This is a genomic window from Streptomyces sp. NPDC053431 (assembly GCF_044544925.1).
Lineage (GTDB): Bacteria > Actinomycetota > Actinomycetes > Streptomycetales > Streptomycetaceae > Streptomyces.
In genome coordinates this window covers 19,932-75,164 of the sequence record NZ_JBITXX010000022.1, presented here as the reverse complement: position 1 = coordinate 75,164, position 55,233 = coordinate 19,932, and the positions used below count along the sequence as shown (strand labels likewise).

The following is a 55,233-nucleotide window of genomic DNA, read 5'->3' as shown; positions in this document are numbered from 1 at the left end:
TCGAACCAGCACGGGCGTCAGCGCCGGGGTGTCGAGACGGGGCGGGATGCGTAATCGGGACACCGCCGTGGAGGGGGCGCTAGGCGGACCCTGCCGGGTCCTGCCCGGCCCGACATGGTGACCGGGCGCATGCCCGGGCCCCGAACTATGGTGTCCCACCACATACGCGGCTGACCTGCGCTTTCCTACGGTGTGGCGACACGAACACGTCCCCGTCACCCGCTCGGAAGTGGTGCACATGGCCGCCGCAACACACGCTCCCACGCCCCCCGGCTCCCTCAAGCGCATCGTCGCCGCCAGTCTCATCGGCACCACCATCGAGTGGTACGACTTCTTCCTCTACGGCTCGGCCGCCGCGCTGGTGTTCAACAAGCTGTTCTTCCCCGAGTCGGACCCGCTGGTCGGGACCCTGCTCTCCTTCCTGACGTACGCCGTCGGGTTCGCCGCGCGCCCGCTGGGCGCGCTGGTCTTCGGGCACTACGGTGACCGGCTCGGGCGGAAGAAGCTGCTGGTGCTCAGCCTGTTGCTGATGGGTGGGGCGACCTTCGCCATCGGGCTGCTGCCGACCCACGCCACCGTCGGGTCCGCCGCGCCGCTGCTGCTGACCGCGCTGCGGCTGGTGCAGGGGTTCGCGCTCGGTGGCGAGTGGGGCGGGGCCGTGCTGCTCGTGTCCGAGCACGGGGACGCCGAGCGGCGTGGGTTCTGGGCCTCCTGGCCGCAGACCGGGGCGCCCGCCGGGCAGTTGCTCGCCACCGGTGTGCTGTCGGCGCTGACCGCGCTGCTCTCCGAGTCCGCGTTCGGGTCCTGGGGCTGGCGGATCCCGTTCCTGCTGTCCGGCGTCCTCGTGATGGTCGGGCTCTGGATCCGGCTGTCCGTGGACGAGTCGCCTGTCTTCAAGGCCGCGCTCGCCGCCGCCGAGGAGCGCAAGGCCGCCGCCGCCCAGGCCGAGAGGATGCCGCTGGTCGCCGTGCTCCGGGACCACTGGCGCGACGTGCTCGTCGCGATGGGTGCCCGCATGGCCGAGAACATCTCGTACTACGTCATCACGGCCTTCATCCTCGTCTACGCCACCACCCAGGTCGGCCTCTCCAAGCAGACCGCCCTCAACGCCGTCCTCATCGGCTCCGCCGTCCACTTCGCCGTCATCCCCCTCTGGGGCGCCCTGTCCGACCGGCTCGGCCGGCGGCCCGTCTATCTCGTCGGGGCCGTCGGCGTGGGGCTCTGGATGTTCCCCTTCTTCGCGCTCATCGACCAGGGGTCCTTCGGCAGCCTGCTCCTCGCCGTCACCGTCGGACTCGTGCTGCACGGCGCGATGTACGCCCCCCAGGCCGCTTTCTTCTCCGAGATGTTCGCGACCCGGATGCGCTACTCCGGCGCCTCCATCGGCGCCCAGTTCTCCTCGGTCGCCGCCGGCGCCCCCGCGCCGCTCATCGCCACCGCGCTCCTCGCCGACTACGACAGCTCGACCCCGATCGCCCTCTACGTGATCGCCGCCGCGCTCCTCACCGTCGTCGCCGTGGCCTGCGCCCGCGAGACCCGGCACCGCGACCTCGCCGACGGCGACCGGGCCGCCTCGTCGGCCGCCGATCCGGTGCGGGCCGACGTCTGATCGACCGCCGTCCGCGGCTGCCGTCCACGACGCCGGACGAGGAAGGGCCCCTCTCGAAGGAGAGGGGCCCTTCCTCGTCCGGCCGTCGGCAGTCGCCCGGCTATCGAGCCGCCGGGGCCTCGTCGCCGTTCTTGCTCGCGTCCGGCTGCTGCGGCTGGTCCTGCTTCACGCACGTCACCTTGTCCCGCGGCGTGTAGTGCGTGCTGAACGTCTCGCGCTTCACCTCGACGCCGTTGTTCTTGAAGACCCGGTCGACCTTGATGTCGAAGCCCTCCAGCGGGTCCTGGACCTCGCACTTGTCGCTCGTGTCCTTGCGCTCCTTCGGCGGCACGATGTTCGTGCGCGGGCCCGCGACCGCCTCGACCGAGTCGTACTTCTTCGTGCCGAGGAAGCTCACCGTCACCGACGAGTCCGTCGAGCTCGCCTTGATGTAGATCGGGTGGCCCGAGTCGTTGCGGAAGCGCAGGTCCAGCGTGCCCCAGGCCACGGTCGCCTCCCGGCCGGCCGGGTAGCGCTCGATGTAGAAGGAGTGGGCGCCGTGCTCGATCGGCTTGACGCCCGCGAAGAAGAGCGCGTTGTACACGGTGGTGGCGACCGCCGAGACGCCGCCGCCCGGGGCCTTCTGGTACTGCCCGTCCATGATCATCGTGCCGTCGACGAAGCCGTTGGCCTCGGTGCGCTCGCCGACCGTGCGGTTGAAGCTCCACACCGCGCCCGGCTGGACCACGGAGCCGTTGATCAGCTCGACGGCCCGGCCGATGTTGGTCGTGCGGTAGGGGGCCTTCGGGAAGTGCACCGTGAAGGTCGACATCTGCTCGGTGATCCCCAGCTCCGCCAGGCTCTTCGCCGTCAGCTGCGGCTGGGTCACCTTCGTGGCCACCGGCGCGGTACGGGCCGCCGCGCCTTCCTTGGTGAGCAGCGGCTCCACCGCCCGGCCCAGGGCGGCGGCCGACACCTCGCGGCCCGGACGCCCGTCGCGCTCCACGACGACCTTGCCGTCCCGGACGCCGAGGCTCGCCTCGACGGGGGCGCCGCTGAGCGAGTCGAGCGGACCGGACACCGCAGGGTCGTGAATCAGGGTGCGGGCGTCGAGGGAGGGGGTGAGCCGGCCGGCGGCGGCCGTCACGTTCAGGTGGTCGCCGAGGGTCACCGCGGGGATCGCGAGCCGCTTGTCGCCCGAGGTCAGGGTGACCGGACCGGACATGGCCGGCGTCGCGAACTCCTTCACGAAGCGGTCGACCTCCGCCGCCCGCACCTGCGGGTGCGTCACGGAGACCGGCAGCACCACGGGGGCCGCACCGCCGGCGCCGGGGTACGCCGCGCGCAGCGTGTCGACGGCCTTCGTCTCGTCCAGCGTCTGGCCGTCGACCGGCCGGGTCACGACCGGCTTGCCGTTCTTGAAGGCCACGGAGCCCTCGCGGACCGTACGGTCGTACTGCTTCGCCTGCGCGGCGACCGCCGCGCGTGCCTTGGCGTCGTCGAAGGACACCACCGGAGCGATGTCCCGCTCGTCGGACGAGAACAGCCGGCCGATCACCGTGAGCGGGTCGCGGGACGGGTCGGCCGCCCGGTCCACCGTGGCGGGCACGTCGACCGTGAGCCCCGCCGCCGCGGGGTCGACCGTGGCGGTCGCGTCACCGATCGTGACGCGCACCGGGTCCTTCCAGGAGGCGGGGGCGGCGGAGGTGAGCCGGGCGGCGGCCTCGGCGCGGCTCAGGCCGCCGATGTCGACGCCGTTGACGCGCGTGCCGTCGGAGATGTCGTCGCCGGTGGCGACGAGCCCTGCCACGTAGAGTCCGCCCGCGACGGCCGCGACCGCACCGGTCGCGATCGCCGCCTTGCGTATGTGACCGCGGCGCCCGTTCGGGCCCGCGGCGGCGTGGTCGGTCGTGGAGCGGCGCACACACCCTCCCAGGGCGGTGAGGAGTCAGAGGACACCCGTGAGGGGGCAACGACGGCCCATCCCTCGAACGGGGCATTCCACGACGGTACGCCGAATGGGGGTGATAGATCCAGATGATCCCTTTTATTCCGACGGTGACACTCCTCTCATCCGCGTCGCCCCCGTCCCCCCGTCGGCCGCGTCGCCCCCGTCGAACCCGAGGGGCACACGCGCGCGCCGGCGGCAGGGGAGGGTGCGGCGCGGCTCCCGCTCACCGAGCTCGCGCCTGAACCCGCGCCCAGGGCCCGCCCAGGGTCGCCGAAGGGTGCCTTTCCAGCTCGCCGTGGCGACCGTCACCGCCTCCGCGCTGCTGCACTCCAGTTGCCGCGCCATGACCCCGACCGCCCGGGACTTCCGGGTCGTCGCGATCTTCTTCGCCGCTCATGTTCCCGGGGTATGCCGAGCCCGGCCATCGCCCGCCCCTGCCGTTCGGGCGTCTCCAGCAGGCGCCCGGGCCCGCCACGGGGTCGAATCGAGGCATGGCACCCTTCGACAGGCCCCGTACCGGCAGCTCCCCGCCGAGCATCGCCGCCGGTGACACATGGTGGTACGCCGCCGTCGCCGGTGAGGCCGCCGGATCGTTCAGCGCCCGTGTCCGCATACGCATGCGGCGCGCCTGCCTCGCCGCCGTCCTCCTGCTCACCGTCGCCTACGCCGGGCTCGTGCTCACCGCGACCGGCCGACGCTGGGGGGACGCCGTCACCGCCGGACGGCTCGCCGATCCGGCCGTCGCCCGTTTCCTGCGCGACCACCCCTCGCTCCAGGGGCTGAGCACCCTCGCCCTCGGCGGCATGGTCCTGGTGCTCGCCGTCGTCGGCGTGCTGCGCAGGCGGTACGCGCTCACCGGTGCCGCGCTCGGCACCGTGGCCGTGGCCCTGGTCGCCGCGGAGCTCCTCCAGCGGTACGCCCCGGGCCCGCGCTTCGTGGACGCCTCGGGCGCCGCCGTCCCGAGCGGCTTCCCCAGCGCCGCCGCCGTGCTCGCCGCCGGCAGCGCCTTCGGCCTCCTCCTCGTCGTCCCGCACCGGCTGCGCGGCATCGCCGTCGGGCTCGGCGCCCTCGCGGCCGTCGCCCTCGGCGCGTACGGGATCGCCTCGGGTCGCCAGCGCCCCGGCGACGTGATCGCCGCCGACCTGCTCGTGCTCGCGGCCTTCGCCGCGCTCGTCGCCCTCCTCGCCCGCAAGGGCAAGGTCCGGCCCGCGCCCCGGCGCGGCCTGCCCCACAAACGTCTGCTCGTCCTGTTCCCGCTCGCCGTCCTCGCGGTCGGCGGCCTGGCCGCCGGCGGCTACCTCCTCGCCGACTGTCTGCCCGGCGCCGGTCCCGTCCCCGCCGCCCTGCCCCGGATCGCCCACCGCTGCGGCCAGGCCTTCGCCGCCGGTACCGGAGCCGCCTCGGTGCTCGCCCTGCTCGGGCTGCTCCGCCACGTCGACCTCGACCCGGGGCCCGTCCCGTACCGGATCACGCCACCCGTTCCCGAGGACCCCTTTCCCGAGGAGCCCGATCACGAGATATCTTGATGTCGAGCAATCTTGCAGACGCAGACGCAGACGTGGAGCGGAGCACACCCGGTGACTGACTCGACCATCATCTACACGCACACTGACGAGGCGCCCGCCCTGGCGACGTACTCGTTCCTGCCCGTGATCCAGGCCTACGCCTCGACCGCCGGCATCAACGTCGAGACGCGTGACATCTCCCTGGCCGGGCGCATCATCGCCAGCTTCCCCGAGCGTCTGGAAGAGGGGCAGCGCATCGCCGACGCCCTCGCCGAGCTCGGCGAGCTGGCCAAGACGCCCGAGGCCAACATCATCAAGCTGCCGAACATCTCGGCCTCGATCCCGCAGCTCAAGGCCGCGATCGCCGAGCTTCAGGCCCAGGGCTACGCGCTTCCGGACTACCCGGACGACCCGCGCACCGACGAGGAGCGCGACATCCGCGCCCGCTACGACAAGGTCAAGGGCTCGGCCGTCAACCCGGTCCTGCGCGAGGGCAACTCCGACCGCCGCGCCCCCGGCGCCGTCAAGAACTACGCCAAGACCCACCCGCACCGCATGGGCGCCTGGACCGCCGAGTCCAAGACCAACGTGGCCACCATGGGCGAGAACGACTTCCGCTCCACCGAGAAGTCCGCCGTCGTCTCCGAGGCCGGCTCCCTGCGCATCGAGCACGTCGCCGCCGACGGCACCACCACCGTGCTCCGGGAGTCCGTCCCGGTCCTCGCCGGCGAGGTCGTCGACGCCTCCGTCATGCGCGTCGCGGCCCTGCGCACCTTCCTCTCGGAGCAGGTCGCCCGCGCCAAGGCCGAGGGCGTGCTGTTCTCCGTGCACCTCAAGGCCACCATGATGAAGGTCTCCGACCCGATCGTCTTCGGCCACGTCGTGCGCGCCTTCTTCCCGCAGACCTTCGCCAAGTACGGCGAGGTCCTGGCCGGCGCCGGCCTGTCCGCCAACGACGGCCTCGGCACCGTCCTCAAGGGCCTGGAGTCCCTTCCGCACGGCCTGGGCGAGGAGATCAAGGCCTCCTTCGACGCCGAGCTCGCCGAGGGCCCGGCCCTCGCCATGGTCGACTCCGACAAGGGCATCACCAACCTGCACGTGCCGTCCGACGTCATCGTCGACGCCTCGATGCCGGCCATGATCCGCACCTCCGGCCACATGTGGGGCCCGGACGGCCAGGAGGCCGACACCCTCGCCGTCCTCCCGGACAGCTCCTACTCCGGCGTCTACCAGGCCGTGATCGACGACTGCCGTGCGCACGGCGCCTTCGACCCGGCGACCATGGGCTCCGTCCCGAACGTCGGCCTCATGGCGCAGAAGGCCGAGGAGTACGGCTCCCACGACAAGACCTTCGAGATCGCCGCGGCCGGCACCGTCCGCCTCGTCGACACCGCCGGCAACGTGGTCCTGGAGCAGGAGGTCGCCGAGGGCGACATCTTCCGCGCCTGCCAGACCAAGGACCTGCCGATCCAGGACTGGGTCAAGCTGGCCGTCACCCGCGCCCGTGCCACCGGCGCCCCGGCCGTCTTCTGGCTGGACGAGGACCGCGCCCACGACGCGCAGCTGATCGCCAAGGTCAAGACGTACCTGCCGGAGCACGACACCGAGGGCCTGGAGATCAAGATCCTGTCCCCGGTCGAGGCCACCAAGTTCTCCCTGGAGCGCATCCGCCGCGGCGAGGACACCATCTCGGTCACCGGCAACGTGCTGCGTGACTACCTGACCGACCTCTTCCCGATCCTGGAGCTGGGCACCAGCGCCAAGATGCTCTCGGTCGTCCCGCTGATGGCGGGCGGCGGCCTCTTCGAGACCGGCGCCGGCGGCTCCGCCCCGAAGCACGTCCAGCAGCTCGTCAAGGAGAACTACCTGCGCTGGGACTCGCTCGGCGAGTTCTTCGCGCTGGCCGCCTCCTTCGAGCACCTGGCCACCACCACGGGCAACGCCCGCGCCCAGGTCCTCGCCGACACCCTCGACCGCGCCACCGGCACCTTCCTCAACGAGGACAAGTCGCCGACCCGTCGCGTCGGTGGTATCGACAACCGCGGCAGCCACTTCTACCTGGCCCTCTACTGGGCCCAGGAGCTGGCCCGGCAGACCGAGGACGCGGAGCTGGCCAAGGCCTTCGCCCCGCTCGCCGAGACGCTCTCCGCCAACGAGCAGAAGATCGTCGACGAGCTGATCGCCGTCCAGGGCTCCCCGGCAGAGATCGGCGGCTACTACCAGCCCGACCCGGCCAAGGCCGCGGCCGTGATGCGCCCCTCCGCCACCTTCAACGAGGCCCTCACCACCCTCGCCTGATCGCGGAACGACGCCGCACCGCCCCGGCCGGACACCCGTCCGGCCGGGGCGGTCGCGTCGGTGGCGCATCCGCCGTCCCGGTGTGAATCTGGATGGATGAGCTGGGCATCATGGACGACCGCCGGTGTCTACACCGGGCGGGGCGGGGTGCTCACCGACGAGGTGGGTGTGCTCACGGGCGATCTGACCGTGCACACCACGTACATCGACGGTGAGGCGCGAGTGGCCGTGCAGTACAGCGGCGCATCCGACTGGTTCACCATGTCGGGCAGTCCGGTTCCCTGCGGATCGGAGGAGGACAGCCGCGATCTGCACGACGCGGTCGTCGCGGCCGTACGTGGAGGAGGCGGGGCGACCGTGCCCGTCCTGCCGCACCTCTCCGGGTAGCCGCGCCGAGAAAAGTGTTGTCCCCCCTGCTCCCGAGGGTCTCCCGGTCGAACCCAGGACAGCACCCGAGGGAAGCAGAGAACATGCAGAACGAGGAGCTCCGTACCGCCGCGCTGGTCGAGGCGGCACGGGCCGGTGACGCACGCGCCGGGGACGAACTCGTACGGGCCTTTCTCCCGCTCGTCTACAACATCGTCGGCCGCGCCCTCGACGGTCACGCCGACGTGGACGACCTCGTCCAGGAGACGATGGTCCGCGCCCTGCACGGTCTGCCCGCGCTGCGCGACCCCGCGCGGTTCCGGTCCTGGCTGGTCGCCATCGCCATGAACCGGATCCGGCACCGCTGGCGGGAACGCCGGCAGGCGCCGCAGCCCGGCCTCGACCGGGCCGCCGAGCTCGCCGACCCCGCGGGCGACTTCACCGAGCTCGCCATCCTGCGGCTCGGCCTCACCGGCCAGCGCCGCGAGGTCGCCGAGGCCACCCGCTGGCTCGACGAGGACGACCGCGAGGTCCTCTCCCTGTGGTGGCTGGAGGCCGCGGGCGAACTGAGCCGCGCGGAACTCGCCGCCGCCCTCGACATCCCGCCCCGGCACGCCGCCGTGCGCGTCCAGCGCATGAAGGGCCGCCTGGAGACCGGCCGCGCCGTCGTCCGCGCCCTCGCCGCCGTCCCGCCCTGCCCGGACCTGGCCGTGACCACCGCCACCTGGGACGGCAGCCCGTCGCCGCTCTGGCGCAAGCGCCTCGCCCGCCACCTCGACACCTGCCGCCACTGCGCTCCCACCCGCGTCGGCCTCGCCCCCGCCGAGGGCCTCCTCGTCGGGCTGGGTCTGGTGCCCCCGCTGCTCGCCTGGGCGGGACACGGCGGGGACATCGCGCCGGCCACGGTCGCGTGGACGGGGCAGGACGCGGCACTCGCCCCGGTGGACCCGTCGCCCGCCGCGGCCGGCGGCTCCGGCCCGGTCGTGGGCGGTGGACCTGGCCCGGTCGTGGGCGGTGACCCCGGCCCCGCCGCGGCCGGCGGCCCCGGCCCGGTCGTGGGCGGGGGGCACGTGTCCGGATGGCGGGTCTGGGGTGCCGGGGCCGCCGCCGTCGCCGTGCTCGGCGGGGTGATCCTGCTGCTGCCCGGAGACCGCGACGCCCAGGCCGAGGTACGCACGCCGGTGGCCGTCACGCCGACCGGAGGGACGCCCACCGCCGGCAGCCCCACCACACCCCCTCCGACGCCGTCACCCACTGCGACCCCGACGCCGACCCGGACCCGGGCCCCCGAGCCGAGCCCCGAGGAACGGGTGACCCGCCTGGTGAACCGGCACCGGGCCGAGGCCGGCTGCGGCCCGCTGCGCGCCGACCCGGACCTCGCCGCCGTGGCCCGCGCGTACGGCCACGACATGGTGGACCGGCGCTCGTACGGCCACACCGGCGCCGACGGAACCGATCCCGGCACCCGGATGACGGCGGGCGGCTACTCCTGGAGCGCCTGGGCCGAGAACCTCGCCCGCGGGCAGTCCGACCCGGCCTCCGTCGTGGCCGACTGGATGGCCGACGCGCCGCACCGGGCCAACATGCTCGACTGCCGGTACCGGGACACCGGCGTCGCCGCCGTGTCCGGCCCCGACGGCACGGTCTGGGTGCAGGAGCTGGCCACCCCGAGCCCGTCCTAGGGCGTGTCCTGGCCCGCCAGGCTCGCGACGCCCCGGCACGCCCTGGGCGTGTCCGTAAAGTCCCGCCTGGCTCAGCGGCTGGTGGCGAAGTCCTGGACCCACCACGGGCCGTTGGGCGTGAGGTTCACGCCGACGCCGATGTCCTCGAACGCGCAGTTGAGGATGTTCTTGCGGTGGCCCGAGCTGTTCATCCAGTCCTCCACCGCCTGGGCGGGCGAGTCCGGCCCGCGGTGGATGTTCTCGCCCCAGGACGACCAGCGGTAGCCGGCGGCGCTGATCCGGTCGCCCGCGTCCCGCCCGTCCCTGCCGACATGGGCGTAGGAGACCCGGGCCGCCATGTCGTCGGCGTGCCCCTGCGCCGCCGCCCTGAGCCGGGCGTCGGACCGCAGGGGAGCGCAACCGGCCTTCCTCCGCTCGGCGTTGGCGAGCGACACCACCTGCTGCACGTACTGCGCGGCGGCCCCGGCGGCCTGCTCGGGGAGCGACGCGGGCCGGGCGGCGGCGACCGGGTCGACCCGTCCCAGGGGCGGCGGGGCCGATCGCGCGCCCGCGTCGGAAGGGGCGCCCGGTGCCGCCGCGTACAGCCCGGTCGCCACCGCCAGGGCCGCCGCGGCGGTGCCCGCGGCGATCACCGCCGTACGGAGGGACGGCCCCCGCCGGGCCGTCCCCCGCCGGTGCCGGCCGCCGCGGGCCCCGGGCCGGGGCCGCTCACGGCGTTCCTGGGGGAGGGCTGCCTCGTACGCGTCGTGCTGCATGGAGCTCCGCTCTCGCTACCGGGCCACCGGCCCGCCCGGCACGGGGAGCGTCACCGGGACGGCGGTGGGAAGAGACGGCCGTATGACTTTCCGGTCGGGGAGAACGCGACACTCCCCGTCAACGTCGAGCGTCAACCTCCTGCGGCACCACCGCCACCGGGCACGGCGCGAGGTGCAGCGCCGCGTGCGCCACCGAACCGATGCGCGGCCCGAACGCCCCACGACGGGCGCGCCGCCCCACCACGAGCAGCTGCGCCGCCCCGGACCGCGAGAGCAGCACCTGCCCGGCGCTGCCCAGCTCGACGTGCTCGGTCACCGGCACGTCCGGGTGGCGTTCCCGCCACGGCGCCAGGGCCTCGCGCAGCGCCTTCTCCTCGTACGGGACGAGCCCGCCGGCCTCGTCGGCGAGCCGCAGCGAGGCCGGGCTGTACGCGAGGAGCGGCGGCAGGCTCCAGGCCCGTACCGCGCGGACCGCCGTCCCGCGGGCGGCGGCCGTCTCGAAGGCGAAGCGCAGCGCGGCCGCGCTGTCCTCGGGAGTGCCGTGCTGTCCCACCAGGACGTCCCCGGCCGGCGGTTCGGCCGCCTCGCCGTCCCGCGAGCGGACCGCGACCACCGGCACCTCGGCGCCCGCGACGATCTGCTGCCCGTACGAGCCGAGCAGGAAGCCCGCCACGGCTCCGTGGCCGCGCGAGCCGATGACGAGCAGCTCGGCCCGCTCCGTCGTGCCCAGGAGTCCGGCCACCGGCGTGTCGGCGACGACCTCGGCGCTCAGGGCGAGCCGCGGGTACCGTTGCGCGACCGCCGCCTCCGCCTCGCGCAGCACCTCCCGGGCGGCCTGCTGCTGCGCCGTCGGGTCCTGGAGCAGCGGCAGGTCGAGGGGTTCCCAGCGCCAGGCGTGCACCAGTCGCAGCGGGAGCCGGCGGTGCAGCGCCTCGCGGGCCGCCCAGTCCGCCGCGGCCAGGCCCTCCGGCGAACCGTCCACTCCCGCGACGATTTCACGATGCATCAGACTGCCTCCCAGGGCCGGGCCTCGGCCCCGCCGGACGGCGGAACCGCTCCTCCAGCGTGGCCCCGTGGACCGTCCCGGGTGAGGGCCGGACGTCCCGACCCGGCGTGCCGTCCGACCCGAATCGGACGTGTCCGGGCTCCCGTTCGCGGCGGCGGGGCCGCGGGGCCCGGTTACGCCAGGAGGGTGAGCCGGGCGTGGGTGCCGTGCAGGTAGTGGTCGCCGATGTCCCGCAGCCGGTGGTCCGGGGACACCGGGGCGGTCAGGGCCCGGACGTTGCGCCAGAAGCGGTCGAAGCCCGAACCCGCGCCGTGCGGGTCGGCGGCCGTCGCCGGGTCCACGAGCTGGAGGATGCGGGTGGTGATGTCGACCGCCGCCCGGTTGGCCACGGTCTCGGCCGCCGCGACCAGGACGGCGATGTCCGCCCGCTCCTCGTGGTCGAGGGCCCGCTCGGCGAGCAGCCCGAGCGCCAGGGCGTCCGTCGCCCGTTCCACCACGGCCGCGGCGGTGTGCGCGGAGGTCGCCAACTCCCCGTAGGCGAGCAGCAGATAGGGGTCGTCCCCGACCGGGGCGCTGTCGACGGCGGGCGGCGGCGACGCCTGGGCGGCTCGGCTGAAGTCCCGTGCCTCGGCGAGCGCGCCCTCGGCGATCCCCAGGCCGACGTGGACCAGGAGCAGCCGCAGGGCGAGCGGTGCCAGCGTCGAGTACGGGGCGACGGCGTGCTCGTCGTGGGGGAGCGCGCCGAGGACCTGGCCGGCCTCGACCGTCACCCGGTCGAACGTGACCGTGCCCGCGCCCGCCAGGCGCTGGCCCACGCGTTCGGCGCCCGGGGCGGCGAGGACCGCCGGATGCGCCGGGTCCACGAGGACCAGCAGCAGGTCGCCCGTCTCCGTACAGCGGGCCCCGACGACCAGCCGGTCGGCGACCGTGACGCCGGACGCGAAGGCCCGGCGCCCGTCGAGGACGTAGGCGCCGCCGCCGGCCGGGGTGAGCGTGAGCCCCGCGGGCCCGGGCTCCGCGCGGGGCGGCTCGACCGCTCCGGCCAGCAGCCACCGCTCCTCGGCGGCCCGCCCGGCGAGGTCGAGCGGTCCGGCCGCCGGGCCGAGGAAGCGCGAGGTCCAGGACAGCACGCAGTGATGGGCGAGGAGTTCGCCGATCGAGCCGTCGGCGGCGGCGATCTCCCGGATCACTCCGCACGCGGCGCGCCAGTCGGCGCCGTGCCCGCCGGGCCCGGGCGCGGTCAGCAGGGCGGGCAGCCCGGCCTCCTGGAGCCGGGCGACCTCGTCGTACGGCGCCTTCCCGGCCCGGTCCCTGAGCAGCGCGTCGACGGCGAGATCGTCGGCGACCTCCCGGGTGACGCGGGGCCAGATCTCGTCGTCGGCCGGGCGGTGGGCCGCTGCGGAGGCGGTGCGTATCGCTGACTTCTTCGGCGTCTTCACGGCACCTCACATGCTCCCTAGTATTCCCAGTGGAATAGTAGGGATAGTGGCAGAGGGGTCGCGCGGAGCCCAACAGGCGTCCACATCCCGGACCGTGGGATCTCGTGAGATGAGATCGAGGCGCCGGGTCCGGACCGGCGCCCGGCCGTCGTCGGACCGTCAGGGGTTGGTCCAGGCCTCCGGGTCCTCCGCCAGTGCGACGATCTCCGGCGGCAGCTTCGCCGTGGCCAGCTGGGCCAGCGACACCCCGTCGAGGACCTGGCGCACGTTCGCCCGCAGCGCGACCCACAGGGTGAGCAGCGACTCGGCCGGCCCGGTGTACGACAGCTCGGGCGGCCGCACCCCGCGGACCGAGACGAGCGGCCCCTCGACGCAGCGGATCACGTCCGCGACGGAGATGTCCTCGGCCGGCTTCGCCAGCCAGTAGCCGCCGTTGCCGCCGCGCTGGCTCTGCACCAGACCACCCTTGCGCATGTCGCCCAGGATGCCTTCGAGGAACTTGTGCGAGATCCCCTGGTGCTCGGCGATGACCTCGGCCTTCACCGGCCCGGCCTCCCGGGCCGCGGCGAGCTGGAGGGCGGCCCGCACCGCGTAGTCCGCCCTGGCTGAAATGCGCATACGCGCATTATGCCTATCCGCCACGTCCGCACCCTTGACGAGGGGCGGCGGCACTTCCACACTCGTGGACGGGAAAACCGAGCGAACAGGTAGGGAATCATGAGAGCCGCCGCCGCACCGGACAGGGCCCACGCCGCCCGGCTGCCGCGCACCCTGCCGCTCACCTCCCGCCGCCACATCGACCTGCTCCGGGTCTGCAGCGCGGCCTAGGCCCTGTCGGCAGGCCGCCACGCGCCGCCCGGCTCGCCGCCGCGTCCGCGTCCGTCACCCGTACCGCGCGGTGTGGCTCGCAGCCCGTCTCCCGTACGCCCGCTGCGGCGTACACCTCCTCGCTCCGCGTACGCCCGCCGTCCCCGCACGTCCTCCTACCCGTATCTCTGCTGCCTCCGGGCGCGCGCCGACGCCGGCGCGCCGCCCCCGCGACCCAGCACCGAGCACCCAGGGAGAACCATGTCCGTCGTACCCTCCGTCGTCCCCGCCGCCGCCGCCCCCGCCTTCCGGGGCCGCATCGGCAGCGACGTGCACAGCGGCCACTACGCCGTGCCCCACCGCTACCGGCTCCACCTGGCCCCGGCCGACCCCGGCTGTCTGGGCGTCGCCGTGACCCATGGCCTCCTGGGACTCGCCGACACGCTGCCGCTGACCGTCCTGCCCGCGCTCGCCGACACCTCCGACGGCGGATACGCCGTGCTGCGGCCCCTGTACGAGGCCAGCGCCCACCTGTACCGGGGACCGGCCGCCGCGCCCGTGCTCAGCGACGGCTGGACCGGCCGCATCGTGTCCACGCACGTGCCCGACATCCTGCGCGACCTGGCGCTCCGTTTCCGTGGCGACGGGCCCGAACTCCTCCCCGAGGACCGGCAGGACGAGATCCGCGCCGTCGCCGACCTGTGCGAGCGCAGCGTCAACGCCGCCGCCCAGCGCGCCGGGGAGCTCGGCCTCGACGACACCGCCGCCCACCACGACCCGCTCACCGTGCTGTTCGCCGCGCTCGGCTCCCTGGAGCGGCGCCTGGCCCGCCACCCGTACGTCCTCGGCGAGGCGCTCACCGCGGCCGACGTGACCGTCTGGGTCACCCTCGTCCAGCTGGACACCGTCCACCGCTGGCACCTCGACGCCGCCGCCATGGAACGCGTCGCCCCCCACCCGGCCCTGTGGGCCTACGCCGCCCGGCTCGCCGCGCACCCCGCCTTCGGCCGCCACCTCGACATCGACGCCCTGCTCGACCGGCACCGCGCCCACTGCCGGGGCCGCGAGGCGGCCGGCGCCGCCATGCGGATCGTCGACTGGGCCGCTGCGCGCGGCTGAACGGCGCCCGGCCGCCCAAGGACTGCCCGGACAGCCCGGGCCCCCGCCCGCCCAAGGCCTGCCGGACCGGCCAGGGGCCCCCGTCGGACCAGGGCGGCCGACAGGACCTAGCCGAAGCGGCGTCCGGCCATCGGCTCCGTGGCGTCGCCGCTGCCCGCCCTGACCCCGCGCAGGAACGCCTCCAGGGCCTCCACCGAGGTCCTGGACGGCGCCCAGTCCAGCTCGCGCCGCGCCCGCTCCGTCGACATCACCGGCAGCCGGAGGACCGCGTCGAACAGGTCGGGCGAGGCGGGCACCAGCCGCATCCGCCAGGCCGCCGAGAGCGCGCCGCGGACCGCCGAGGTCGGCACCTTCACCGGCCGCGCGTCCAACAGCGAGGCCAGCGTGGCCGCGTCGACGACGGGATCGGCCGCCACGTTGAACGCGCCCCGGACGTCGTGCAGCAGTGTCAGCCGGTAGGCGTCGGCCGCGTCGTCGGTGTGCAGGGCCTGGAAGCGCAGGCCGGACAGGTCCGGCAGCAGCGGAAGCAGTTCGGGCCGGAACAGCTGCCCCGGGAACCAGCGACCCGCGAAGATCCGCCGCTGCTCGCTCGCCGACTCCTCCTTGAACAGGAACGAGGGCCGCAGCCGCACCACCCGCGTCTGCGGATGGTCGCGCTCGAAGGTGTCCAGGACCCGTTCCAGATAGGCCTTCTCCCGCGTGTACGCGGCGCCGGGCCAGCCGTGCGTCGGCCAGGACTCCGACACCGGCGCCCCGTTGCCCGGCCCGGGGGAGTAGGCGCCGACGGACGAGGCGTGCACCAGCACCGGGACGCGGGCCGCGGCCACCGCGTCGAAGACCCGCAGCGAACCCAGCACATTGGTCTGCCAGGTCGTCGCCGGGTCGTGCGTCGGCTGGAAGCGCCAGGCCAGGTGCACCACCGCGTCGGCGTCCGCCACGTACTGCGCGAGCCGCGGCTCGTCCCCCTCCAGCGAGAGGTCCACCTCCGCCCACTCGGTCTTCGACAGGGTCAGCCCCGGTCTGCGCCGGGACAGGCCGAGCACCGAGGCCACCCGGGGCTCCCGCTCCAGGGCACGCATCAGGCTCGTGCCCACGTTTCCCGTGGCGCCGGTGATGACCACGCGCAGCCGCTCGCTGGGGTTCATACCTCGACCTTCGGTCATCGGGGAGCCCGCCGCACGCCGGGGAAGGCCGGGGCGGTCACGGAGCGTGGCGCTGCGGGTCGCGCAGGTGGGCCTGTGCCCCGACGATGGTGGTGCCGGGGGGCCCACGGCCGTACCAGGAGGACCTGATGCTGCTCCCCGACCGCAACACGATCGACCGCCTGCTGCGGTGCTACCGCAGCCAGGAACGGCTGGTCCTGGCCAGGCCGTACGACCTGTCGGCCCGCAGGCGGTTCGAGGACACCGCGTACACCCTGTGCGTGCTCATGGGGAAGCGCACCGCTCGCGAGGCGGTCGGGGCCGCCGAGCGGTACGTCGCCGAGACGGAGCCGCTGCGGGAGTCCACACTGAAGGTGTGCGGTTCGACGCGCGGCGGCGGGGTACCCGCCGAGTAGCGCGACGGGCCGGGCCGCTGGGGCCCACGGGCACGGGCGGGAGGTTCCGGAAATGGACGGGGCACAGCTCTCGCCGCGCGAGCGGCGCATCCTCGCGGAGATCGAGCACGAACTGGGCGAGGACCCCGTCTTCGCGCGTACCTTGACCAGCGGCCGCCGTCCCCGGTTCCCGAGCCGGTGGCGGGCCTCCCGGAACGTCGCCCGGCCGCCTCGGACCGGGCGGCTCCTCCGGGCCACGACCTTCCTCCTCGGCCCCGTGGCGATCGCCCTCTTCGTGATCGCCGTCGTCACCGAGTCCCCGGTCCTCATCTGGGCCTTCGCCCTGGCGTGGGTGCTGACTCTGGTCTGCCTGCTGCGCCTGGTGCTGCGCTGGTCCCGCCGTCATCTCGTCGGCGACGAACGGCCACGCCCCGACCACGGCGGGCTCAGCTGAGCGCGCCCCCGCGGCCGTCGCCGACCGGGGTCCTGTTCGGCGCGGCCGGCGACGGCTCCGCCGGGCGGGGGAATCGGGCCCGTACGGCGTCGACCCAGGTGTCCCGTGAGGTCGGACCGCCGAAGCGCAGCCGGTCGTAGGGCGCGAACTCCGGTTCCAGCGCGTCCAACTCGTCGACCAGCGTGTGCAGCGCGGCCGCCCACAGCGGTGATCCGGGCCGCGGCGAGCGCACGGCGTCGCTGATCGCCGCCGTCAGCTCTTCCTTCCGCCGGATCGTGTCGGGAGCGACCCGGTGCAGACAGACGTACCGGCCGCTCACATACGCCTCCCACTCCGCCGCGCCCTCGGCCGGATCCGCCCAGTGCGCCACGAACCAGGCGCGGAGCCGCTCGGGCCCGCCCGCCCGAGCCGCCAGGTCGAAGAGATCGCGTGGCACCATCTCCGCCCCGTCCGAGCGCAGATACCCCGGCAGCGGCAGCAGCCCGTCCAGCATCTGCCGCCGTGCCTCCGCCACGTCCCGCCCCGACTCGGCGCACAGCCGCTCCAGCGGGGTGAACTGGGCGCTGACATAGGCGTCGTCGGCCACCGTCATCGGATGGTCGCCGTTGACCTCCCGGAACCGCCGGGCGACCTCCGCCGCGTAGGTGCTCGTCCGCATGTCACTCCTCCCGAGGCCCGCGGGGCGTCTCCCGCGCGGTGCCCGGGCAGACTAGGCGCGCGACGGTACGGCACCCGCCGAACGATGCCGGGCGGGGCGGACCCACGCCCGGCGGGGCGGACCCACGCCCGGCGTTCAGTTCCCTCCGGCGCCGAAGCGGCGCCAGAGCCACAGGGAGAGTGCCGCGCCGAGCGCCGCGCCGACGAGGGCGAGCGGCAGCCCGGCCGTCGTGCCCGAAGGCGCGGCCTTCTCGCGCGGTTTCGCCGCCGTGACCGCCCCCGCGACGGGACGGGGCTCAGGACCGGCCTGCGCCCGCACCGGGCCCTCCGTCCGTCCCTGGCTGTCCGCCCGCGCGGGGCTGTCCGTCCGTGCCGTGCCCCGCGCCTCCTCCGCGCCCTGAATCTTCCCCACGGCCCTCGCCCGCTCCGTCTCGGGCGCCTTCCCCAGAGCCTTACGGGGCAGCAGCGATCCGACCGCCTGGACCCGCCCCGAGGCCTCGAAGCCCCAGTCGAGCAGCTCCCGCGCCTCCTCGTACACCGCGAGACCACCGCCCCCCTGCGGTTTCATCACCGAGACCACCAGCGTCCTGCCGCCCCGCCGGGCCGCCGCGATCAGGGTGTTCCCCGCGTTGCTCGTGTAGCCGTTCTTCACCCCGATGAGCCCGGGATAGCGCTCGACCCCGTCCGCGCCGGTGAGCAGCCGGTTGGTGTTGGCGATGCCGTACGACCACGAGCCGGCCGGGAAGTCGGCGTACGGGGTGGAGCAGTAGCGGACGAAGTCCGGGTCCTGCAGCCCGGCCCGCCCGAAGACCGCCAGGTCGTACGCGGAGGAGACCTGGCCCGGCGCGTCGTAGCCGTCCGGCGAGACCACGTGGGTGTCGAGGGCCCCGAGCGAGCGGGCCTTCTCCTGCATCTGCCGGGTCGTCGACTCCCAGCCGCCGTTCATCGCCGCGAGCACGTGCACCGCGTCGTTCCCGGAACTGAGGAAGACCCCCTTCCACAGGTCCGAAACCTGGTACGTGTAGCCCTCCTTCACCCCGACGAGGCTGCTGCCCTCGCCGATGCCCTCCAGTTCGGCGTCGGCCACCGTATGGCGTTCGCCCGCTTCGTGGTGGGGCAGCGCCGTCAGCGCGAACAGCGTCTTCAGCGTGCTGGCGGGCGGCAGCGGCTTGTGCGCGTTGCGCGCCGCGAGCACCTCGCCCGTGGCCGCGTCGGCCACGACCCAGGACAGCGCCGAGACGGAGGGCACGGCGGGAGCGCCTCCCAGCCGCTGCACCTGCGTGCCGGAGCGGGCGAGCCGGGCCGGATCGACGAAGTGCCGCGCGGGCGGGGTCGGCTCCGCGAGGGAGGCGGCCGAGGCCGCCGGGACCGGGAGCGCGAGCAGCAGCGCCGCGGCACCGGCGGCGGCGAGACGGACAGCTGGCGTGACGATCATTCAGCCACCGTAGGAACACGGTCCCGGAGCCGCAGGGCGAAGTGCGCCGACCGGCGTAGCGGCCGTGGCGAACGGCGGCGTGTCGGGACGCCCCGCCCCGCCCGGGCGCCATCCGCCCGCACCGCCGCCGCGTCCCCGGACCCGGGGCTGTCGGAGCGGCAGGGCATGCTGGTGACGTGTCATCATTCCCGAACCAGAGCAGGCCCGTTGTTCCCGCCGAGGCCCCCGACGCCCCGGCCGAGCACATGATCGTCTGCGGTGACGACGTCCTCGCCCACCGTCTCGCGGCCGAACTGAACGAGATGTACGGGGAGCGCGTCACCCTGCTCGTCCCCTCGCCCGGCGACGCGCCCGACCGGCCCGCCGCCCGGCCCGGGCGGGCCATGGCGCTCTTCGGCCGGGTGACCGCGGCCGTCACGCGCACCACGGGCACGGGCGGAATCGGCGCGTCCGGCGCGGGCGACCCGCGCGGCGCCGCCCAGGGCCGGACGGTCCGGATGGTCGAGACGGCCGACATCGACGACACCGTGCTGCTGGACGCGGGAGTCGAGCGGGCCGCCGCGCTCGCCCTCGTCCACGAGGACGACGAGCGCAACATCCGGGCCGCGCTGACCGCCCGCCGGCTGAACCCGCGGCTGCGCCTGGTCATCCGGCTGTACAACCGCAAGCTGGGACAGCACCTGGCCACCCTCCTCGACGAGGCCTCGGCCGTCGTCGAACCGGGGCTCGACCCGGACAAACTGGAGGCCACGACGACCGTGCTCTCCGACGCCGACACCGCCGCGCCCGCCCTCGCGGCCACCGCCGTCGCCGGCGGCCGGAAGGTGATCCAGGCCGGCGGGCTGCTGCTGCACGCCGTCGACCGCACGCCGCCCGCGCCGGGCGAGGTCGCCGACCCGGGTCTCTGTCCGCTCGCCCTGCTCTCGTCGACCAGCGGTGATCCGGGCGGCTGCGAGGGTTCCGAGGGGAGCGGGGACCAGAGCCCGCGCCTGCTGCCGGGCGACGCCGAGGTCGCGGCGGCGACCGGGCGGGGCGTCGTCGCGCTCGAAACGGTCTCGTACGAGGGCCCGGCCCAGGCCTCCGGCTGGCTGGGCGCCTCCGGGCTGCCGGTCGGCTCGCTGTTCTCGCGGCGCCTCCGCTGGTCGCTCGCCGGGGTCGTCGCCGCGGTCGTGGCGCTCGCCCTGGCCTCCACGTTCACGACGGGCGATCACCCGCTGCACGCCGCCTACCTCGTCCTGCTCGACGTCTTCGCCATCGGCGATCCGGCCGTCGGCGAGCCGACCAGCCGTCAACTGCTCCAGATCCTCGCCGGATTCGTGGGCCTGCTCCTGCTGCCCGTGGTGATCGCCGCGCTCCTGGAGGCCTTCGGCACCTTCCGCAGCGCCACGGCGCTCCGCCGGCCGCCGCGCGGTCTCTCCGGCCACGTGGTGCTCCTCGGCCTGGGCAAGGTCGGCACCCGGGTGCTCGCCCGGCTGCGGAAGATGAACATCCCGGTGGTCTGCGTGGAGGCCGACCCGGAGGCCCGCGGCCTCGCGCTCGCCCGGCGGCTGCGGGTGCCGACCGTCATCGGCGACGTCACGGAGGAGGGCGTCCTGGAGGCCGCGCGCATCCATCGCGCCCGCGCGCTGCTCGCGCTGACCAGTGTCGACATCACCAATCTGGAGGCCGCGCTGCACGCCCGCTCGATCAGCCCCGGGCTGCGGGTCGCGCTGCGGCTCTACGACGACGACTTCGCCACGGCCGTCTACCGCACCCTGCGCACCGTCCACCCGGGTGCCCTCACCCGCAGCCGCAGCGTCTCGCACCTGGCGGCCCCCGCGTTCGCGGGGGCCATGATGGGCCGCCAGATCCTGGGCGCCCTCCCGGTCGAACGGCGCGTGCTGCTCTTCGCGGCCCTCGACGTCGCGGACCATCCGCTCCTGGAGGGCCGCACGGTGGCCGAGGCCTTCCGGCCCGGGGCGTGGCGGGTGATCGCGCGCGGCGAGGCGGGCGTCCCGCTCGACCGCTCCGGCTACGTCCCGGTCTGGGAACTCCCGACCGACCGCGCCCTGGGCCCCGCCGACCGTGTCGTCGTCGCCGCGACCCGCCGCGGCCTGGCCGTGCTCCACGGGCGCCGACCCCGCCAGTTGACCCCGGCCGGGCCGGGCGATCCGGTCCCGGAGACCCGCGCGTGAGGTCAGCGGGGGAGACCCGCGGGGGGCCTGCGTGAGGCCCGCGCCCGACACCCGCGCCTGAGACCGGAGACCGGCGCCGAGTCCCACCTGCGAGGCCCCGCGCGCGGGCGAGGCCGCCCGTCGTCACACGGGCCCGCCCCGCTGCGCCGTGGGGGAGGCCCGCAACGCCGCCACCAGGCCCAACAGGCGGGCCTCGTTGCCCGAGAGGCCCGCGGCGCGCAGGGCCTCGTCCGCCTCCGCCATCGGATGGGTCAGCATCGCCGCCGCGTAGGGCTCGAGGCGAGGATCCGAGAGCACCGCCTGGGTGGACTCCAGAAGACGCAGGTAGGCCTGGGCGGCGGCGCGCTCGCGGCTGGTGACGGTCCTCATGTCGGGCTCCCTCTGGGTGGTTTGAGGTTGTCTCACCCCACCCTCTCGTACGGGTCTGACAACGAGGGGGAAACGGCTCTCCGACAACGCCCGTCAGGCCCCGGGCTCCTCGGGTCCGCCGCCGTCGAGCCGCTCGGCCAGCCGGTCCAGGAACACCCGTTGCCCCGCCACCAGCAGCGGCCGGGCCGCCTCGACGTCGTACCAGCCCACCCGGTCGATCTCCGGGAACTCCTGGAGCACGCCCGAACCCCGGGGCCACTCCATGCTGAAGGAGCCCGGCACCACCCGCTCGGGATCCAGGTCCGCCTCCACCGCCCAGATGGTGACGAGTTTTCCGTTCGCCTGCCGGGCGTCGCCGAGGGCGACCCATTCGCCCTCCGGGGCGGGCAGCCCGAGTTCCTCCTCGAACTCGCGCCGCGCCGCGTCCTCGGGCGACTCCTCGGGCTCGTACTCGCCCTTCGGGATCGACCACGCGGCCTCCGTGCGCGCGGACCAGAACGGACCGCCCATGTGGCCGATGAGCACTTCGACGAGGTCCTCCGCCGTCCTGCGGAAGAGCAGGAGGCCGGCGCTGCGCTTGACGGGCATGGCGCCCAGTGTGACGGACCGGGGCCGGGCACACACCCCTGCTGCGTGAGCTCGCCACTACGCGTCGGGAATCTTTGACGCGTCGGAGATTCCCGACGTATCGTGGGGTCATGCCCACCGACGTGTTCGGCGTGCTGGCCAATCCGGTACGCCGCAGACTGCTCGAGAGCCTGCGGGACGGCCCGCGCTCCACCGGGGAGCTGGCCGGACTGTTCGAGCTCGGGAGACCGGCGGTCTCCGAGCACCTGGCCGTGCTCAAGGCCGCCGGCCTGGTCCGCGAGGAGCCTCGCGGACGGCACCGCTTCTACCACCTGCGGCCGGCCCCGCTGGCCGAGGTGAGCGAGTGGCTGCATCCCTTCGAGCACTACTGGAAGCAGCGCCTGGACGCCCTGGCCGACCTGCTGGACGAGGAGAACGAGACATGACCGACACCCCTGGAACCGGCGCCCCCGGAACCGGCGCCCCCGAGACCGACGCCATCCACTGCGCGAAGTTCCTGCCGCACCCCCCGGCCGCCGTCTGGGCCGCCCTCACCGACCCCGAGCTGCACGCCCGCTGGTGGGCCGCGGGCGACGTCAAGCCGGTCGTCGGGCACCGCTTCACCCTCGACATGGGAAACTTCGGCAGCCAGCCCTGCGAGGTGACCGAGGTTGACCCCGAGCGCCTGTTCGTCTACCGCTTCGCCGAGGGCTCGCTCGACACCACCATCACCTGGCGGCTGGAGCCGGAGGGCAAGGGCACCCGTCTCTTCCTCACCCACGCCGGCTTCGACCTCGACTCGCCCATGGGCCGCCAGGCCTTCGACGGCATGGGACACGGCTGGCCGCGGGTCCTGGACCGCCTCGCCAGGCTGCTGGAGCAGTAGCCGGGACCGTCGCCGAGGGCCGCCGCGCCGGCGCCTATCGCCGGGCGCGGCGCCGGGCGACGAACAGACCGAGCACGACGCCGACGAGCAGCGTGACGGTCAGGACGCTCCACAACGGCAGCGTGACGGTGGGAACCCAGAGCCGGATGGTCACCGAACCGGTGTTGACCGCGATGAACCACACGGCCAGGGCGACCAGCAGGACGAAGCCCAGGGTGCGCAGCCGCATGTCCCGCCCCTTGACCGTCAAGGTCGGCGGCGCGTGATCTTTCGCGGTTTTCCGGGCCATACAGCCCATTATGGGAGGGGCGCCACCGTCGGGCGACCCGTGACGGCGGGGCCGGCCGGCCCCACCGCGCCGGCGGCGTCCAGCCGCACCACCACCGGCCCGCCCGCCGGATCCGCCTCCGCCGCCCAGCCGGCCGCGTGGCGAAGGGAGCGGTGCGGCTCCAGGACGGCCGGGAGGCGCCGCTCGTGGAGCGGCCGGCCGTCCTGGGTCACCGTCAGGCGGGGCCGCACCAGGCGGGCCGTGGGGCGGAGCAGCAGCGTGGGGCCGGGCGTCGTGAGGCGGCCCGGGCACAGCCAGTGCAGCGCTCCCGCCGCCAGCAGCGGCACGCCCGGTTCCGGCCACGGGGCGCCGGCCAGATGCGCGAGGACGCCGGTGGCCGCCCGCCGGCCCTCCGACGCGGCCGCCAGGGCCGGTTCGACGCCGTGCAGCACGTTGCCCGCCGCGAAGACGCCCGGCACCGAGGTGCGCAGCCCGGGATCGACGGACGGGCCGCGGGTGGCCGGATCGAGCACGACGCCGCCGGCGCGGGCCAGTTCGTGGTCCGGCAGCCAGTCGCCGGTGAAGACCACCGTGTCGCAGCGCAGCAGCCCCGTACGCCCGTCCGCGCCGCGCACCACGACGCCCGAGAGCCGTCCCCGGCCCAGGAGTTCGACCACCGTCGCGCCCCGCAGGACGGGGCCCGGCAGGCGCGGCCCGTCCGGCCGGTCCGCGACGATCGCCGCCACCTCGACCCCGGCCCGGCGCAGGGTGCGGGCCGCGTGCCGGGCGATCGGGTCGGAGCCGACGACCACCGCGCGGCGCCCGATCCGCTCCCGGCGCAGCCCGAACAGCTCGACGGACTGCTGGAGTTCGCCGGTGCTCAGCACCCCGGCGGGCCGGCTGCCCGGCACCAGGCGGGCGCTGCGCGGGCGTTCGCGCGCCCCGGTGGCCAGCACGACCGCGCGCGCCGTGACCAGCTCGGGACCGGTCGGGGCGGTGACCTCCAGCGTCAGCGGCCCGGCCCAGCCGGTCGCGCTCACCCCGGTACGGACGCGCGCCCCGGACCGTACGGCCGTGTCCACCGCCCGCCGGGCGTAGAGGGGACCGGTGGAGGCCCCGAAGCCCGCGCGTGCGCAGTGCCGCGGCACACCGCCCGCCGCCCGTTCCCGCTCCAGGACCTCGACCCGGCCCGCACCCGCCGCCGCGAGCCGCGCGGCCGCGGCCAGGCCGGCGGGGCCGCCGCCGACCACCAGGACGTCGACCGACCGGTTCACCGCACGCCCTCCTCGAACAGCGCCCGCACCGCCGCGCCGCAGGAGAAGCCCTGGCAGCGCCCCGCCCGGGCCCGGGTCCTGCGGCGCAGCCCGTCCACGGAGGCGGGCGGCACGGTGGAGGCGAGCGCGTCCCGGATCTCGCCGAGGGTGACCCGCTCGCAGTGGCAGACGATGGTGCCGTACGCGGGGTCGCGGGCGATGCGCTCGGCGTCCCGGTACGGACGGGGGAAGGCCTCGCCGAGGTTCGGCATCCGCACGGGTGCCAGGGGCCGCTCGGGCCCCAGCTCCAGGCCCGCGTCGGCGAGGAGCGTCACGGTGTGCCGGCCGAGGGCGAGCGAGGCGGTGAGGCCGGTGGAGCGGATGCCGCCGACCGTGACGTAGCGGAGTGAGGGGTGGGCGGCGACGCGGTAGTCCTCGGCGCCGGTGGCGGCGCGCAGGCCCGCGTAGACGGCGGTGACCTCCTCGTCGAGGAGGGCCGGGAGGATCCGGCCGCCCTGCGCGCGCAGCCCCGCGAGCCCCTCGGCCGTCGAACCGGTCGCGGTCTTGTCGTCGAGGTCCTCGGCGGTCGGCCCGAGCATCACGTTCCCGTACACCGTCGGCGCGATCAGCACCCCTTTGCCGAGCGCCCCCGGCACCGGGAGCAGGATGTGCCGCACCAGCCCGCGCGCGAACTTGTCGAAGACCACGAGCTGACCGCGCCGCGGCGTGACCGTGAAGTCGTGGCGTCCGACGAGCGCGTCGAAGGCGTCCGCGTACAGCCCGCACGCGTTGACCAGGAAGCGGGTGCGCAGCACCCCGCGCCGGGTGATCAGCCGGTGCGGCGTGCTGGGGCCGCCGGGCCGGACCTTCTCCACCCGGCAGTCCAGATGCAGGTCGACGCCCGAGCGCACGGCCTGGGTGGCGTAGGCGAGCGGGGTCGACCAGGGGCAGACGATCGACTCGCCCGGGACGTCGAGCGCCCCGAGCGCGCCGGGGCCCAGGTGCGGCTCCCGCGCGTACAGTTCGGCGGCCGACAGCGGGCGGGTGCCATGGTGCCCGTTGCGTACGGCCTTGTCGGCGAGGCGGGGGAGGGCGGCGAGCTGCTCCTCGTCCCAGGCGACGAGCAGGGCACCGACGGGCTCGACGGGGATGCCGGTCTCGGCCGCGTAGGCGGTGAGCAGTCGGCTGCCCTCGCGGACGAGCCGGGCCTCCAGGGAGCCGGGCACGGCGTCGAAACCGGTGTGCAGGATGGCCGTGTTGGCCTTCGAGCTGCCCTCGCCGATGTCGCCGCTCGCCTCCACCAGTGCGACGCGCAGCGAGTGGCGCGCCAGCTCGCGGGCGACGGCGCAGCCGACCACGCCCGCTCCGACGACGGTCACGTCGTACGCGCCGTCCGGCGCCGAGGTGTCCGGCAGTGGCCCGCGGCGGGTCACGCTCACGCGGCGGTACCCCCGGTGCCGGCAGCCGCGCCCCCGCCGTCGGCCAGCAGCGCCGCCACCGCGGTACGGAACCGCTCCCTGCGCTCCGCCGCCTCGTCCGCCGTGATCAGGGGCTCGTACACCGCCGAGGGCTTCCACTCCGGTACGGCCTCGTGGACGGCGAGCCCCGGCCGGTGACCGAGCCGGGCGACGGCCGCCACGCCGAGGGCGGTGGCGTCGGGCAGGGCGGACACCTCGACCGGGCGCTGCAGGAGATCGGCCTGCGTCTGCATGAGCAGGGCCGAGCGGGTCAGGCCGCCGTCCACCCGCAGCGTGGTGAGCGGGGCGCCCAGGTCGGCCGCCGCGGCCCCGGCGAGCTCGACGACCTGCGCGGCGATGCCCTCGCACAGCGCCCGGACCAGCTGTCCCGGACCGGTGTCGAGGCCCAGTCCGGTGACCGCGCCGCGTACGTCGCCGCGCCACCAGGGGGCGGCGAGTCCGGCGAGGGCGGGGACGAAGGTGACGCCGCCGGCGTCGGGCACCGCCCCGCCGACGGTGTCGAGCTCGGCCGCGTCCGCGATCACGCCGAGCCCGGTGAGCCAGCGCACGGCGGACGCGGCCGTGTAGACCTGCCCGTCCAGGCAGTAGCTGGTGCGGCCGGCGAGCCGCCAGGCGGGGCAGGCGACCAGGCCGGAGTCGCTCCGGCGCGGCGCGGGTCCGGTCTGGGCGAGCAGGAAGGCCCCGGTGCCGTAGGTGCACTTGGCCGCGCCGGGTTCGGTGACGTCCTGGGCGAGCAGGGCGGCCTGCTGGTCGACGAGGAGACCCGTGAGGGGGAGCGGCGGGCCGAAGGCGGTGGTCGTGCCGACCGGGGTGTCGCAGTCCACGACGCGGGGCAGCCGCTCGCGGCCGAGGCCGTAGAGGTCGAGCGCCGGCGCGGACCAGGTGACGGTGTCCAGATCGAGCAGTCCGGTGCGGCCGGCGGTGGCGACGTCGGTGACGAACGCGCCGGTGAGCCGGTGCACCAGCCACGCGTCGCTCGTGGTGACGACGCCCGCGCCGGTCAGGCTGCGGCGGATCCAGGCCATCTTGGGAGCGGCGAAGTAGGGATCGAGTGGCAGACCGGTGATGCGTGTCAACTCGTCTGCGTGTTCTTGGAGTTCGGAGCAGACGGAGGCCGCTCGGCGGTCCTGCCAGACGAGCGCGTCGGTGAGCGGCTCGCCCGTCGCGGGGTCCCAGGCGAGCACGGTCTCGCCCTGGTTGCCGAGGCCGACGGCGACGACCGGTTCCCCGGCCTCGGCGAGGGCCGCGCGGCCCGCGGCCACGACGGAGTCGTACAGCTCACGGGGGTCGACCTCGACCAGGCCGCCGGGCAGGGCGCGCGGGTTCACCGGGGCGAAACCGCTGCCGATCACCCCGCGTTCGGGGCAGACGACGAGGGCCTTGGTGCCCGACGTGCCCTGGTCGACGGCGAGTACCGGGCCCGTCATTCTGCGACTCCCTGCGGTTCGTGTGGTCCTGGAGGTCCTTGATCGCGATCTCGACCATGGAACCGGTCAGCCTGATGCAGCCGGGGCCGCCCGTCAAGGCTTCGGAGGTGATCCCGTCAGGTCCAGACCTCTTGGTGACGTCAAATCAAATTCGGTCGCTGGCTGGATAGTTACGGTCACGGAGAAAAGTGGATCGGTCACGTCCGGCAACCTCTATAGTGATCGCCGATCAACGGCCGGGTCGGCACCACACCGTCCCAGGGGACCGACCACCCCCGCCACCGACTCACCGAGGAACCATGTCGTCCACCCCCCGTCGCGCCGCCTGATGGCCGGGCACGGCTTCCGGCCCGTCTACCACCCGGCAGGCCACGACCATGCCCTGCGCGGGGCCGTCCAGGACCTCCGCACGGGCCGCTGGGTGGCCATGGCCCGATTACTCGACGAGACCGCGGCCTGGCCCGAGTGGACCCGGCGCACCCAGGTCCTCGCGACCGTCGCCGCCGGCACCGACGTCGTCGAGACCTGGCGAGCCGAGCAGCCCGGCTCCGTCGCCGCCGCCGTGATGCACGCGCGCGTCGCCGTGGAGCGGGCCGTACGCGCCCACCGCACCGGCCACGCGCGCACGCGCGAGCTCTGGCAGGAGGCCTGGACCGCCTGTCTGCACGCCGCCGAACGCGACCCCGCCGACCCCGTGCCCTGGGTCTGCCGGCTCGCCCTCTCCGTCCTCGACGTCCAGCAGCGCATGGAGGAGCACCGGGCCGTGCCGCCCGCGCCCATGCTGCCGCCCGCTCCCTGGGGGCTGCTCGCCGAGGCGGAGAAGCGCGACCCGTACAACCGCGAGGCGCACCACCGGATGCTCCAGTTCGTCTACGCCCGCCGGTCCGGACCGCTCTCCGAAGCCGTCAACTACGCCCAGTGGGCGGCCTCTTCGGCCCCCGTGGGCTCCGCGCTGCATGCCCTGCCGCTCTATGTGCGCGTCGAGCGCTACCGGCGCGAGCGCGGTCACGAACGCGCCCTCGACCTGCACTGGGTGGCCGAGGACGCGGTCCGCGACGCCCGCAACGCGATGGACTCCTGGTTCCTGTTCTGCGCCACGGACGAGGCCAGCCTGCTCGACCTCAACCATCTGGCCCACGCCCTCTACGGCGCCCTCAAGTTCGCCGACGCGGCCCGGGTCTTCGACGCGCTCGGCTCTTACTGGACCCCCCAGCCCTGGTCGTACCGCACCGCGCACCCCGACGAGCGCGGACCCGCCGAAGAGGTCTTCCTGCGGGCCCGCGCCCGGTGCATCGGCGCCGGCGAGGACCGCACCGGACCCTGACGGGCGGGCCGTTCCCCCGACGCCCGCACGTCACCCCGGAAGCCTGACCTCGCACGTCACCTCACCCCCGTACGTCCCCCCGGTCCGTGTCCCCCGCACGGACCACCCGTCCCCCGTCCCCCTTCCCCCGGAGGAACCGATGTCCCGCACCGCTCCCACCGACGCGATACGCAAGCCGCCACCGGCGCCCAAGGACGAGGAGGCCCGGCTCAGAGAGCTCGGCTACCAGCCCGTCCTGGCCCGCCGGATGGGCGGCTTCGGCAACTTCGCCATCAGCTTCTCGGTCATCTCCATCCTCTCCGGCTGCATGACCCTCTACGGCTTCGGCCTCGGCACCGGCGGCCCCGCCGTCATGCTCTGGGGCTGGGCGGGCGTCGGCCTCTTCGTGCTGTGCGTCGGCCTCGCCCTCGCCGAGGTCACCAGCGCCTACCCGACCTCCGGTGCGCTCTACTACATGGCCGACCGGCTCGGCGGGCGCCGCTGGGGCTGGTACACGGGCTGGCTCAACCTGCTCGGTCTGCTGGGCGCCATCGCCGGCATCGACTACGGTGCCGCCCTCTTCACCGGCGCCTTCCTCAAGCTCCAGTGGGACGTCACCCCCACCCCGGGCTCGACCTTCCTGATCTTCCTGGCGATCCTGCTGCTGCACGCCGTGCTCAACCTCTACGGCGTCCGCCTGGTGAGCGTCCTCAACTCCGTCAGCGTCTGGTGGCACCTGGGCGGCGTCGCCGTCATCGTCGGCGCGCTCGCGATCGTCCCCGACCACCACCAGTCGGCGACGTTCGTGTTCACCGAGTTCGTCAACGACACCGGCTGGGCCAACCCCCTCTACGTGGCCGCGATCGGCCTGCTGCTCGCGCAGTACACCTTCTCCGGGTACGACGCCTCCGCCCACCTCTCGGAGGAGACCGCCAACGCCTCCGTGGCCGCCGCCAAGGGCATCGTCCGATCCATCTGGGCCTCCTGGATCGCCGGCTTCGCGCTGCTCGCCGGACTGACCTTCGCCATCCAGGACTACGCGGGCACGCAGAACAGCGCGACCGGCGTGCCGCCCGCCCAGATCCTCCTGGACGCGCTCGGCGAGGGCGGCGCCAAGGCCCTGCTGCTCGTGGTGATCGTGGCCCAGCTCTTCTGCGGCAACGCCGAGGTGGCCGCCGCCAGCCGGATGGTCTTCGCGTTCAGCCGCGACAACGCCCTGCCCGGCTCCGCGCTCTGGCGCCGGGTCAGCAGCCGAACCCACACCCCGGTCCCGGCCGTCTGGCTCTCCGTCGTGGTCGCCGCGCTGCTCGCCGTGCCGTCGCTGTACTCCGCCACCGCCTACGGGGCCGTGACCGCGATCAACGTCATCGGCATCACCCCCGCCTACGCCATCCCGATCCTGCTGCGGCTGCGCGCGGGCCGCTCCTTCGTCCCCGGCCCGTGGAACCTCGGCCGCTGGAGCCGGCCCGTCGGCTGGATCGCGGTGATCTGGGTGGCCGTCGTGACGGTGCTGTTCTGCCTGCCGCAGCGTTCCCCCGTCACGGTCGACACCATGAACTACGCGGTGATCGCCCTGGCCGTCGTGCTGATCCTCGCCAGCGTCTGGTGGTACGTGGCCCGGCGCTCGTACGGAACCCCGCAGGCGTACGGCAGCGCCCGCGAGGAGGCGGAGATCGCGGAGGGCATCGTCTAGGAGCGGTGAGGCCCTGGCGGAGGGCCGTATCGGTACCGGGCCGGGGGCGTTGGCGGAGGCCCCTGCCGGGCCCGGACCTCGGCGGAGGCCGGTACCGGGCCGGGGCCGGGGCCTCGGCGGAGCCCGTACCGGGCCGGGGCCGGGGCCCGTCTCCGGGGTCGGACCCCGGCCCCCTGGTGCGGCCGCGCCGTCGGGACACCCGTCAGCCGCTGAACTCGTAGCTCCAGGCTCCGGTCCGGGCGGCGACGTCGATGTCGGTGACCTCCAGGGCGTGCCCGTGCTGGTCGCTCACCACGCGGTGGACGCTGAGCCGGGTCGGGTCTCCGGCCGGGGCGCGCCCGGCCCTTCCGCCCCCGGCCCGCTCCGGCGCCGGGGCCGGCACCCCGATCGACTCCCGGTGGACGGTGCGCAGGCCCGCCTGGTGCATCCAGTGGTAGAGCAGCCGCAGGTCCGGCTGCCGGTACCGCTCGCCGCTGGGCCGGTAGCGGCCCAGTTGCGGGATCTCCAGGAGCGCCGGCCGGGAGAACCAGCTGACCGAGCGCTGCAGGGAGGCTCCGGCCGGGGTCAGCACCGCGTGACGGTGCACCAGGGTCGGCTCCCCGGGCGCCAGCGAGAGCCGGCCGGCCAGCGCCGCCGGCGGGGTCTCCCAGGACAGCGCGGCCCGGACCAGGGCGTCGGCGGCCCGCGGGCCGCCCGGGAAGGTGCGTACGCGCGGGGTGGGCGCGGGGACCTCCGGCTGCTGCCCGGCCCCCGCGGCGAAGGTGCCACGCCGGTCGGTCACCACGAGGCGTTCCTCGCGCAGGAGTTGGAGCGCGCTCCGGACGGTCTGCCGGTTCACGTGGTAGCGGTGTGCCAGATGGCGCTCCGACGCGAGCCGGGTGCCGGGGGAGATGCGGTGCTGGGCGAGGTCGTCCCGCAGCGCGCGGGCGACCCGGAGGTAGAGCGGAAGCTCCGCCCCAGGTCCGTGCTCGGATACGGGCTCGGCCATGTCTCGGACCCTCTCTGTCGTGCGTGGTCGTACGCGATGGTGCGGGGCCGAACGGGCGCGGACGAGTGTGCGCGTTTCCACCATTGCGGGGTGTGACCGCTCGACCCGTATGGGTGATCAATTCCTATCATTGGTCTAAACCATTCGGGAAGTCCCGTCGGCGAGAGTGGCCGAAACGGGCAGTGCGATTTGTAATGGATCGCACCGGAACAGTGGTGGCAGCAGCGGTGGAAGAGGCGGGTGAGGTCGCATGACGACACCGTCGGAACGGGCCGAGAGGGGCCGGGCCGCACGCAAGCGCGTGCCCCGCTCCTCGCACGGCCGCTGGATACCCTCCTCCCAGCGTCCCGACCCGCTCGCCGTGCTGGAGCGCGAGTCCGCCGACCGGATCACGGAACTCGTGCCCATCCGCTACGGCCGGATGGCCGTCTCGCCCTTCGCCTTCCTGCGCGGCGCGGCCGCCGTGATGGCCGCCGACCTCGCCGCCACCCGGAGCACCGGACTCACCGTCCAGCTCTGCGGCGACGCCCACCTGCTCAACTTCGGTGTGTACGCCTCACCCGAACGGACCCTTCTCTTCGACGTCAACGACTTCGACGAAACCCTCCCCGGCCCCTTCGAGTGGGACGTCAAACGGCTCGCCGCCTCCGTCGCCGTCGCCGCCCTCCAGAACGGCACCACCAAGTCCAAGGCCCACCGCGCCGCCCTCGTGGCCACCGAGGCGTACCGCACCGCCATACGGCGCCTCGCCGGGCTCGGCGAACTCGACGTCTGGTACGCGCGGATCGCCGCCGACGAGCTGGCCTCCCTGGTGCGCGGGGCCGACCGCACCCGCCTCGAGGGCCGGCTGGCCCAGGCCCGCCGCCGCACCAGCCTCCAGGCCTTCGGCAAGCTCACCGTGAAGGACGGGACCGGCCGGCACATCGTCGACGACCCACCGCTCCTGGAGCGGGTCACCGAACTGGACCGCGTCGGCGTCGGCAAGATATTCAGCGACTACCGCAGCTCGCTCGCCGAGGAGCGGCGGATCCTCCTCGACCGCTTCCGCTTCGTCGACGCCGCCCGCAAGGTGGTGGGCGTCGGCAGCGTCGGCACCCGGTGCTTCATCCTGCTCCTGGAGGGCCGGGACGACGGCGACCCGCTCTTCCTGCAGATCAAGGAGGCGGGCCACTCGGTCCTGGAGCAGTACCTGACCCCCAGCGCCTTCACCCACCAGGGCAGGCGGGTGGTGAGCGGTCAGCGGCTCACCCAGGCCGCCAGTGACATCTTCCTCGGCTGGATGACCGGACCCGAGCAACGGCACTTCTACTGGCGCCAGCTGCGCGACATGAAGGGCTCCGCCGAGGTGGAGAGCATGTCGCCGGCCCTGCTGCGCGACTACGCGCGGCTGTGCGGCCGCGCCCTCGCCCGGGCCCACGCCCGCTCCGGGGACAGGATCGCGATCGCGGCCTACCTCGGCTCCTCCGACGTCTTCGACCGCGCCGTCGCCGACTTCGCCCTGCGCTACGCGGCGCAGAACGCCGACGACTACGCGGCCCTCAGCGCGGGCATCGCCGCCGGAGTGGTGACAGCCGCCCCGGGCGTCTGAACTGCTCCGAGTGGAGCTCACGAGTGGTGGGCGCCTTGCCACGACCGCAGGCTGACGAGCACAGTGCCCCCGCGCACCATGCCGCGACGGGCTCAGCCACGCGGTGTCGTCCCGGGCGGGACGGCCGTGGTCCACAGAGAGACCCGATCACATGACGGAACAAGGCACCGTACGGGCGCGCGCCCGGCGCCCGTACGGTCGACGCCGCTCGCCAGGCGCGCGCACCGCTCTCGCGCTCGTCGCGGCCGGACTCACCCTTCTGGGCGCGGCCGGCCCGACCGCGGCGAGTGCCCCGCCGGCGGGCGGCCCTTCGACGCCGGCCGACACGGCGTCACCACCCGGTCGACGGCCCCATCCAGGAGGTCCGGCGCGGTTCGTGCCCGGTCCCTGCCCACGGACCCCCGAACCGGTCCCCGGCCGGTGCGGATTCCTGGAGGTGCCCGAGAGCCGCTCCCACCGCGGCGGCGGCCGGACCATCCGGCTGGCCGTCGCGATCATCCCGGCCACCTCGACCAAGCCGGCCGACGAGCCGGTGGTGTTCATGGAAGGGGGGCCCGGCGGCGACGCCTTCGACAGCATCCCCTTCCTCGTCTCCTCCGGAGTGAACCGGGACCACGACCTGATCGTGATGGCCCAGCGCGGCGTGCGGTACTCGCAGCCGAACCTCGCCTGCCCGGAGATCGACCGCTTCAACGTGCGGGCGGTGGGGCTGCGTTACGACGCCCCCTCGACCGGGCGGCTCCTCGTGGGCGCGGCGCGGGAGTGCCGTGACCGCCTCACGGGCGAGGGAATCCGGCTGAGCGCCTACAACACCACCGAGAACGCGGCGGACTTCGCCGATCTGCGTACGGCCCTCGGCATCGACCGGTGGAACGTCTACGGCTACTCGTACGGCACCAACCTCGCCCTCACCTACCTGCGCCTCCACCCCGAGGGCATCCGCTCGGTGGCGATCGACTCGGTCGCACCGCCCAAGGTCGTGAACCTGCCCTGGACCTGGGACAGCTTCGCCGAGGGGATCGGCGAGATCTTCGCGGCGTGCGAGGCCCAGCCCCGCTGCGCGAGCCGCTACCCGCACCTCCGGCGCACGCTGGACGAGCAGGTCCGCCGCCTCGAGGCGCACCCGCTGACCCTCATGGCGCGGCCGCCGTCGGGCGGGAGCCCGGTCAAGGTCGACCTCGACGGGGGCGCGCTGGTCAACATCCTCGTCGCCAACACCGTCAAGGCCGTCGACGTCCCCGCGGCACTCGACGAACTCGCCCACGGGAACCCGGAGCGCTTCGCGCGGGCCCGGGCCGTCGACGTGGACACCGTCATCGGTGGATTCGCCCACGGCATGACGCAGTCGGTGGCCTGCGCCGAGTGGGCGCCCGGCTTCTCGAAGCACGACGTGCTGAAGGCGGGGCGCCGGAACTTCCCGGGCTGGCCGGACTCGGTCCTCGCCCAGCCCCCGCAGCTGCCCTTCGAGCACGACCTGTGCCGGGTGTGGAACGTCCCGGACCGTACCTCGATCCAACGGGTGCCCACCTTCAGCAGGGTGCCGACGCTCCTCCTCTCCGGAAGCTTCGACGCGAAGACGGGCGCGAGCTGGGCCCGGGTCGCGGCCCGCACGCTGCCCCGCTCGACCTCCGTGGTGATCCCCGGAATCGGTCACTGGGTGGTCCCCCAGTCGCCCTGCGCGGCGAGCGTCCTCGCCTCCTTCCTCGCGCGTCCGACCGCGCCCGACACCGGCTGCGTGGCAGGACTCGAGCCCGCACCCTTCACCATCACCCCTGACGCGGAGACCGAATGATGTCCCTTCGACCACCCCGACACCCGCGCACCGTGCGACGACTCCCGGCCGCGTTGGCCGGGGCGACCGCCGGTGTCCTCGCCGCCGGCCTCGTCGCGGCACCCGTCCACGCCGAGTCGGGCCCCGCGGCGCCGCTCGGCACGGTCGCCCGGACGGCGGGTGACGCCCGCTTCGTGCCGGGACCCTGTCCGAGGACGGCGGACCCGATCCCCGCCCTGAAGGACGCCCAGTGCGGGACGCTCACCGTCCCCGAGAAGCGCGGGTGGCACCACGGGAACCACGGCGACGACGGGGACCATGGAGGCGACGCGGACCACGGCGACCACGGCGACCACGGCGGCCGTGGTGATCACGGCGACCACGGAGGCAACGGGCACCAGGGGCGTACGATCACCCTCGGGGTGGCGATCATCCCGGCGGCCACGAGCAGGAAGGCGGGCGACCCGATCGTGTGGCTCGCCGGCGGACCCGGCGACGACGCGGTCTCCGAGATCCCGATGGCGCTCGCCGGCGGCCTGAACCGTGACCGCGACGTGATCTTCATGGGCCAGCGCGGGACCTACTCGGCCGACCCGCAGCTCACCTGCCCGAACGTCGACGAGTTCGCCGCCGATTCGCTCGATCTCGTCTTCGGTGCGCCGTCCACCGGGCGCCTGCACGTCGAGGAGACGCGGAAATGCCGCGACCAGGTGGTGAGCCGCGGGGCCGATCCCAGCGCCTACTACGGCCCGGAGAGCGCCGCCGACTACGACGACCTGCGCAAGGCGCTGGGCATCGAGAAGTGGAACGTGTTCGGCATCTCCTACGGGACCAACCTGGCGCTCCACTACATGCGCCTGCACCCGGAGGGCATCCGGTCGGTCGGCATCGACGGCGTCCTGCCGCCGGCCCTGGCCGGCGGGGCGGTGACCTGGAAGGCCGCACGAGAAGGCTACGACGGCCTGTTCAAGGCCTGTGCGGACCAGCCCGCCTGCAACACCCGCTATCCGAACCTCAAGGCCACGTTCGAGCGTCTCGTCAGTGAGGTCGAGGCCCGACCGGTCACCACCACCGTCACGGTCCCCGGCCAGTCGCAGCCGGTGAGGGTCACGCTGGACGGCGGAGTCCTGGTGAACTGGCTGGCCTCCGCCACCCACGTGGCGGCCGGAGTGCCCCGCTCCATCGACGAGCTGGCCCACGGCAACCCGCAGCGGGTGGCCGAGCAGTGGGCGGGCGGGAAGCTCAGCCCGCAGGCGGTCGGGAGGACGTCGCACGGTCTCGCCTACGGCGTCTTCTGCAGGGAGTGGACACCGTTCGAGAGCGAGGCCGACGTGGTGCGGGCAGGGCAGCGTCTGTTCCCGACGTTCCCCAGCTCGGTCCTGGTCAACGCCCCCTTCCTCACCTGGCTCCACGAGGACTGCCGCGCCTGGGACGTCCCCCCGGCGGATCCCTCGATCCGGGACAGGACGTACAGCGACATCCCGACCCTCGTCCTGTCCGGCGGGTTCGACGCCCAGACCGCGCCGAGCAGCGGGCTGTACGCCGCCCGCACGCTGAGCCGGTCCATCGCCGTCACGGTCCCCTACGTCGCCCACGTGGTCTTCGCCGACTCGAAGTGCGCCCAGACGATGACCGTCTCGTTCTTCGACCGCCCGGACGCGCCGGACACCAGCTGTCTCGCGGGCCTGAAGCCGCCGACGTTCGAGATCGGCCCGTGAGGGCCGACGGCGGGCCGACGCCCGCCTGAGGCGAGGGGCGGCGGTGGCGGGCCCACCGCCGCCCCTCGCGCCGTCAGGGCCGGTCCGGCCTCAGCCGTCCTCGCGGAGCAGCGGCGGCTCGGCCGGCGTGAGCGGCACCGGGCCGAACAGCACCTCGCGCACCACCGCCGGGGCGAACAGCACCGTCAGCGGGGCGGACAGGGTCAGGGCCGAACGGAACGGCGCGCCGACCGCCGGGTTGCCCGCGGCCCGCTGCTGCACCCGGCGCAGGTACCAGCCCTTGAACCGGTCGCCGGCCCCCGGGCGGGCCGCGTCGCCGACCGCGCCGGGCATCTTCTTGTCGGCGCCGGCCGAGATGTCCCAGGCCTGCTTCGAGGCGTCGAGCAGCGCCCGCTGCACCCGGCGGGTGGTCGGGGTGCGCTTCGGGTCGGCGAGCGCCCTGCGCAGGGCGAGGGCGCTCAGCGCGGCGACCGCCATGCCCTGCCCGTAGATGGGGTTGAAGGCGCACAGCGCGTCACCCGTGGCGAGGAAGCCGGCCGGGCGGCGGCCCGGACGGTCGTACCGGCGCCGGATGTTGGCCGTCTTGCGGAAGCCGTACACCGGCGACATCGGCTCGGCCTTGGCCATCCACTCGCCGATCACCGGGTGCGGCAGCTTGCGCGCGTACTCCTCGAACAGGGTCGCGTCCGTGGGCGGTTCATCGCCGCGCAGACCGGAGAGGGTGACCAGGTGGCGGCCGTCGCCGAGCGGCAGCACCACGCCGCCGTACACGTGGGCCGGGTTGGGCACCATGTAGTAGCCGAGGGCGTCGACCGACGGGTCCTCGGCGGGGGAGCGGTACATCCGGGTGCTGTACGCCAGGCCGGTGTCGAGGGTCTCCTCGTGCGGGGCCTCGGCGCCGATGCCGGCCAGCCAGTCCGCCGCGCGGGTCGAGCGCCCGGAGGCGTCCACGACGAGATCGGCCTCCAGCGGGTAGGTCTCCTTCGACGCGCCCGCTCCGCGCTCGCGCAGCACCACGCCCCGCACCCGGGAGGAGTCGCCGAGCAGCCCGACCGCCTCGGTGCCCTCGACGCGCTCGATCCGCGGGTCGGCGAACACCCGCTGGCGCACCAGCCATTCGAGCTGGTCGCGCGGTCCGGTGTAGAAGTGCGCCGTGGCCGGGGTGCGGGCGAACCACTGCCCGTTCTGCCACTGGACCATGTCCTCGGGGACGCCGACCTTCGGCGCGCCCAGGGCGTGCAGTTCGGCCATGAACCCGGGCAGCAGTTCGTCCAGGGCACGCTGCCCGCCCTGGATCAGTACGTGGAGGTGCCGGCCCTGCGGGACACCGGGGCGGGCGTCCGCCTCCTCGGGATAGCGGTCGCGCTCGACGACCGTGACGCGTTCGGCGTACTCGCTCAGCACCCGCGCGGCCAGCAGGCCCGCGAGGCTCCCCCCGACGACCACCGCATGACGTGTCCTGCGGGGCCCCAACTCTTCGCCCATCCTGGCCCTTTCGCGTGGTGGACCCACCCCCGTGGGTCCCCTCGGTCTACGACTGACCAGTATCCACGCTCGCGCGGGGCACGTCGCGGGTGCCGAGCCGCAGATGCTCGATGTGGTAGACGGCCTCGTCGAGGAGTTGGGCGACGTGGTTGTCGTACAGGCTGTACTCGATCCGGCGGCCCTGGCGGACCCCGGTCACCAGGCCGAGCGCGCGCAGCAGGCGCAGCTGGTGCGAGACGGCGGACTGCTCCATCTCCACGGCGGCGGCGAGTTCGGTGACACCGCAGGGACCCTGGCGCAGCTTGGTGAGGATCATCAGCCGGGACGGGGTGGCGAGGGCCTGGAGGGTCTCGGCGATGGTGGCCGCGGACTCCGCGTCGAGCTGGGTCGCCGCGGTCGTCTGGCCTGTCACTCCGTGTCCCATGGGCTCATCGTAGCGGCGGTTTCGAGTCGATAGATGAAGAGCTCTTCATGTGTTCCGGTATGGTGGAGGAGCCGGCGCGTTCCCCCGGGCCCGGGCGTTCCCCCTGCCCGGACCTTCCTCTCCTGTCCCGAAAGGCTGTGCACGATGGCGTTCCCCGCCCTCGACACCCCCGCCGCCCCGCCCCGACCGGCCCCGCCGCCCACCGGCCGCAAGGCCCGTGTCACCGAACTCCCCGAGGTCCGCCGGGCCGCGCTCGCCGCCCTCGCCTTCCTCTGCGCCCTGCCCCTCGACCTGGCCGGGGCACCCGCCTGGGCCTGGGGCCCGCTCTACGCCGTCTGCTACGCCGCCGGCGGCTGGGAACCCTGCCTCGCCGGACTCCGGGCGCTGCGCGAACGCACCCTCGACGTCGACCTCCTGATGGTCGTCGCGGCGATCGGCGCCGCCGCCGTCGGACAGTTCCTCGACGGCGGGCTGCTCATCGTCATCTTCGCCGTCTCCGGCGCCCTCGAAGCCGTCGCCACCCGCCGGACCGCCGACTCCGTCCGCGGCCTGCTCGACCTCGCCCCCGCCACCGCGGTACGGCTCACCCCGGCCGGCGAGGAGACGATCCCGGCCGCCGCGCTCGCGGTCGGCGACACCGTCCTCGTACGGCCCGGGGAACGCCTGCCCGCCGACGGCACCGTCCTCACCGGCACCAGCGACGTCGACCAGGCCACCATCACCGGAGAACCCCTCCCCGCCGCCAAGGCCCCCGGCGACGAGGTCTACGCCGGCACGCTCAACGGGGCCGGAGCGCTGCGGATCCGCGTCGGCAAGGAGGCCGGCGCCACCGTCCTCGCCCGGATCGTCGCCCTCGTCGAGGAGGCGAGCGCCACCAAGGCGCCCACCCAGCTCTTCATCGAGAAGATCGAGCAGCGCTATTCCGTCGGCGTGGTGGCCGCCACGCTCCTCCTCGTCGCCGTCCCGCTCGCCCTCGGCGCCGACTTCACCGGCACGCTGCTGCGCGCCATGACCTTCATGATCGTGGCCTCGCCCTGCGCGGTCGTCCTCGCCACCATGCCGCCGCTGCTCTCCGCCATCGCCACCGCGGGACGTCACGGCGTCCTCGTGAAGTCGGCCGTGGTCATGGAACGTCTCGGCGCCGTCGACCGCGTCGCCCTCGACAAGACCGGCACCCTCACCGAAGGCACGCCCCGCGTCACCGCCGTCCACGGCGACCCCGGCGCCCTCGCGCTCGCCGCCGCGGCCGAACTCCCCAGCGAGCACCCGCTCGCCCGCGCCGTGGTGGCCGAGGCGCGGGCCCGCGGCCTGGCGATCCCCGGAGCCACCGCGTTCACCTCGGTGCCGGGGCAGGGCGTGCGGGCGCGCGTCCAGGGCCGGGACGTGACGGTCCGCCGAGCGGCGGGTGAACACGCCGACACCGCCGTCGAGGTCCTCGTCGACGGGGCGCGGGCCGCCGTCCTGGAGCTCTCCGACCGCCTGCGCTACGGCGCCCCCGAGGCCGTCGCCGCGCTGACCCGGCTCACCGGCACCCTGCCCACCCTGCTGACCGGCGACAACGCGGGCGCGGCGGCCCGCGTCGCCCGGGAGGCCGGCCTCGCCGACGTGCGCTCCGGACTGCTGCCGCAGGACAAGGCCGCGGCCGTACGGGAGTGGGAGGCGGCCGGCGGCCGGGTCCTGATGGTCGGCGACGGTGTCAACGACGCGCCCGCCCTCGCCGCCGCCCACACCGGCGTCGCCATGGGCCGGGCCGGCTCGGACCTCGCCCTCGAGACCGCCGACGCGGTCGTCGTACGCGACGAACTCGCCGCCCTCCCGGCCGTCCTGGCCCTGTCGCGCCGGGCCCGCCGCCTGGTCGTGCAGAACCTGGTCATCGCCGCCGTGTGCATCGGCACCCTCGTGGTCTGGGACCTGGCGGGCCGGCTGCCCCTTCCGCTGGGCGTCGCGGGCCACGAGGGCTCGACGGTCCTGGTCGGCCTCAACGGCCTGCGGCTGCTGCGGGACGCGGCCTGGCGGAAGGCGGCGGCGTCCTGACGGCCGACGCGGCGCACGGGCGCCGTCGACCGGGCCAGGCCGGCGGGGCGCACGGGCGCCGCCGACCGGGCCAGGCCGGCGGGGTCAGTCGCCCTCGGCGGGTTCGGGGGGTCCGGCGGATCCGGCGGTCCGGCGGATCCGGCGGCTCCGGCGTGCCTGGTGGGCTCGGCCGGCTAGGCGGGCTCGGTGGGCTCGGGGGCCTCGCCGAGTCCGCCGAGCTCGGCGAGCGCGTGGGTCAGCCACTGCACCCAGAACCGCTCCAGGTCGATCCCGCCCCGGAGGACCAGGTGCCGCAGCCGGTCCGGTTCCGAGGAGCGGCGCTCCGGCGGGAAGTCCCGGGTCTCGATCTCCAGGTACTCGTCCAACTGGCGCTGGTGCAGACCGAGATGGCGCTCCAGCTCCTCCCGCAGTCCCGTGCCGCCGACCACGGCCGCCGCGCGCATCCGCAGCAGCAGTGCCGAGCGGAGCGGCTTGGGGTCCTCGGGGGTGTCCACCCAGGCCGTGAGCTCGGCGCGGCCGGCGGGCAGCACCTCGTACTCCTTCCTCTGCCCACGCGCCGGCAGGGCGGTGGGCAGGGCGCGGATGTGTCCCGCCTGCTCCAGCTTCCCGAGCTCCCGGTAGATCTGCTGGTGCGTGGACGACCAGAAGTAGCCGATCGACCGGTCGAAGCGGCGGGTCAGTTCGAGGCCGGAGGACGGCTTCTCGAGCAGAGCCGTGAGGATCGCGTGCGGGAGGGACATGGACGCATCCTAGATTCGACGGGCCGGACCGCCTGAGCGATCGACCGGCGCGGTGGTCGGCTCAGAGGGCGGCGGCCAGCCGCGTGCCCTGGTCGATGGCCCGCTTGGCGTCCAGCTCGGCGGCGACGTCCGCGCCGCCGATCAGGTGCGGCGCGCGGCCGGCGGCGAGCAGCTCCTCGTACAGACCGCGACGGGGCTCCTGGCCGGTGCACAGCACGACCGTGTCGACCGGGACGAGCTGCGGCTCGCCGTCGATCGTGATGTGCAGGCCCTCGTCGTCGATCCGCTCGTACGAGGCGCCGGCGACCATGGTGACGCCGCGGTGCTTCAGCTCCGTGCGGTGGATCCAGCCGGTCGTCTTGCCGAGGCCCGCGCCGACCTTGGTGGTCTTGCGCTGGAGCAGGTGGACCTGGCGCGGCGGCCGGGGCCGCTCGGGGGTGCGCAGTCCGCCCCGCGTCTCGTAGGAGGTGTCGACGCCCCACTGGCGGAAGTACGTCTCGGGGTCCTGGCTCGCGCCCTCGCCGCCGTCCGTGAGGAACTCGGCCACGTCGAAGCCGATGCCGCCCGCGCCGAGGATCGCCACCCGCTCGCCGACGGGCACGCGGTCGCGCAGCACGTCCAGGTAGCCGACCACGCTCGGGTGGTCGACGCCCTCGATCTCGGGCGTGCGGGGGGTCACGCCGGTGGCGACGACGACCTCGTCGTAGGCGTCGAGGTCGGCCGCGCCGACGAACGTGTTCAGGCGCACCTCCACCCCGCGCTCGGCGAGCTGGACCCGGAAGTAGCGCAGGGTCTCGTCGAACTCCTCCTTGCCCGGCACCTGCCTGGCCACGTTCAGCTGGCCGCCGATCTCGGCCGCGGCGTCGAACAGCGTGACCGTGTGGCCGCGCTCGGCCGCCGAGACCGCGCAGGCGAGGCCGGCCGGGCCGGCGCCGACGACGGCGACGCGCTTGGCCAGGCGGGTGGGGGAGAGGACCAGCTCGGTCTCGTGGCAGGCCCGCGGGTTCACCAGACAGGAGGTGATCTTGAGGCTGAAGGTGTGGTCCAGGCAGGCCTGGTTGCAGCCGATGCAGGTGTTGATGGTCTCGGCGCGGCCCGCGGCGGCCTTCGCGACGAAGTCCGGGTCGGCGAGGAAGGGGCGGGCCATGGAGACGATGTCGGCGCGGCCCTCGGCGAGGATCTGCTCGGCGACCTCGGGCGTGTTGATCCGGTTGCTGGTGACGAGCGGCACGGAGACCGCGCCCATCAGCTTCTTGGTCACCCAGGTGTAGGCGCCGCGCGGCACGGAGGTGGCGATGGTCGGGATGCGCGCCTCGTGCCAGCCGATGCCGGTGTTGATGATGGTCGCGCCCGCGGCCTCGATCTCCTTGGCGAGGGAGACCACCTCGTCGAGCGTGGAGCCGCCGGGGACCAGGTCGAGCATGGAGAGGCGGTAGACGAGGATGAAGTCCTCGCCGACCCGCTCGCGGATGCGGCGCACGATCTCCAGCGGGAAACGGACCCGGTTCTCGTACGAGCCGCCCCAGCGGTCCTCGCGCCGGTTCGTGGCCGAGGCGATGAACTCGTTGATCAGGTAGCCCTCGGAGCCCATCACCTCGACGCCGTCGTAGCCGGCCTCCTTGGCGAGCTCGGCGCAGCGGGCGTAGTCCTCGACGGTCTGCTCGACCTCGGCGTCGGAGAGCTCGTTCGGCACGAAGGGGCTGATCGGGGCCTGGATCGGGCTCGGAGCGACCAGCCCGGGGTGGTACGCGTACCGGCCGAAGTGCAGGATCTGCATCGCGATCCGGCCGCCCTCGGCGTGCACGGCGTCGGTGATCAGCCGGTGCTCCGCGACCTCCTCCGCGGTGGTCAGCTTGGCGCCGCCGTCCCAGGGCCGGCCGGCCTCGTTGGGGGCGATGCCGCCGGTCACGATGAGGCCGACGCCACCGCGGGCCCGCTCGGCGTAGAAGGCCGCCATCCGCTCGAACCCGTGCTCGGCCTCCTCCAGGCCGACGTGCATGGATCCCATGAGCACCCGGTTGGGCAGGGTGGTGAACCCGAGGTCGAGCGGGCTCAGCAGATGCGGGTACGGGGTGTTCGGGGCCATGGGGCGCCTCCTCGCGCGGGGTCGTCACGCACTGTTGTAGACGACGGGCCGAGGCTTCTGCAACAAGTTGCATAAACCCGGGGCGTCGATGTGCCGGACGCCACAGGGAAGCCGCCGGGGCCGGTGGGGCGAGGCCGCCCGCGGCTGGGCGAGGTCGCCGGCGAGGGGGCGAGGCCGCCGACGGCGGGGCGAGGCCGCCGACGGCTATCGGGCTCGGGCGCTGCTCAGTCCAGGCAGAACTCGTTGCCCTCGACGTCCTGCATCACCATGCAGGACTCGTTGTCGTCGTCGGCCGGCAGCAGCCGCACCCGCACCGCTCCGAGCGCGACCAGTCGCGCGCATTCGGCCTCGAGCGTGGCCAGCCGCTCCTCACCGACGAGCCCGGTGGCGACCCGCACGTCGAGATGCACCCGGTTCTTGACGACCTTGCCCTCGGGGACGCGCTGGAAGTACAGGCGCGGACCCACGCCGGAGGGATCGGAACAGGCGAACCAGGCCCCCCGGTCCTCGGGCGGCTCCGAGCGCCAGAAGTCGTCCCACGTGGCGAAGCCCTTCGGAGGCGGCGGTACGACGTACCCGAGCACCTCGCACCAGAACCGCGCGACACGCTCCGGATCCGCACAGTCGAAGGTCACCTGGAACTGCTTGATCGACTTCATCGGCCCACCGTAGCAGGGCGTTTGAGGCACCTCCGTCCCGGTCGGGACCCGCTCGTCGCCCCGTGCGGGAGTCACTCCTTGCGGTACGCGTACGCCTCCGTCGCCGCCGCCGTCACCGCCTCCAGGTCACCCCCGGCCGACGCCGTCACCAGCGCCGCCACCGCGCCCTCCACGAAGGGCGCGTCCACCAGCCGCGCCCCCTCCGGCAGCTCGTCGCCCTCGGCGAGCAGCGCCTTCACCGTCAGGACGGCGCTGCCGAGGTCGACCAGGAGCGCCACCCCGGCGCCCCCGTCCACCGCCTTCGCCGCCTCCGCGATCAGCTCGGCGCTCGTCCCCAGGCCGCCGTCCGGCGTCCCGCCCGCCGGCCGGATCGGCGCCGTGTCGCCGCCGCCCGCCAGGCCACGGGCCAGCTCGGCCACCGACGCCGCCACGGCCGCGCTGTGCGACACCAGGACGATCCCCACCCGCGCCGTCATCCCGCCACCTCCGCCAGCGCGGCGAGCAGCAGCGCCGACGAGGTCGCCCCGGGGTCCTGGTGCCCGACGGACCGTTCGCCGAGATAGCTCGCCCGGCCCTTGCGCGCCCGCAGCGGTACGGTCGCCCGCGCGCCCGCCTCGGCCGCCTCGCGGGCGGCGGCGAAAGACGTGCCGAGCGCCTCGGCGCCCGGCAGGAGCGCGTCCAGCATCGTCTTGTCGCCCGCCTGCGCCCCGCCGAGCTGGGCCACCGCAGCCACCCCGGCCGTCAGGGCCTCGGCCAGCCCCGCCCGGGAGACCCGCTCCGCGTCGCCCAGCGCCTTCCCGGTGCGCCGCAGCAGCGTCCCGTACAGCGGTCCGGAGGCCCCGCCCACGGTGGAGATCAGCTGCCGGCCGGCCGTGACGAGCACCGCGCCCGGGGTGGCCGGCGGCTCCTTCTCCAGGACGCCGGTCACCGCCGCGAAGCCGCGCTTCAGGTTGGCCCCGTGATCGGCGTCGCCGATCGCCGAGTCCAGCTCGGTGAGCCGGTCGGCCTCCCGGTCCACGGCGGCCGCCGCCGCCGTCATCCAGTCCCGGAAGAAGCCGGCCCCGTACGTCTCCTCGCTCATCGCCGTCTCACCGTCCCCAGCGCAGGGCGGCGGTGCTCACCGGCGCGTCCCACAGCCGCAGCAGCTCCTCGTCCGCCTCGCACAGCGTCACCGAGCAGCCCGCCATGTCCAGCGAGGTCACGTAGTTGCCCACCAGGGTGCGGGCGACCGGCACCCCGCGCTCGCCGAGCACCCGGTGCACCTCCGCGTTGAACCCGTACAGTTCGAGCAGGGGCGTCGCCCCCATGCCGTTCACCAGGGCGAGGACCGGTCCCTTCGGGCGCAGGTCGTCCAGGACGACGTCCACCGCGAAGTCCGCGATCTCCCGCGAGGTCATCATCGGGCGGCGCTCCCGCCCCGGCTCCCCGTGGATCCCGATCCCCAACTCCAGCTCACCCTCCGGTAGTTCGAAGGTCGGCGAGCCCTTCGCCGGGGTCGTGCAGGCACTCAGCGCCACCCCGAAGCTGCGCGAGCGCTCGTTCACCCGCCGGGCCACCGCCTCGACCCGCTCCAGCGGCGCTCCCTCCTGGGCCGCCGCGCCCGCGATCTTCTCCACGAACAGCGTGGCCCCGGTGCCGCGCCGCCCGGCCGTGTACAGGCTGTCGGTCACCGCCACGTCGTCGTCGACGAGCACCTTGGCGATCTGCACGCCCTCGTCCTCGGCCAGCTCGGCGGCCATCTCGAAGTTGAGCACGTCGCCGGTGTAGTTCTTCACCACGAACAGCACGCCGGCGCCGCTGTCGACCGCGGCGGCCGCCCGTACCATCTGGTCCGGTACCGGGGAGGTGAACACCTCGCCGGGACAGGCCGCGGCGAGCATCCCCGGACCCACGAACCCGGCGTGCAACGGCTCGTGCCCCGAACCGCCGCCGGACACCAGGGCCACCTGCCCGGCCACCGGCGCGTCCCGGCGCAGCACCACCCGGTTCTCGACGTCCACCGTCAGCTCGGGGTGCGCGGCGGCGATGCCGCGCAGCGCGTCCGCGACCACGGTCTCCGGAACATTGATCAGCATCCTCAAGGGTGTTCTCCTCGCGACTGACTTCGGCGATGGGTCGGTGGGAAGCCCCGTCGGCAGTATCGACCTTGCGGCGGTCGAGGTCACGGAGATCCGACAGGAACCGGCCTGACGGGCGCCGGGCCTCGGGTGCCGGGGTGCCGGGGGTTGGGTGCCGGGTGCCGGGTGCCGGGTGCCGGGTGCAGGATCCCCCGGGCGTCGGGCGTCGGGCGTCGGATGGCCCGGGCGTCGGGTGCCTTGGGGGCCGGGTGCCCGCTGCAGGTGCGGGACCGGGGATGGCCGGGGAGCGCGGGTCATGGCCTCTCCTTAGGCTGGGAGGAGTGGGGCGGGGAGGTGAGGAGGCCGCCATGGCGTCCGGCATCGCCGTACACCGAGCGCAGCTGCGGGACGGGCCGGTGCTTCCGTACGCGGAGGCGGGCCGTCCCGAGGGCACGCCGGTCGTTCTCGTCCACGGCTACGCGGACTCCTGGTGGACCTTCGAGCCGCTGCTGCGCCGGCTGCCCTCGTCGTTGCACGCGTACGCGCCCACCCAGCGCGGCCACGGCGACGCCGACAAGCCCGCCGACGGCTATCGCCCCGAGGACCTCGCCGTCGACCTGGTGGCCTTCATGGACGCCGTCGGGATCGACCGGGCCGTACTCGTCGGGGGGTCCAGCGGCGGCGTCCAGGCCCGAGTCGTCGCCGGGCGCTACCCCGACCGGGTGGCGGGGCTCGTCCTCCTCGGCGTGCCGGCCGAACTCGCCGACAAGCCGGCCGTCAAGGAAGTGTGGGAGACCGTGCGCGACCTGACGGACCCGGTGGACCGTTCCTTCGCCGAGGGGTTCAGCGCAGGCCTGACGGCGGAGCCGGTGGGGCGCGGCTTCCTGGAGACCGTCGTCGACGAGAGCCTGAAGGCGCCCGCCCGCGTGTGGCGGGAGACGCTGCGCGCCCTGCTGGAGACCGATCTGCGGGCCACTCTGGCCGGAATCCTCGTGCCCACGCTGGTCGTCTGGGGCGACCAGGACCCCCTGCTCACGCGGGAGGACCAGCAGGTGATCCTCGGCGCCGTCCCCGACTCCCGGCTGATCGTCTACGAGGGGGTCGGCCACGTCCCGTACTGGGAGCGGCCGGAGCGGGTGGCGGGCGACATCGCCGACTTCGTACGGGGCCTGGACGGGAGCACGACGACCTGAGCGGGGCTGCCGGACGCGGGCTCCCTGACGCGGGTGAGGTGGCGCCGGTGACCGCACGGGGGGGGGGGGGGGCGGTGGCTGCGCAGGGAGCGGGGGCGCAAATCGTTTGACCCGGGGCCGGGGCACCGCTGCACTGTGGCGGGGCGTCACGACGGTGGCGCCGGCGCTCAGGGAGGCAGCGGCAGAGATGCAGATCCGTTCCACGACCGACCAGGACCACGACGTCTTCGTCGACACGCTCCATGCCGCGTTCGGGCGCTTCCCGGACACGCCGTCCGAGGGCGGGGGCGGGGTCTGGTGGTCGGCGCTCGAAATGGACCGCAACCTGCTCGCCACGACGGACGACGGACGGCCCGTCGGCACCGCCGGCGCGTACTCCTTCGAACTCACCCTGCCCGGCGGCCTCCTCGCCCCGGCCGCCGGGGTGACCGCCGTCGGCGTGCTGCCCTCGCACCGACGCCAGGGCGTGCTCCGCGCGATGATGCGGCATCAGCTCACCGAACTGCGGGACCGAGGGGAGTTCCTCTCCGTGCTCCTCGCCTCCGAGGCGCTGATCTACCGCCGGTTCGGCTACGGGCCCGCCACGTACACGGGCCGGCTCACGGTGCCGCGCCACCAGGCCGCCTTCGCTCCTCCCCGCGCCCTCGGAACGGCCGCCGGACCGACGGCCGGCACGGGAAGTCGGGCCGGCGCGGGTGGTCCGGTCGGGGCGGGAGGTGCGACCGGCGGCACCGTCGAACTGGTGCGGCGTGCCGACTGCGGCGAGATCCTGGAAGAGGTCTACGACCGGTACCGCCGCGCCCAGCCCGGCGCGCTGTCCCGGCCGCACCGCTGGTGGGCCTCGGGTGCCGGCCAGCCCCCGATCTCCCCGGCGCCGCGCTACGTCGCCGTCCACCGCGACGCCGACGGCGTCGCCGACGGTTACGCCAGCTATGCGGTCACCGATCCCGACACCCTGACGGTCGACGAGACCATCGCCACCGACGACGCCGTCTTCACGGCCCTGGCCCGGTTCGTGCTCGGACACGACCTGGTCGGACAGGTCGTGTTCAAGCACGTCCCGGCCGAGCACCCGCTGCGCTGGCAGCTCGCGGACTTCCGCGCGGGACAGGCGGGTCACCACACCGACTGGCTCTGGGTGCGCCTCCTCGACGTCCCACGGGCGCTGACCGCCCGCGGCTGGTTCACGGACGGCGAGCTCGTCCTGGACGTCGCCGACCCGTTCCTCGGCGAGCACGCCCGTCATCTGCTGACCGTCCGCGACGGCAAGGCCGACTGCGTCCCGACCGACCGGGAGCCCGACCTTTCTTTGGACGTGAGCGACCTGGGTTCGGTCTACCTCGGCGGCACCGCCCCGAGCACGCTCGTCCGCGCCGGACACGTCCGCGCCCACCACCCGGAAGCGGCCGCCCTCGCCGACGCCCTCTTCCGCTCCGACCGCTCTCCGCACTGCCTGCACTGGTTCTGACCCCGGTCCCGACTGGTTCCCCGGTCCCGGTCGGAGGGCCCGTCGGGTTCGCTGTGCCGCCCCGGCGGTATCCGTGGCGCCGGGAGGCCCGTAGCGGGATCCTGAAAGGAGAGGGCCGCGCGGCGCTTTCGCGTGGCCGTGGGCACGAGGAGGCTGACCATGACACGGCACCTGGAATGGAAGGTCGGCGTGGATCTGGTCGAGGAGGGCGGCAGGACCAAGGCCGAGGCGCACCTGGACACCGGCACGTCGCACCTCACCGGTCACGGCTCCGCCCGCTGCAACCCGTCGGACGTCGACGTACCGGCGATCGGCGACGACCTCGCCGCGGGCCGGGCCATGAAGGATCTGGCCGGACAGCTGATGAGGGAGGCCAACCGGGAGATGGAGGCCGTCGGCGCCGACACCGTGCCGCGGCGCACCGGCCCCGGATACGGCTGGCCGGAGGCGGTCGAGTAGCGACCGCCGAACCGCTGACCACCCACCGTTCCCCGGCCCGCCGGCGCGCCTCCGCCGGCGGGCCGGGGCCGTGTCGCGTACGGCGAAGTACCCGGGGGCGCGGAGACGTCGGACCGGGGCGGTGCCGCGCCCGGCGAAGGATCCGGGCGCGCGGCGACCTCAGGCGGGCTGGTCGTCCTCGTAGACGAGGCGGTCCACCACCTCCACCACCCCGTCCACGTCCTCGCAGAGCCGGAGGAAGATCGGCGCGATGCCGCGGCGCGGCAGCGTGCCGGTGAGCGTCACCCGGCCCTCCGCCACGTCCACGTGCAGGGAGGCGGGGGAGAGACCGAGGATGCGGGTGACGACGTCCTCCAGGATCTCCTCCTGGATGGCCCGGTCGCGCCGCAGGAAGAGCTGGAGCAGATCGCTGCGGCTGAGGACGCCGATCAGCTGCCCGTCCGCGTCCACCACCGGCAGCCGCTTCACCCGGTGCCGCTCCATCAGCCGCGCCGCCTCCACCGCCGTCCAGGACGGGCGGGCGACGACCACCGGGCTGGACATCATGGCCTCGGCGGTGCTGGGGCCGTCCTTCGCGGTGTGCCGTCTGAGCAGGTCCGCCTCCGAGACCACTCCCACCGGCCGGTTCGCCTCGTCGACCACGGGCACGGCGGTGATGCCGTACTCGTCGAGCAGCCGGGCGATCTCCTTGAACGGAGTCCCCGGCTGCACCGCGACCGCGGTCGGTGTCATGAGGTCGGCGACACTGCGGTGCCTCATCGTTCGTCCCGTCCCTTCTCGGCTCCTTTGTCCATGATCCCTCATGGATGTCCGCCAGGGGCAGGGAGCCCGTGCGTCAGGACGGCGACGACGGCTTCCGCGCCGACCGGGTCGAGTTGTGCGGTTCCACCGGTCCGTGGCTTCCGGGTCAGCGCGGTGAGCGGCGTACCCGCGGGGAGCGGCTTCGCCCCGGTGCGCAGATCCGGCAGGCCGGAGGTCATCGCGCCGGCCGACCGGCCCCGGCCGGGGCTCCGGCCGGTGGCGATCGCCATCTGTCCCGTCGCGGTGTCGTCGGTGCGCTGGTCCTCGCGCCCCAGGAGGGCGAGCGGCCCTCCGAGGCCAGGTCCGCCGCTGGGCGGTCGCACGGCGAGCCGAGGGCCGCGGCCGCGGCGGCGCTCACCCGCCGAACACGCCCGTCAGGTACGCGGCGAGCGCCTCCGTGGCGGGCGGCCGCAGCCGGGCGCCGAGATGGCCGTCAGGCCGGACCAGGAAGGCCGTCGGCGCGCCTACGGCGTACCGCAGGGCGAACTCGCCGCGCGCGTCGCGGTACACGGGCGCGGGGGGAGGTGCGGCGCCGGCGTGGGGCGGGTTCTCGGCGGACGCCTCTTCGCCGGGGAGCAGGAGGCAGGCCGTGACGGCACCGCCGGTGGACTCACGTGCCTGCCGGGCGAGTTCGGCGAGTCCGTCGCCGCCGTAGAGCAGGAGGACGTGTCCGCGGTCCCGCAACAGGTCGTACAGGCGCAGGGGATAGGAGGTCAGGGCTTCGGTCAGGCCCGCGCAGTCCGGTGCCCGGTCGCCCGGCTGGGGCCCGGCTCCGTCGGCGGACGGATCCGGGAGGCCGACCACCGCGCTGCCGCGGTAGCCGACGAGCAGTTGTGCCTCGCGCAGCATGAGGGTGGCGGCGTCCTCCGGGTCCGTGTGCACGCCGCCTGCCGTCGCGTGCCGCACGGTACGGCCCACGACCTCCTCGCCGACCGGGCGGCGCTCGGCGTCGTAGCTGGCGAGCAGGCCCGGGCTCGCCCCGCCCGCGACGGCGAGGGAGAGCTTCCACGCCAGGTTGTGGGCGTCCTGGATGCCGGTGTTCATTCCCTGGGCACCGGTCGGCGGATGGATGTGCGCCGCGTCCCCGGCGACGAAGACCCGCCCCCTGCCGTACCGGTCGACCAGCCGGTGACTGATCCGGAACACCGAGGACCAGCGCAGCGCGGAGGCCGTGACGGGCTGCGGGGACAGCCGGTCGAGCACCGCCTGGATCTCCGCGAGCCCCGGCCCGCGGCGGACGTCCAGGCCGTGTGCCACGCCGTCACCGACGTTCTCGGACCCCCGCGCGGAGGACAGTTCGGCCGGCACCCGCATCGACACGCGGTACCGGCCGCGGCCGGGCAGGGGAATGCACACCAGGGTGTCGTCGGGGGCACCGCCCGTGCCGCCGCGCGTGGAACGGACGCCGTAGCCGGCCGGCACGTCCCAGTCCACCTCGACATCGCCCAGCATGTACTCCTCGGGGAACGCGCCGCCCTCGAAGGAGAGACCGAGACCCTTGCGCACGGCGCTGTGCGCGCCGTCGCAGCCCACCAGGTACCGGCAGCGGACCTCCTCCTCGGCCGGCGGCCCGGCGCCGCCCGCGTGGAGGAGCCGGACGGTCACCCCGTCCTCGTCCTGCTCGAAGCCGACCAGTTCCGTGCGCCGTTCGATCCGGGTCCCGAACCGGGCCAGGAACTCCTCCAGGATCCGCTCCGTCTCGTACTGCGGCAGCGCGGCGAAACGGTACGGCACGTCGTCGGGCAGGGACAGCTCGGTCCTGGCCTGCTCGACGCCGTCCCGGTAGAGGAGCTGGCCGCGCAGCGGCACCGCGGCCTCCAGGGCCGCCCGCACACAGCCCATCCGGTCCCAGACCTCCAGCGTGCGCGGCTGGATGCCCACCGCCTTGGCGTACGGCAGGCGCTCCGGCAGCCGGTCGACGAGCCGCACCGCCGTGCCGTGCCGGCGCAGCTCGGCCGCGCAGGTGAGCCCGACCGGGCCCGCGCCGACGACCAGGACGTCGAGGACGGAGGAGACGCTGCCACGGAGCGTGTCACGGCTGCTGCACATCGCGGACGCCTTCCGGAAGGGAACCCCACCCCGTCCATCGTCGGCCGCGCGCCCCGACGGCGCACCCGCGCCCGGCGCGCCGTGCTGGGTCAGCGCAGGTCGAGCACCTCGCGCAGGGCGGCGACGGCGTGGTCGCGGTGCTCGTCGAGCCAGCGGACCGCCGCGGCCTCGTCGCACTCGGTCACGGCCGAGATGACCGCCCGGTGCTCGTGGACGGCGAGGTCCCGGTGGGTGTCCTGCGCGTAGTAGAGCGACCGGTAGGCGTCGGTCGCGTCCCACAGGGTGGCGATGAGACGCACCAGGCGCGGCATTCCCGAGGCCTCGACCAGGGCGAAGTGGAAGCGCCGGTTGGCCTCGGCCATCGCCGTCACGTCGCCCGCGCCGGCGGCCCGCTCCACCTCCTCCTGGATCCGCCGCAGCGAGTCGACCAGGCCGTCCGGCGTGTTCCGCAGGGCCGCGCGGACCGCTTCCGTCTCCAGGAGCCGGCGGATCCGGTAGATCTCCTCCAGGTCGTCGAGGGACAACTCGGCCACGAAATAGCCCCGGTGGACGTGGTGCACCACCAGGCCCTCGGCCTCCAGCGTCTTCAGCGCCTCGCGCAGCGGGACCCGGCTCACGTCGAGCCGCGCCGCCAGCGTGTCCTGCCGTATCGGGCCGCCCGGCCGCAACTCCCCGGTCGTGATGGCGCGTCGCAGTTCTTCCAGGACGAACTGCTGGGCGGTCGGCGGCCGCCTCCTCTCCACGGCGTGGCTCATCGCTGTGCCCTTTCCCTCGAATGCGTGGCGTACATCTTTCTACGGGCCGCCGACAGGCCGTCGAGGCCTGTGGACAACCTCTCGCCGGGCTGCTCAGGCACCGGGTCCGTGGCCCGCTTGCCCGCCGCCGCGCCCGGCGACGTGGCCCTCGGCGTGGTTCTCGGCGTGGCCTTCGACGCGGTGGTCCTCGACGGGTTTGTCGGCGTGGTCCGCGATGGGGCCCTCGGGACGGGCGTCGGCGAAGTCGTCGGGCCGGTCGTCGGGCCGTCCGAGTTCGGCCAGGACCTCCGCGGTGTGCTCGCCCAGGCGCGGGGGAGCGGAGCGGTAGGCGGCGGGGGTGGCGCCGAACGTGATGGGGTGGGCGACCTGGCCGGGGCCCGCGGCCTCGACGGGGACGCTCGGCCGCAGGCCGAGCCGGTCGGCGAGTCGGAAGGCTCCGGCGAGGTCGTTGATGGGGCCGCAGGGCACCCCGGCGGCCGTCAGCTCCTCGAACCAGGCGTCGGCGGTGCGCCGCGCCAGCGGCCCGGACAGCGCCGAGGCCAGCTCCTCCCGGTGGGCGACCCGGGCCGCGTTCGTGGCGAAGCGCGGGTCGTCGGCGAGTCCGGGGCTGCCGATCCGCGCGCACAGGGTGCGGAACTGACGGTCGTTCCCGACGGCCAGGACGAGCGGGCGGTCACTCGCCTCGAAGACCTCGTACGGGGTGATGCTCGGGTGCCGGTTGCCCAGGGCGCGCGGAACGGCCCCGGTCGCGAGATGGGCCGCGGCCTGATTGGTGAGCGCGGAGAGGAGCGAGCCGAGCAGGGACACCTCGAGCCGCTGACCCTCGCCGGTGCGCTCGCGATGGCGGAGCGCGGCGAGGACGCCCATGCCCGCGTGGAGGCCGGTGATGACGTCGACCAGCGCCACGCCGGCCTTGGTGCCCGGACCGCCGGGCTCGCCGGTGACGCTCATGAGCCCGCCCATGGCCTGCACGAGCAGGTCGTAGCCGGGCAGTGCGGCTCCCTCGGCGGAGCCGAAACCGGTGACGGAGCAGTAGACGAGGGCGGGGTTGGTCGCCCGCACCTGCTCGTAGCCGAGGCCGAGCTTGTCCATCGTGCCGGGACGGAAGTTCTCGACGAGCACGTCGGCCCGGTCCACGATCGCCCGGGCCGTCTCCAGGTCGGCCGGGTCGGTCAGATCCAGCACCACGGAACGCTTGTTGCGGTTCACGCCGAGGAAGTAGGTGGCCTGCCCGTCGGCGAACGGAGGGCCCCACGCGCGGGTGTCGTCCCCCGAGCCGGGCCGCTCGATCTTCACCACCTCGGCGCCGAGGTCCGCGAGGAGCATCGTCATGTAAGGGCCGGCGAGCACCCGGCCGAAGTCCGCGACGACGATCCCGGACAGGGCGCCGGCCGTGGCCGCCTCGGGCCGGCCCTCCGGCTGTTCCGCGTGCATTCCGCTCTCCTTGCGTCGGCGCTGCGTCGGCGATCGGATCCAAGCGGACCGTACGCATCGGAGATCGGATATTCAATACTGGATCCAATATCCAATCTGGGGCTACGCTTCGGCTCGCCGAGTTGCCACAGTCGCCAGGAGGCCGTCCGTGAAGTCGTCGCCGCAGCCGTCGCGTTCGCCGCAGTCCGCGCCCGTCCACCCGCTCGACCTGCTCGCGGTCGACGGGCTGCTCACCGACGAGGAGCGGGAGATCCGCGCCACCGTACGGGCCCTCGCCGACCGCGAACTGCGTCCGCACGTCGCCGAGTGGTTCGAGGAGGGCGCCATCCCGGCCCGGGAACTCGCCCGCGCCCTCGGCGGCCTCGGCGTCCTCGGCATGCACCTGGAGGGCTACGGCTGCGCGGGCACCAACTCCGTCGCGTACGGACTCGCCTGCATGGAGCTGGAGGCGGTCGACTCCGGACTGCGCTCGCTCGTCTCCGTCCAGGGCTCCCTCGCCATGTACGCGATCTGGAAGTTCGGCTCCGAGGAGCAGAAGCAGCGCTGGCTGCCCGGGATGGCGGCCGGCGAGTACATCGGCTGCTTCGGCCTCACCGAGCCGGACGCCGGCTCCGACCCGGGCGCCATGCGGACCAACGCCAAGCGGGACGGCGCGGACTGGGTGCTCAACGGCACCAAGATGTGGATCACCAACGGCTCCGTCGCCGACGTGGCCGTGGTCTGGGCCCGTACCGAGGACGGCGTCCGCGGCTTCGTCGTGCCCACCGACACGCCCGGCTTCAGTGCCCCGGAGATCAAGCGGAAGCTGTCCCTGCGGGCCAGCGTCACCAGCGAACTCGTCCTGGAGGACGTGCGCCTGCCCGCCGACGCCGTGCTGCCCGGGGCCCGTGGCCTGTCCGGCCCGCTCGGCTGTCTCAACGAGGCCCGCTTCGGCATCGTGTTCGGCGCCCTCGGTGCCGCCCGCGACTGTCTGGAGACCGCCCTCTCCTACGCCGGCGACCGCACGGTCTTCGCCCGCCCGCTCTCCTCCTACCAGCTGACGCAGCAGAAGCTCGCCGACATGGCCCTGGAGCTCGGCAAGGGCATGCTGCTCGCCGTCCACCTCGGCCGTCTCAAGGACGCCGGCACGCTGACCCCCGAGCAGATCAGCGTCGGCAAGCTGAACAACGTACGCGAGGCCATCGCGATCGCCCGCGAGTGCCGCACCATCCTCGGCGCCAACGGCATCACCCTGGAGTACCCGGTGCTGCGCCACGCCAACAACCTGGAGTCGGTCCTCACCTACGAGGGCACCAGCGAGGTGCACTCCCTGGTCATCGGCAAGGCCCTCACCGGCGAGCAGGCCTTCCGCTGATCTCCAGTCGGGGGGGGGGGGGGGGGGGGGGCCCCCCGGGGGGGGGGGGGGGGGGGGGGGGGGGGGGGGGGGGGGGGGGGGGGGGGGGGGGGGGGGGGGGGCAGAGCGGCGCGGTCGATCTTCCCGTTGCTGGTGAGGGGGAGTCGCTCCAGT

Annotated in this window: 49 protein-coding genes; 21 read left to right on the top strand and 28 right to left on the bottom strand. The window is 74.5% G+C overall.

The window, feature by feature from the left end; all coding sequences use genetic code 11:
- The first annotated feature begins 238 nt into the window (after window positions 1-238).
- Entirely contained in the window at window positions 239-1,609 is a 1,371-nt protein-coding gene (locus ACIGXE_RS33525; RefSeq protein ID WP_399753487.1) for an MFS transporter, read from the top strand.
- 100 nt (window positions 1,610-1,709) lie between these two features.
- Here ACIGXE_RS33525 and ACIGXE_RS33520 read toward each other — a convergent pair whose 3' ends face one another.
- Window positions 1,710-3,512: a VanW family protein gene (locus ACIGXE_RS33520; RefSeq protein ID WP_399753485.1), complete on the bottom strand. Its 1,803-nt coding sequence runs from the start codon at window positions 3,510-3,512 to the stop codon at window positions 1,710-1,712.
- A 518-nt stretch (window positions 3,513-4,030) separates the two neighbouring features.
- Here ACIGXE_RS33520 and ACIGXE_RS33515 point away from each other — a divergent pair.
- The 4 genes from ACIGXE_RS33515 (at window position 4,031) to ACIGXE_RS33500 (ending at window position 9,390) form a co-directional block, all read left to right on the top strand.
- Window positions 4,031-5,065 carry a phosphoesterase gene (locus ACIGXE_RS33515; RefSeq protein WP_399753483.1) on the top strand — a complete coding sequence of 345 codons (1,035 nt, stop codon included), beginning with the start codon at window positions 4,031-4,033 and terminating at the stop codon, window positions 5,063-5,065.
- Window positions 5,066-5,116: 51 nt separating this feature from the next.
- Window positions 5,117-7,342 (top strand): NADP-dependent isocitrate dehydrogenase, encoded by a 2,226-nt coding sequence (locus ACIGXE_RS33510; protein WP_399753480.1) that lies wholly within the window; start codon window positions 5,117-5,119, stop codon window positions 7,340-7,342.
- Between the two features lie 96 nt (window positions 7,343-7,438).
- Window positions 7,439-7,729 (top strand): hypothetical protein, encoded by a 291-nt coding sequence (locus ACIGXE_RS33505; RefSeq protein WP_399753478.1) that lies wholly within the window; start codon window positions 7,439-7,441, stop codon window positions 7,727-7,729.
- 83 nt (window positions 7,730-7,812) lie between these two features.
- Complete coding sequence (locus ACIGXE_RS33500) at window positions 7,813-9,390, top strand: sigma-70 family RNA polymerase sigma factor (RefSeq protein WP_399753476.1); 1,578 nt, start codon at window positions 7,813-7,815, stop codon at window positions 9,388-9,390.
- A gap of 71 nt (window positions 9,391-9,461) precedes the next feature.
- Here ACIGXE_RS33500 and ACIGXE_RS33495 read toward each other — a convergent pair whose 3' ends face one another.
- The 4 genes from ACIGXE_RS33495 to ACIGXE_RS33480 form a co-directional block, all read right to left on the bottom strand.
- The gene (locus ACIGXE_RS33495; RefSeq protein WP_399753474.1) at window positions 9,462-10,145 is read right to left on the bottom strand and encodes a CAP domain-containing protein; all 684 of its coding nucleotides are present in this window, start codon (window positions 10,143-10,145) and stop codon (window positions 9,462-9,464) included.
- 118 nt (window positions 10,146-10,263) lie between these two features.
- Window positions 10,264-11,151, bottom strand: a complete 888-nt coding sequence (locus tag ACIGXE_RS33490) for a universal stress protein (RefSeq protein WP_399753472.1) — start codon at window positions 11,149-11,151, stop codon at window positions 10,264-10,266.
- Between the two features lie 173 nt (window positions 11,152-11,324).
- Window positions 11,325-12,590: an acyl-CoA dehydrogenase family protein gene (locus ACIGXE_RS33485; RefSeq protein ID WP_399753470.1), complete on the bottom strand. Its 1,266-nt coding sequence runs from the start codon at window positions 12,588-12,590 to the stop codon at window positions 11,325-11,327.
- A gap of 159 nt (window positions 12,591-12,749) precedes the next feature.
- Complete coding sequence (locus tag ACIGXE_RS33480) at window positions 12,750-13,208, bottom strand: RrF2 family transcriptional regulator (RefSeq protein ID WP_399753468.1); 459 nt, start codon at window positions 13,206-13,208, stop codon at window positions 12,750-12,752.
- A 450-nt stretch (window positions 13,209-13,658) separates the two neighbouring features.
- Between ACIGXE_RS33480 and ACIGXE_RS33475 the strand changes: the two genes are divergently transcribed.
- Complete coding sequence (locus ACIGXE_RS33475) at window positions 13,659-14,516, top strand: glutathione S-transferase C-terminal domain-containing protein (RefSeq protein ID WP_399753466.1); 858 nt, start codon at window positions 13,659-13,661, stop codon at window positions 14,514-14,516.
- Window positions 14,517-14,623: 107 nt separating this feature from the next.
- Here the strand turns inward: ACIGXE_RS33475 and ACIGXE_RS33470 are convergent, their stop codons facing one another.
- Window positions 14,624-15,661, bottom strand: a complete 1,038-nt coding sequence (locus tag ACIGXE_RS33470; protein WP_399753464.1) for an NAD-dependent epimerase/dehydratase family protein — start codon at window positions 15,659-15,661, stop codon at window positions 14,624-14,626.
- A gap of 146 nt (window positions 15,662-15,807) precedes the next feature.
- Here ACIGXE_RS33470 and ACIGXE_RS33465 point away from each other — a divergent pair, with 146 nt between their 5' ends.
- Together ACIGXE_RS33465 and ACIGXE_RS33460 are read left to right on the top strand one after the other, a co-directional pair.
- Window positions 15,808-16,074 (top strand): DUF5133 domain-containing protein, encoded by a 267-nt coding sequence (locus tag ACIGXE_RS33465; RefSeq protein WP_399753462.1) that lies wholly within the window; start codon window positions 15,808-15,810, stop codon window positions 16,072-16,074.
- Between the two features lie 52 nt (window positions 16,075-16,126).
- The gene (locus tag ACIGXE_RS33460; protein ID WP_399753460.1) at window positions 16,127-16,507 is read left to right on the top strand and encodes a DUF3040 domain-containing protein; all 381 of its coding nucleotides are present in this window, start codon (window positions 16,127-16,129) and stop codon (window positions 16,505-16,507) included.
- On the opposite strand, the gene ACIGXE_RS33455 is transcribed toward ACIGXE_RS33460, so the two are convergent.
- Together ACIGXE_RS33455 and ACIGXE_RS33450 are read right to left on the bottom strand one after the other, a co-directional pair.
- Entirely contained in the window at window positions 16,500-17,165 is a 666-nt protein-coding gene (locus ACIGXE_RS33455) for a DUF6058 family natural product biosynthesis protein (protein ID WP_399753458.1), read from the bottom strand. The genes ACIGXE_RS33460 and ACIGXE_RS33455 overlap by 8 nt on opposite strands.
- A 135-nt stretch (window positions 17,166-17,300) precedes the next feature.
- Window positions 17,301-18,599: a D-alanyl-D-alanine carboxypeptidase family protein gene (locus tag ACIGXE_RS33450; protein ID WP_399753456.1), complete on the bottom strand. Its 1,299-nt coding sequence runs from the start codon at window positions 18,597-18,599 to the stop codon at window positions 17,301-17,303.
- Window positions 18,600-18,775: 176 nt separating this feature from the next.
- Here ACIGXE_RS33450 and ACIGXE_RS33445 point away from each other — a divergent pair, with 176 nt between their 5' ends.
- Window positions 18,776-20,773: an NAD-binding protein gene (locus ACIGXE_RS33445; RefSeq protein WP_399753454.1), complete on the top strand. Its 1,998-nt coding sequence runs from the start codon at window positions 18,776-18,778 to the stop codon at window positions 20,771-20,773.
- A gap of 123 nt (window positions 20,774-20,896) precedes the next feature.
- Here ACIGXE_RS33445 and ACIGXE_RS33440 read toward each other — a convergent pair whose 3' ends face one another.
- Window positions 20,897-21,142, bottom strand: a complete 246-nt coding sequence (locus ACIGXE_RS33440; protein WP_399753452.1) for a hypothetical protein — start codon at window positions 21,140-21,142, stop codon at window positions 20,897-20,899.
- Between the two features lie 93 nt (window positions 21,143-21,235).
- Window positions 21,236-21,730 (bottom strand): NUDIX domain-containing protein, encoded by a 495-nt coding sequence (locus tag ACIGXE_RS33435; protein ID WP_399753450.1) that lies wholly within the window; start codon window positions 21,728-21,730, stop codon window positions 21,236-21,238.
- A gap of 110 nt (window positions 21,731-21,840) precedes the next feature.
- Between ACIGXE_RS33435 and ACIGXE_RS33430 the strand changes: the two genes are divergently transcribed.
- Both ACIGXE_RS33430 and ACIGXE_RS33425 read left to right on the top strand, forming a co-directional pair.
- Window positions 21,841-22,155, top strand: coding sequence for an ArsR/SmtB family transcription factor (locus ACIGXE_RS33430; RefSeq protein WP_399753448.1), 315 nt, complete (start codon window positions 21,841-21,843; stop codon window positions 22,153-22,155).
- Window positions 22,152-22,595, top strand: a complete 444-nt coding sequence (locus tag ACIGXE_RS33425; protein ID WP_399753446.1) for an SRPBCC domain-containing protein — start codon at window positions 22,152-22,154, stop codon at window positions 22,593-22,595. Before ACIGXE_RS33430 ends, ACIGXE_RS33425 begins: the two co-directional genes overlap by 4 nt.
- Before the next feature lie 34 nt (window positions 22,596-22,629).
- Here the strand turns inward: ACIGXE_RS33425 and ACIGXE_RS33420 are convergent, their stop codons facing one another.
- The 4 genes from ACIGXE_RS33420 to ACIGXE_RS33405 are packed head-to-tail and all read right to left on the bottom strand — an operon-like array spanning window position 22,630 to window position 27,021.
- On the bottom strand, window positions 22,630-22,884 hold the full coding sequence (locus ACIGXE_RS33420; RefSeq protein ID WP_399753444.1) for a LapA family protein: 255 nt from the start codon (window positions 22,882-22,884) through the stop codon (window positions 22,630-22,632).
- Between the two features lie 8 nt (window positions 22,885-22,892).
- Complete coding sequence (locus tag ACIGXE_RS33415; RefSeq protein WP_399753442.1) at window positions 22,893-24,137, bottom strand: NAD(P)/FAD-dependent oxidoreductase; 1,245 nt, start codon at window positions 24,135-24,137, stop codon at window positions 22,893-22,895.
- Window positions 24,134-25,555 (bottom strand): FAD-dependent oxidoreductase, encoded by a 1,422-nt coding sequence (locus ACIGXE_RS33410; RefSeq protein ID WP_399753439.1) that lies wholly within the window; start codon window positions 25,553-25,555, stop codon window positions 24,134-24,136. Before ACIGXE_RS33410 ends, ACIGXE_RS33415 begins: the two co-directional genes overlap by 4 nt.
- Window positions 25,552-27,021 (bottom strand): FGGY family carbohydrate kinase, encoded by a 1,470-nt coding sequence (locus ACIGXE_RS33405; protein WP_399753437.1) that lies wholly within the window; start codon window positions 27,019-27,021, stop codon window positions 25,552-25,554. The genes ACIGXE_RS33410 and ACIGXE_RS33405 overlap by 4 nt, the downstream gene beginning before the upstream one ends.
- Window positions 27,022-27,349: 328 nt before the next feature.
- Between ACIGXE_RS33405 and ACIGXE_RS33400 the strand changes: the two genes are divergently transcribed.
- Both ACIGXE_RS33400 and ACIGXE_RS33395 read left to right on the top strand, forming a co-directional pair.
- On the top strand, window positions 27,350-28,345 hold the full coding sequence (locus ACIGXE_RS33400) for a hypothetical protein (RefSeq protein WP_399753435.1): 996 nt from the start codon (window positions 27,350-27,352) through the stop codon (window positions 28,343-28,345).
- Window positions 28,346-28,484: 139 nt separating this feature from the next.
- Entirely contained in the window at window positions 28,485-30,017 is a 1,533-nt protein-coding gene (locus ACIGXE_RS33395; RefSeq protein WP_399753434.1) for an amino acid permease, read from the top strand.
- Window positions 30,018-30,219: 202 nt separating this feature from the next.
- On the opposite strand, the gene ACIGXE_RS33390 is transcribed toward ACIGXE_RS33395, so the two are convergent.
- Window positions 30,220-31,005 carry a GntR family transcriptional regulator gene (locus tag ACIGXE_RS33390; RefSeq protein WP_399753433.1) on the bottom strand — a complete coding sequence of 262 codons (786 nt, stop codon included), beginning with the start codon at window positions 31,003-31,005 and terminating at the stop codon, window positions 30,220-30,222.
- Window positions 31,006-31,255: 250 nt separating this feature from the next.
- Here ACIGXE_RS33390 and ACIGXE_RS33385 point away from each other — a divergent pair, with 250 nt between their 5' ends.
- The 3 genes from ACIGXE_RS33385 (at window position 31,256) to ACIGXE_RS33375 (ending at window position 36,082) form a co-directional block, all read left to right on the top strand.
- Window positions 31,256-32,593: a DUF2252 domain-containing protein gene (locus ACIGXE_RS33385; protein WP_399753431.1), complete on the top strand. Its 1,338-nt coding sequence runs from the start codon at window positions 31,256-31,258 to the stop codon at window positions 32,591-32,593.
- 436 nt (window positions 32,594-33,029) lie between these two features.
- Window positions 33,030-34,385: an alpha/beta fold hydrolase gene (locus ACIGXE_RS33380; protein ID WP_399753429.1), complete on the top strand. Its 1,356-nt coding sequence runs from the start codon at window positions 33,030-33,032 to the stop codon at window positions 34,383-34,385.
- Window positions 34,385-36,082, top strand: a complete 1,698-nt coding sequence (locus ACIGXE_RS33375) for an alpha/beta fold hydrolase (RefSeq protein ID WP_399753520.1) — start codon at window positions 34,385-34,387, stop codon at window positions 36,080-36,082. Before ACIGXE_RS33380 ends, ACIGXE_RS33375 begins: the two co-directional genes overlap by 1 nt.
- Window positions 36,083-36,172: 90 nt before the next feature.
- Here ACIGXE_RS33375 and ACIGXE_RS33370 read toward each other — a convergent pair whose 3' ends face one another.
- Together ACIGXE_RS33370 and ACIGXE_RS33365 are read right to left on the bottom strand one after the other, a co-directional pair.
- A complete protein-coding gene (locus ACIGXE_RS33370; protein WP_399753427.1) occupies window positions 36,173-37,567 on the bottom strand; it encodes an FAD-dependent oxidoreductase in 1,395 nt (464 codons plus the stop codon).
- A gap of 46 nt (window positions 37,568-37,613) precedes the next feature.
- Complete coding sequence (locus ACIGXE_RS33365) at window positions 37,614-37,991, bottom strand: ArsR/SmtB family transcription factor (protein WP_376636225.1); 378 nt, start codon at window positions 37,989-37,991, stop codon at window positions 37,614-37,616.
- 144 nt (window positions 37,992-38,135) lie between these two features.
- On the opposite strand from ACIGXE_RS33365, the gene ACIGXE_RS33360 reads away from it, so the two are divergent.
- Window positions 38,136-40,025: a heavy metal translocating P-type ATPase gene (locus tag ACIGXE_RS33360; RefSeq protein WP_399753425.1), complete on the top strand. Its 1,890-nt coding sequence runs from the start codon at window positions 38,136-38,138 to the stop codon at window positions 40,023-40,025.
- A gap of 173 nt (window positions 40,026-40,198) precedes the next feature.
- Here ACIGXE_RS33360 and ACIGXE_RS33355 read toward each other — a convergent pair whose 3' ends face one another.
- From ACIGXE_RS33355 to dhaK, 6 genes are all read right to left on the bottom strand, one after another.
- Window positions 40,199-40,765, bottom strand: a complete 567-nt coding sequence (locus tag ACIGXE_RS33355; RefSeq protein WP_399753423.1) for a PadR family transcriptional regulator — start codon at window positions 40,763-40,765, stop codon at window positions 40,199-40,201.
- A 61-nt stretch (window positions 40,766-40,826) separates the two neighbouring features.
- Window positions 40,827-42,851 carry an FAD-dependent oxidoreductase gene (locus ACIGXE_RS33350; RefSeq protein ID WP_399753421.1) on the bottom strand — a complete coding sequence of 675 codons (2,025 nt, stop codon included), beginning with the start codon at window positions 42,849-42,851 and terminating at the stop codon, window positions 40,827-40,829.
- Between the two features lie 224 nt (window positions 42,852-43,075).
- Window positions 43,076-43,510, bottom strand: a complete 435-nt coding sequence (locus ACIGXE_RS33345; RefSeq protein ID WP_399753419.1) for a VOC family protein — start codon at window positions 43,508-43,510, stop codon at window positions 43,076-43,078.
- A gap of 71 nt (window positions 43,511-43,581) precedes the next feature.
- The gene (locus ACIGXE_RS33340) at window positions 43,582-43,986 is read right to left on the bottom strand and encodes a PTS-dependent dihydroxyacetone kinase phosphotransferase subunit DhaM (RefSeq protein ID WP_399753417.1); all 405 of its coding nucleotides are present in this window, start codon (window positions 43,984-43,986) and stop codon (window positions 43,582-43,584) included.
- Window positions 43,983-44,591, bottom strand: a complete 609-nt coding sequence (gene dhaL / locus ACIGXE_RS33335) for a dihydroxyacetone kinase subunit DhaL (protein ID WP_399753415.1) — start codon at window positions 44,589-44,591, stop codon at window positions 43,983-43,985. The genes ACIGXE_RS33340 and dhaL overlap by 4 nt, the downstream gene beginning before the upstream one ends.
- Window positions 44,592-44,598: 7 nt before the next feature.
- A complete protein-coding gene (gene dhaK, locus ACIGXE_RS33330) occupies window positions 44,599-45,585 on the bottom strand; it encodes a dihydroxyacetone kinase subunit DhaK (RefSeq protein WP_399753518.1) in 987 nt (328 codons plus the stop codon).
- A 350-nt stretch (window positions 45,586-45,935) separates the two neighbouring features.
- On the opposite strand from dhaK, the gene ACIGXE_RS33325 reads away from it, so the two are divergent.
- The 3 genes from ACIGXE_RS33325 (at window position 45,936) to ACIGXE_RS33315 (ending at window position 48,687) form a co-directional block, all read left to right on the top strand.
- Window positions 45,936-46,760, top strand: coding sequence for an alpha/beta fold hydrolase (locus ACIGXE_RS33325; protein ID WP_399753413.1), 825 nt, complete (start codon window positions 45,936-45,938; stop codon window positions 46,758-46,760).
- A gap of 187 nt (window positions 46,761-46,947) precedes the next feature.
- Entirely contained in the window at window positions 46,948-48,228 is a 1,281-nt protein-coding gene (locus tag ACIGXE_RS33320) for a GNAT family N-acetyltransferase (protein ID WP_399753412.1), read from the top strand.
- A gap of 159 nt (window positions 48,229-48,387) precedes the next feature.
- A complete protein-coding gene (locus tag ACIGXE_RS33315; protein ID WP_399753410.1) occupies window positions 48,388-48,687 on the top strand; it encodes a DUF1876 domain-containing protein in 300 nt (99 codons plus the stop codon).
- Between the two features lie 159 nt (window positions 48,688-48,846).
- Here ACIGXE_RS33315 and ACIGXE_RS33310 read toward each other — a convergent pair whose 3' ends face one another.
- From ACIGXE_RS33310 to ACIGXE_RS33290, 5 genes are all read right to left on the bottom strand, one after another.
- Entirely contained in the window at window positions 48,847-49,446 is a 600-nt protein-coding gene (locus tag ACIGXE_RS33310; protein WP_399753408.1) for a CBS domain-containing protein, read from the bottom strand.
- A gap of 41 nt (window positions 49,447-49,487) precedes the next feature.
- Window positions 49,488-49,811, bottom strand: a complete 324-nt coding sequence (locus ACIGXE_RS33305) for a hypothetical protein (protein ID WP_399753407.1) — start codon at window positions 49,809-49,811, stop codon at window positions 49,488-49,490.
- A gap of 31 nt (window positions 49,812-49,842) precedes the next feature.
- The gene (locus tag ACIGXE_RS33300) at window positions 49,843-51,537 is read right to left on the bottom strand and encodes an FAD-dependent monooxygenase (RefSeq protein WP_399753405.1); all 1,695 of its coding nucleotides are present in this window, start codon (window positions 51,535-51,537) and stop codon (window positions 49,843-49,845) included.
- 89 nt (window positions 51,538-51,626) lie between these two features.
- Window positions 51,627-52,292, bottom strand: coding sequence for a GntR family transcriptional regulator (locus ACIGXE_RS33295; protein ID WP_399753403.1), 666 nt, complete (start codon window positions 52,290-52,292; stop codon window positions 51,627-51,629).
- A 93-nt stretch (window positions 52,293-52,385) separates the two neighbouring features.
- Complete coding sequence (locus tag ACIGXE_RS33290; protein WP_399753401.1) at window positions 52,386-53,726, bottom strand: CaiB/BaiF CoA transferase family protein; 1,341 nt, start codon at window positions 53,724-53,726, stop codon at window positions 52,386-52,388.
- A 148-nt stretch (window positions 53,727-53,874) separates the two neighbouring features.
- On the opposite strand from ACIGXE_RS33290, the gene ACIGXE_RS33285 reads away from it, so the two are divergent.
- On the top strand, window positions 53,875-55,080 hold the full coding sequence (locus tag ACIGXE_RS33285) for an acyl-CoA dehydrogenase family protein (RefSeq protein ID WP_399753399.1): 1,206 nt from the start codon (window positions 53,875-53,877) through the stop codon (window positions 55,078-55,080).
- Window positions 55,081-55,233 lie beyond the last annotated feature (153 nt).

Excerpts from the sequence above, each read along its gene's own strand:
- ACIGXE_RS33425 (WP_399753446.1), top strand. The coding sequence starts at position 22,152 with ATGACCGACACCCCTGGAACCGGCGCCCCCGGAACCGGCGCCCCCGAG.
- ACIGXE_RS33420 (WP_399753444.1), bottom strand. The coding sequence starts at position 22,884 with ATGGCCCGGAAAACCGCGAAAGATCACGCGCCGCCGACCTTGACGGTC.
- ACIGXE_RS33460 (WP_399753460.1), top strand. The coding sequence starts at position 16,127 with ATGGACGGGGCACAGCTCTCGCCGCGCGAGCGGCGCATCCTCGCGGAG.
- ACIGXE_RS33525 (WP_399753487.1), top strand. The coding sequence starts at position 239 with ATGGCCGCCGCAACACACGCTCCCACGCCCCCCGGCTCCCTCAAGCGC.
- ACIGXE_RS33495 (WP_399753474.1), bottom strand. The coding sequence starts at position 10,145 with ATGCAGCACGACGCGTACGAGGCAGCCCTCCCCCAGGAACGCCGTGAG.
- ACIGXE_RS33500 (WP_399753476.1), top strand. The coding sequence starts at position 7,813 with ATGCAGAACGAGGAGCTCCGTACCGCCGCGCTGGTCGAGGCGGCACGG.
- ACIGXE_RS33365 (WP_376636225.1), bottom strand. The coding sequence starts at position 37,991 with ATGGGACACGGAGTGACAGGCCAGACGACCGCGGCGACCCAGCTCGAC.
- ACIGXE_RS33350 (WP_399753421.1), bottom strand. The coding sequence starts at position 42,851 with ATGGCCCCGAACACCCCGTACCCGCATCTGCTGAGCCCGCTCGACCTC.
- ACIGXE_RS33290 (WP_399753401.1), bottom strand. The coding sequence starts at position 53,726 with ATGCACGCGGAACAGCCGGAGGGCCGGCCCGAGGCGGCCACGGCCGGC.
- ACIGXE_RS33435 (WP_399753450.1), bottom strand. The coding sequence starts at position 21,730 with ATGCCCGTCAAGCGCAGCGCCGGCCTCCTGCTCTTCCGCAGGACGGCG.
- ACIGXE_RS33320 (WP_399753412.1), top strand. The coding sequence starts at position 46,948 with ATGCAGATCCGTTCCACGACCGACCAGGACCACGACGTCTTCGTCGAC.
- ACIGXE_RS33515 (WP_399753483.1), top strand. The coding sequence starts at position 4,031 with ATGGCACCCTTCGACAGGCCCCGTACCGGCAGCTCCCCGCCGAGCATC.
- ACIGXE_RS33340 (WP_399753417.1), bottom strand. The coding sequence starts at position 43,986 with ATGACGGCGCGGGTGGGGATCGTCCTGGTGTCGCACAGCGCGGCCGTG.
- ACIGXE_RS33490 (WP_399753472.1), bottom strand. The coding sequence starts at position 11,151 with ATGCATCGTGAAATCGTCGCGGGAGTGGACGGTTCGCCGGAGGGCCTG.
- ACIGXE_RS33315 (WP_399753410.1), top strand. The coding sequence starts at position 48,388 with ATGACACGGCACCTGGAATGGAAGGTCGGCGTGGATCTGGTCGAGGAG.
- ACIGXE_RS33450 (WP_399753456.1), bottom strand. The coding sequence starts at position 18,599 with ATGATCGTCACGCCAGCTGTCCGTCTCGCCGCCGCCGGTGCCGCGGCG.
- ACIGXE_RS33470 (WP_399753464.1), bottom strand. The coding sequence starts at position 15,661 with ATGAACCCCAGCGAGCGGCTGCGCGTGGTCATCACCGGCGCCACGGGA.
- ACIGXE_RS33455 (WP_399753458.1), bottom strand. The coding sequence starts at position 17,165 with ATGCGGACGAGCACCTACGCGGCGGAGGTCGCCCGGCGGTTCCGGGAG.
- ACIGXE_RS33430 (WP_399753448.1), top strand. The coding sequence starts at position 21,841 with ATGCCCACCGACGTGTTCGGCGTGCTGGCCAATCCGGTACGCCGCAGA.
- ACIGXE_RS33345 (WP_399753419.1), bottom strand. The coding sequence starts at position 43,510 with ATGAAGTCGATCAAGCAGTTCCAGGTGACCTTCGACTGTGCGGATCCG.
- ACIGXE_RS33360 (WP_399753425.1), top strand. The coding sequence starts at position 38,136 with ATGGCGTTCCCCGCCCTCGACACCCCCGCCGCCCCGCCCCGACCGGCC.
- ACIGXE_RS33295 (WP_399753403.1), bottom strand. The coding sequence starts at position 52,292 with ATGAGCCACGCCGTGGAGAGGAGGCGGCCGCCGACCGCCCAGCAGTTC.
- ACIGXE_RS33400 (WP_399753435.1), top strand. The coding sequence starts at position 27,350 with ATGGCCGGGCACGGCTTCCGGCCCGTCTACCACCCGGCAGGCCACGAC.
- ACIGXE_RS33505 (WP_399753478.1), top strand. The coding sequence starts at position 7,439 with ATGAGCTGGGCATCATGGACGACCGCCGGTGTCTACACCGGGCGGGGC.
- ACIGXE_RS33325 (WP_399753413.1), top strand. The coding sequence starts at position 45,936 with ATGGCGTCCGGCATCGCCGTACACCGAGCGCAGCTGCGGGACGGGCCG.
- dhaL (WP_399753415.1), bottom strand. The coding sequence starts at position 44,591 with ATGAGCGAGGAGACGTACGGGGCCGGCTTCTTCCGGGACTGGATGACG.
- ACIGXE_RS33440 (WP_399753452.1), bottom strand. The coding sequence starts at position 21,142 with ATGAGGACCGTCACCAGCCGCGAGCGCGCCGCCGCCCAGGCCTACCTG.
- ACIGXE_RS33310 (WP_399753408.1), bottom strand. The coding sequence starts at position 49,446 with ATGAGGCACCGCAGTGTCGCCGACCTCATGACACCGACCGCGGTCGCG.
- ACIGXE_RS33385 (WP_399753431.1), top strand. The coding sequence starts at position 31,256 with ATGACGACACCGTCGGAACGGGCCGAGAGGGGCCGGGCCGCACGCAAG.
- ACIGXE_RS33300 (WP_399753405.1), bottom strand. The coding sequence starts at position 51,537 with ATGTGCAGCAGCCGTGACACGCTCCGTGGCAGCGTCTCCTCCGTCCTC.
- ACIGXE_RS33405 (WP_399753437.1), bottom strand. The coding sequence starts at position 27,021 with ATGACGGGCCCGGTACTCGCCGTCGACCAGGGCACGTCGGGCACCAAG.
- ACIGXE_RS33370 (WP_399753427.1), bottom strand. The coding sequence starts at position 37,567 with ATGGGCGAAGAGTTGGGGCCCCGCAGGACACGTCATGCGGTGGTCGTC.
- dhaK (WP_399753518.1), bottom strand. The coding sequence starts at position 45,585 with ATGCTGATCAATGTTCCGGAGACCGTGGTCGCGGACGCGCTGCGCGGC.
- ACIGXE_RS33475 (WP_399753466.1), top strand. The coding sequence starts at position 13,659 with ATGTCCGTCGTACCCTCCGTCGTCCCCGCCGCCGCCGCCCCCGCCTTC.
- ACIGXE_RS33465 (WP_399753462.1), top strand. The coding sequence starts at position 15,808 with ATGCTGCTCCCCGACCGCAACACGATCGACCGCCTGCTGCGGTGCTAC.
- ACIGXE_RS33355 (WP_399753423.1), bottom strand. The coding sequence starts at position 40,765 with ATGTCCCTCCCGCACGCGATCCTCACGGCTCTGCTCGAGAAGCCGTCC.
- ACIGXE_RS33395 (WP_399753434.1), top strand. The coding sequence starts at position 28,485 with ATGTCCCGCACCGCTCCCACCGACGCGATACGCAAGCCGCCACCGGCG.
- ACIGXE_RS33480 (WP_399753468.1), bottom strand. The coding sequence starts at position 13,208 with ATGCGCATTTCAGCCAGGGCGGACTACGCGGTGCGGGCCGCCCTCCAG.
- ACIGXE_RS33375 (WP_399753520.1), top strand. The coding sequence starts at position 34,385 with ATGTCCCTTCGACCACCCCGACACCCGCGCACCGTGCGACGACTCCCG.
- ACIGXE_RS33390 (WP_399753433.1), bottom strand. The coding sequence starts at position 31,005 with ATGGCCGAGCCCGTATCCGAGCACGGACCTGGGGCGGAGCTTCCGCTC.